The following is a 57,671-nucleotide window of genomic DNA, read 5'->3' on the forward strand; positions in this document are numbered from 1 at the left end:
CCAACAAGTCTTTTCGCTGCACATCCTCGCTCTCTAATTGCATTAAATTAAAACGTGTCGTAAAAATTCTATTGACAATACCGTCGTGCAATTCTTTAGCAATTCTAGTGCGCTCTCCCATTTTTGCTTCTTGAGTTTTTTGTTGCTGATCAATAATCAGCTGATATATCTGCTGATTAGCCGCTTGTTGTTTTTGCTCCATAATCAAGCGTTTATTTCTTGAACTCAGTCGCAAAAGCACCAATAAAAACATTAAAAATCCAACACTGACTAAAGCCAGGAAGATGATTTTACGATTTCGCTCCGCTAATCGTTCGTTTTTATTAATCATCTCTTCCGTTTCATAGGCAATTCGAGCAAATTTATTACGAGATGAACGTTCCTTAGCTTGGATCTTTTCTAGTATTCTAACGTACTCTCTCGTGAACTTACTCTTGTTTATAACATCGTGTTCCACTAAAAACTTTAAAGCTTCTTTCTGTTCGTAATCACTTTTAATAGATATGGCTAAATCATAAGCGTCGTAAATATATTGCAGCCCCGTTCCGATCTGATCCTTGTTGAAATAGTATTCTCCAATCGTCAATTTACTAGTGATTACTTCTTGGGGAGTCCCATTTTTTAAACGTATCGATTCCGCTTTTTTTAGATCATCAAGTACCCCCGCCGTATCATTGATTTGCATACGAGTGAAACTGATGTTGTTCAATAGAGCTGAATATATAGCCGGATTGTTGCTATCAATTCCCGCAACGTCCAAGCCTTTTTGATAGTATTGTATTGCTTTTTCAAATTCTTTATGAACTTCATAAGCGCCACCGAAATTATTATATAACGCACCATAAGCCAAAACCAAATTCGAAGAATCAAATCTTCCCTCCGCATTCAATTTTTGCAATTCGTTTTGAGTCAACTGGTAATAACTGATCGACTCTTCGAAGGAGTTCAACTCACACAAAACCAATCCCAACAGTTGATAACTCTCATAAACCATCATCGGACTCTGATTATTGCTTGCGTATCTCAGTGCCCGAATTGCCTCTACTTCCGAATCGGTATAAAACCCAAAATCATACAAAATAGATGCTTTAGCGAGTGACATCTCCGCAATCTTAATAGAGTCATTTAATGCCGTATACCATTTCCCAGACTGTTGGTAAAAAAAGTAGGTACTATCGAATTGCATCTTACTTTCATAATAGTTCCCTAAGCTTTCAAATGTTTTGGCTAAGGTCAAGGAATCGGACTCTTCTTTAGAAAATGCCCGGACACGATTTAGTATTTTTACAGACCGCGACTCTCCTTCTTCATCAAATCTCGAAGCCAATTCCAATAAATAAGCTCTTGAGCTATCCGAATTTTCACTATCCATCGCATCGTTAAACAAACAATTTAAAAGATCCTTTTTTTTAGAACCGGATAGTTCTTGTAGATCGATCTGATCTAAAAATTGGGTATTCTTAACTAGACCTTTCTTCCTTTCACTACAAGAGATCACTACTAAAAAGAGGAGGATTACACCTATACTATATTTATAAAAACTCATAACGCCTATACATCAATTCTTTTCGCCACAAAAATAGGCATAAAAAATATTGATTACACAGTAGTTTTCCCTATTAATTTAGCTATCTTTATACTGTCTTATGAAATTAGTTCTACTTAAAACTAACTATTCTACAATCTGATCCCCAAAGCACAACCATGAATATCTTAATCGTCGATGATCACCCTCTAACTGTTGAAGGATATCATTTTTCAATAGCAAAGCATCCTGCCTTTCTTGATAACAGCCATTTTTCAAAAGCATATAACTGCGAAACTGCCTATCAGATGATCCATGAATCTAAAGAACAGCAATTGCCCTTTGATTTGGCAGTAATCGATTTTGGTTTACCTGCCTACGAAGAAAAAAACATCAAAGATGGTTCTTATTTGGCTCGGCATATCATGGAATTCTTGCCGGATTGTAAAGTGGCCATTATCACCGCGCATACTGAGGTTATTATTATTTATGACGTGATAAAAAATACCCGCCCGCATGCATTGGTCGTTAAAAACGACATCACTCCAACGAATCTACCGCTATTGTTACTCGATATCTTAAACGGACAACAATTTCAAAGCGAAACCGTAAAAAAGTGCAATCAAGAAATTTGGAAAAAAGAATTGATGCTTGACGACAACAATCGCCTGATTCTCTTATATTTATCCAAAGGAAATAAACTCAATGATCTTCATTTATTAATTCCCTTGGCACCTGCTACACTTAAAAAAAGAATAAACAAAATGAAAGAAGCCTTCAACGTTTCTGATACTTATAGCCTAATCCAGCAGGCATTTAAACAGGGTTTCGTATAATCAAACCCCATTTCCAGTACATAAAAAAAGGCCTGTATCATTGAAGATACAGGCCTTTTTACATGATTTTATCAAACATTATCTCTTTAAATAATCCCTCAGTACGTATTGAAGAATTCCACCATTTTTGTAATATTCAATTTCAATGGCGGAGTCAAATCGAGCCAAAACCTCAAATTCAATTTTCTCTCCAGATTTCTTTTCAGCGATAACCTTAAGGTGTTTATGTGGCTTTAAGCCATCCGCTAATCCGATAATGGTAATAATTTCAGTACCGTCTAATCCCAAGGATGGAGCGGTATCTGGGTATATAAACTCCAAAGGAGCTACTCCCATTCCCACAAGATTACTTCTGTGAATTCGCTCGAAACTTTCGGCAATCACCGCTTTAACACCCAGTAAAAAGGTTCCTTTGGCAGCCCAATCTCTCGACGAGCCACTACCGTATTCCTTCCCCGCAAAGATCACCAAAGGCGTAGCGTCTTGCTGATATTTTGCCGCTGTTTCAAAAACTGTCAGCGATTCTCCTGTTGGCAAATAAGTACTGTAACCTCCTTCGCGTTGTGCTATTTTATTTTTAATGCGCACATTGGCAAAGGTTCCTCTCATCATCACTTCATGATTTCCTCGACGCGAGCCATAGGAGTTGAAATCCTTGGGATCAACACCTTGTGAAATCAGATATTTTCCCGCAGCCGATTCCTGATTAAATGAACCTGCTGGTGAAATATGATCTGTAGTCACCGAATCTCCTAAGTACAATAATACACGAGCCCGAACAACATCTTCTAAAGGCAACAATTCTTCATTGATATTCTCAAAGAAAGGTGCTTCTCGAACATAAGTCGAATCCGGATTCCAATCGAACTTCTGGCCTAAAGGAGCTTGTAGATCTTTCCAATCTTGTTCTCCATCGAAAATAACGCCATAGACCTCATCGAAATCTTCTTTTTTCATTGCGGTACTAATCACTTCGTTTATTTCTTCTTGAGTTGGCCAAATATCTCGTAGATAAACCGGTTCACCATTGGGATCGTAATCCAAAGGATCATTGATCAAATCAATATCTACCCGACCAACCAAGGCATAAGCAACCACCAGCATAGGCGACATTAAGAAGTTCATCTTAACTTGTGAGTGCACTCGGGCTTCAAAGTTTCTGTTGCCCGACAATACCGAGGCTACCACCAGATCTTCTTTATCTACAGCTTCTGCAATATGCGGAGGTAAAGGTCCACTATTCCCGATACAGGAAGTACAGCCGTATCCCACAGTATGGAAACGCAAAGCCTCTAAATCCTCTGATAAACCGGAGCGCTCCAAATATTTCGTCACCACTTTAGATCCCGGTGCCAAGCTGGTTTTGACCCACGATTTGGTTCGTAGTCCCCGTTCAATTGCTTTTCGCGCCACCAATCCCGCACCGATCATCACATCGGGATTTGATGTATTGGTACAACTGGTAATCGCAGCAATCACGATACTACCATCACTGAGTATATATTCTTTGTTTTTTAATTTTATACGTACAGAACGCAAGGTATCTGTCGCAACTTCGATACTCGTTGCATGTTTGGGAATCGGATTGTCTTCAAATCGAAACTCCGTACCAGACCCGCCTTCTTCCAGCCAGGTGTTTTCTCTACGTTCCTTTACAGAAACGTACGTTCTATTGTGCTCATCCGCTAACAAAGACGAAAATGCCGTTGCCAAGTCCTTTACAAATATTTTATCCTGCGGACGTTTAGGTCCAGCAATAGTAGGAATTAACGTATCCAAATTCAATTCCAATACATGAGAATATCCAATTTTTTCCTCATCGATTCTCCATAATAGATTTTCCTTGCAATAGTCTTCAACCAATTTGATTTGCTCTTCCGAACGATTGGTCTTACGCATATAATTTAAGGTCTGATTGTCAATTGGAAAATAGGTGACGGTACAACCAAATTCCGGTGACATATTCGATATCGTTGCACGATCAGTCACAGACAAGTGATCCAAGCCCGATCCGAAAACTTCAACGAATTTACCAACCACTCCATAGTCACGCAGTAATTTAGTGATCGTCAACACCATATCTGTAGCAGTAGAACCCTGCGGAATTTTTCCAGTCAACTTCAAGCCAACGACTTCCGGACAGGTAAAATAAATCGGTTGCCCCAACATGGCTGCCTCCGCTTCAATTCCTCCAACACCCCATGCGATAACACCAATCCCGTTGACCATAGGTGTATGTGAATCGGTTCCCACCAAAGTGTCTGGGAAAGCCCAACCGTCTCTTTTGATGACACCCTGAGCTAAATACTCCAAATTGACCTGATGACAAATCCCCATACCAGGCGGTACTACGGTGAAATTATTCATGCCTTGTTGCCCCCATTTCAGCAACTCATATCTTTCGGAATTTCGTTCATATTCTTTTTCAACATTCTTCTCATACGAATAATCCGTACCGAAGAAATCCACTTGAACGGAATGATCAATGACTAAATCAACTGGAATGGCAGGATTTATTTTATTCCCATCCTTACCCTTTCTAATAAACTCATCACGTAAAGAAGCCATATCCACCACAGCAGGAACCCCAGTGAAATCTTGCATCAATACCCTTGCAGGTTTAAATGGGATATCTTTATCGGTACCCTTCGGATCCCAGTGAATTAAAGTTTCTAAATGCTCATCCGTAACCACAAAACCATCGTGATTTCTCAATACATTTTCCAATAAAATCCGAATTGAAAAGGGCAATTTAGAAATCGGTTTCCCCTCCTCTTGCAGTTTCCTCAAAGAAGCTATTTTGTAATCCATAATTTGTTAGTTTTTTGTTCCCTCTAATTTACAAAACAAAGTCGATCAAGTCCTTATAATTTATAATTATTATTAAAAGCCTTATCAAAGACAGCCTTCATCTAAAAAAAACAAAAACAAACCCTCAAAAATCAAGTTTTACGCAATGCAAACAAAAAAAAAACAAAAATAACATCATCGTCTAATACAAGAAAATCCGTATTAAACTAAAAGCACAAGCGTTGAGTCTACTGTGAAAATTATTTCACACCAAAAAGTACTTGCTGAATTTGGCTGTAATTAACCGACTCAAATTCTACGAGCTCTTTATTGTTTATCACCCATATCTTTTCACAATTCTGATAAAGAACATCAATTATATGTGATGAGATGATGACAATACTTTCTTTTGCCTTTTCTTTCAAATCCTGAATCAAAGTATAATTGGATTCCAAGTCCAATCCATTAAAGGGTTCATCTAATAAATAAACGGAGTATTGGCGTTGAAAAACAGCATTGAGATAGACCTTTTTTCGCATTCCCGTAGAAAAACCTTTAATCAACTTATCCTTAGGTAGTTCGAATAGATATTCTCTAAACGGGCTTTTAACATCCAATAAGTTTGCATAAAAATCATAAAACTCCACTGCCGTTAATTCCTCATAGATTGAAGGCTCGGAAGGACACCAAGCAATATTTTGTAAATTGGTGTTTTCGGCGTTGAACTGGCATTGTCCCTTGTATTTCTCTAAACCCAAAACACAACGAAATAAGGTCGTCTTCCCTTGTCCATTTTTTCCAACAAGTCCATAAATCCCCGGTTTATCAACACTTAGGCAAACGTTATTCAGTATAATTTCAGTACCGTATTTCTTTTCTATGATATCAATATTCAACATACTTAATTGTATTTATATGATTAATCGCTTTTTTATATAAAAAAGGAAAAGCAAGTAACGGTATACCATAAAACGTCACACTCAATCCCATATAAAAAACAAAAAACAGTTGTTGTAGTAAGGCATTCTTAAAGAAAACATACCTCAAGACCACATTGACTACAGCAGCAATAACAGGTAAAATCGCAAAAGTTAACAAACTCCACTTTTGAAAAAAGATCAACACAATACCAATAGGTATGACCAGAAAAAAGGCATTGAGTGCATTTATGCGCCATTGTTGGCGTAAATAACTCGAAGCATCTATTTGCAAACGTTTGATCTCTTCCTCTCTTTCTTTTTCAAAAGCGGGCATACTAGTAATTACAGCCAAAAACAAGATCAAACCCAAAAAAAGATTGTCGTTTTGATATTGAATAGCTAGATAACCGATCGCCAAACTCAAGGGCAAAGCAACGGCTAATTTATATTTTCGAAACAAAATCGTCCAAAAGGGCTCAGCCAAGGAGAATGGATAGTGTATTAACTTAAAATGCCATTTGGGCAGACTGATAAATCCATAAATAAAAAGAGGTAAAACCACCAGTACTTCCCAGTCCAATTTTAAGACCAAAACGATCACAAAGGGTGAAAGCCACAAGAGATATTCCGCAAGAAGTAAAATTTTATAGTTCTTTCTCAATCTAAGCAATTCTATGTCCTTCCTATTCCAATGATACATCACAGCCTCCAATACAAAAACAGCACTGTAAAACCTAAGTCGTTCATAGTTGTAGAAGAGCACTCCCGCTATAAGGAAATAGGCTACTATCAATAATATTATCGCAATGTAATCCCCCTTAGAAAAGAGTTTTCTAAACCGTATGGTCATTAAGTAAGATAAGCTTTTAACCATAATTGAATTAGATAGTAACTTGACAATTGGAGCAGCTAGCGTAGCCGAAGATAGCGTTTTCCATTACATCTTTATGCCATCAAAAAACAAATAGTCCTAAATCTTTTCAAATTCAAAAAGAAAATTGGATGGTTTAATCTATTCGTAGCTTGGTATAATATTGAAACTTTTACTTTTAAACTGATCTAAGGACACTGAGCAAATCAGTATTTTTTTTAATTATTGATGCGATCATTACTGATCTTTTTTGAAGAAAAGAATAGTTTTGAAAAGAATAAGGCTCCTGAATTTCTAAAGTGTGCATCAATTTTAATGAGTCCAGATAGGCTGTTGTATTATACTTTGAGGCTTTAAAAGCTTCTTTAAGCTCGTTGTCCGGATAGTGATCAGCGAGTTTTTTGGACAAAATGATAGCTTGCAAAGAGCTTGGAGTATTTAATCTGAATTTCAGGAGAAGCCTGTGCTACAGCCGATTTTTCGGCAAAAAACAGCATCAAAATCAATCGGAATTATTGACAACAACAGCAAGAACTTTCTTTTTAGATGCATAATTACCTACCGTAGGTGATTTTACCTTTTTATATCGGCATATCAAGTTTGATATCTTTAAAAAAACACTATAAAACCCTCTATCTGTATTGGTAAGAAGGAAAACGCTTCAAATTACTTACAAAGCTTTTGTAGATCTTCAAAATCTTTATCTGCCCTAAAATGTTGGTGTTTTTCTACTCCCAATTTAATACCCGTTTCGAAATCCTGACATGCTCTTACTTTGTCTCCCATTTTCATATATAACTCCGCTCTATTAATAAAAGCAATAGCATAATCTCCCTTCAGTTCAATGGACTTATTTGCATCGATTAATGCTTTATCATAATCTTTTATGTCTTGATAAAGACTCGCTCGATTGTTATAGAGTATATAACTATTTGGATTATCTGGAAATTCTTCTAAGAGAATCTCATAGTCGGCGAGAGCTTCCTCATAAAGCTTTAATTTTTTCTTTAATCCTATTAAATTACCCAGTGATTTAAAATCCTTGGGATCCCTTTTTAGTTGTTCTTCAAGATCTTTTTTTGCATCCTCATATTTATCCAACATAATAAATGCATATCCTCTATCAAAAAAGATAGAAGGATAACTTGGATTTTGATTAATAATCATCCCATAATCTCTTATTGCATTGTCAAAATCTTTTGCATCCATATAGGTATTCGCTCGAGAATACAACACATCTATACTCCCCCCCTTTTCTAGTGAAGCCGTAAAATCGCTAATCGCCTGCTCATAGTTTTTTTGTAGTCTGTTGACTTGTCCTCTGTTGGAATAAGCCGCTACAAAATCTGGATCCGCTTTTATTGCCTGATCAAAAGATTTTATAGCTTTTTCAAACTGCTTGTTTTTCGCGAATTCAATCCCTTTATTATTGAAATCAACCGGTTTCCCTTGAGCTAATCCAGTCAGCTTGAAAACTAAAACAAACAACAACAAAACCGCATTCTTCATAATTTTATATTTATAATAAACAGTACCAAAAACCGTGGCTATATTGAGTAAACACCACTTATACCTGCAAATATACTTTTTATTATTTAACAAAAAGAAAGACCACGGGCTAGCGCCCTCCTTGATATGTTTCTCCTCCACTTATGAAATTAAAATTGCAACGTGATCTCCCATCGTTGATTGCAGTATCATACTGTTAGACATAACGCGTTTTTTCTATTGCAATAAAGGAAAGTTTAGTACCGCAGTAAAATGTCTTTACAATGTTTAAAGTAAGAAGATTTTTGAAGCGAGCGCGAAACCAGCCCCTAAGTAGAGAGGTGAAATATAGCTATTTTAACTATTGAATTGAAGAGTCGTAGCCACACCAAAGGATTTACGGTGTCGAATTTCATTTCGTGCAGCAGCGGGGCTATTAGCCTTAGTTTTAATTAAAAAACTCTTTATATCAGTCGAATTGGTTTAAGGTAAATATTTATTTAAACTCAAATCCATATAATACGATTTGTTTCCATCTTCTACCAAGAAATAAATCGATGCTTTGCTGCCATCAGCTATATTGTCTCGATCTAATTGTTCGTAGCTGGTATAATCTAAATCTCTAATTTTTAATTTGGATTGTGGTTTTATAATCCACTCTAATTTATCTACATCAAAAATACCGTGAGTAGTCCATTTGTCATCGTGATTGTGATTGTACTTAAAAATATTACCAGAGCTGTTTAACCAACCTAAAAGCTCATTTTCAAATTTTACCTTCCCATTAAAACTAACTAAAGATCCTTTTAAACCACGACAAAGCCCGATCGAAAACCAAATATCATCCGTTTCTTCTTTAATTTTAAGAATACATTTTACATTAAAATTAAACTGAGGTAAAGCATTTCCCTCCGTATCAATTATTCCACCAAAATATTCATCATCACCTGTTTTCTTAGTCGCTATAGCATAATCTTTCCCTTTGAATTTAAAAGGGCTTACATTAAATTCATGCTGACCCTGAGCATAGTATAGATCCGAATAAGCTAATAACTTTCCATTATCATCTACTTTAAAACCTTTGTATCCGTCTCTAGAATCTAACACGTCTATTTTTGGTTGATCTATACCTTCCATAGTAAGTAGACCGTAATCTCTATTAATCTTTATCACATTAACCTGTTGTGTTTTAGTGTTAATGCTATATTCATAATCCTCTTTGTAAAAACCTTTAATATTAGGTTTTGCAAGTGTTACTTCTTTCAGATTAGCAGTAGGTTTTAAGATTCGTTTTTTATTCTTTGCGTTAACAAAACCCGTTTTATCTTTCACTTTATAAGGTAAGATATTTTGATAATCATCAACTTCTAAGTTTTGGTAAAGCGACTGAATTTCTTTAATAATCGTTTCGATTTCATTGGACTCTTGAGCAAATAATGGCATTGAAAAAAACATCATTATGAGTCCGAAAATTATTGATTTAGCTTGTGTCATTTTATTCATTATGGAAAATTCTTTATAATCAGTTTTTTTTAAAATTACGGCTAAGGCTTCAGGGATGGCAAAGCAGCGGAAAACAAAGCGAGCCTGTAAAATTAAGCAGTCCCTTTAGCAAAACCCATGTTAACAGCAGTTATTTTTTCAGAATATGGTCTTTGTTTTTTTCGTTGAAAATTGTATTAAGTTTTTCAATTCTGGCTTTATTGTAGTCCATAAATCTAAAATCAAGCGTTTTTAAAGTGTCTATTTCCGCAAGAAAGTAAAATTGCTCTGCCTTTAATTTGGTATTAATTTCATTAAGCTGCAATTCTTCTAATTTTGATAAAGACATGAGAACTTCCGGATTTTCCCAAACTTTCATATTGGAAAGTTCCAATTTTTTTAGGTTTTTAAGTCCAATTAAATTGGGTAGTATTTTTACTTTTGATGCGTCTAGTTTTAAGGTATTTAAGTTTTCTAATTCTGCTATACTATCTACATTTTCCAACATCTTTATCGAAGTGATACTAAGATCGGTCAAGGACGGCTTGTTAAACCAGCTGAAATCATTAGATGTCATACAATGGTCAATACTAAGTTTTTCTATCTTGTTCAAAGATTTTAAAAAGCTAAAGGAGTTCGTTGTTGCGGACAGATAGATCGTTGTCAATTCGCTAGAAGTGGACAAGGGTTCTAGAGCAACAAAACTTCCAGTCAGACTGATGTTAGTTAATAAACTGAGTTTCTCCACAAAAGAAATATCAAGCTTTTTATTTGGTTCCAATTGCAAATTGGTCAGTTGCGTCATTTCAGAAACCGGCTGTAATGTGGTATTGTTGAACCCACTAAAATGCAGTTTTCGGACATGCCTCATTTTTGTTAGTAAAGCCAACTCCTCAACGGTTATCATGCTCTTATCAGAAACGCTCCAAACGTGAAAAATCAAATCCGGTCTTAGCTTAAACACCCCTTCATCTAATTCTTTTAGTACGGATATTTTTTCGGCCCCAAAGGCAAAAGTTACAGCAGCATGAGGTCGTAATATCTCGACAGCCTCTTCCATTTTAGCTTTTGTCCATGGAACGCCGTCCATGGAATGTATCCATTTTTCTGTCATAAAGAGTAGTGCTGTGATTGTAGGTAATGAGCTGCGGCTAGGCAAAGGCAGGGTTTTGAAAGCGAAAACTTCATCCTTTTACTAGCAGTAGCCAAAACGAATTTACAGGGGTTAAATTTAAGAAAAAAACGAATACAAATCGTTTTTGGCGAAATAGTAAGGTAGACCCTACGCTACCGAGCGAGTCCGCTCGCGTCGCCTGTATTATTTCAACAACGCTCCATCATATTGGTTTGTTTGCTTGTATAAAGAGTTTTTTTCTAAATATAAAAAAGGAATAAGTATTTTGACTAAACCAAAAGAAAGGATCGACTCTGTCGAATTTCATTTCGTGCGGTAGCGGGGCAGTTTCGCCCCACTATTGCAAAACCCTTGGTACCTACAGTGTTTGCGTTACATTCCAATGGTCAGATATTTCATCTTTAAATTTATGTCAGTCGCTATTTTTAATAAATATTCATTTAATGTTATCAAATGCTCAATCTCATCTGATTGTACGGAAAGTAGAGAGCTCTCAGTATCAAATCGCAGATGTTTTAGAAGGCTTTTATCATTATCCGCCAAGAATAAATTTATTGATTTTTCTATATCGTAAGCATTTATCTCCACTTCATTTTCTAATTCCGCTTTGTTAAGAAAAAAGTTGAAATCGTTAAGTAAGTATGTAAATTCCGTGTTGTTCGACTTAAAATAGGTTGGATTGAAAATAATTGACTTTTGATTATCAGTGGCATCAGAATTGATGAGCTTCTCCTGACCTCCATTATCCAATTTTTCGAGACAATCGTGTATGTAATTATGCAGAGCATTTCCTAATTTTCCTTTATATATTTCTTCTGCTAATTTTTCATATCTATCTTTTAGTTCTTCATTTTTAATTGTTAGTGTAATTTCTCTTTGATAATATCTTTCTTTCCAACGGTATTCAGGATAATCTTTTCCTTTTGATATAATTATTTCAAGGTCTTTTGATAAATTTTGTTTGAATTCTTCTCTTATTTCTTCGGGTATTTTTTTTTGTATCCTTTCAAAATATTTTAGTAAAATTTCTTTCCATTCCTCTGCTTCTTTTTGAATTATTGGAATGTCAAAGTTATTAGAATGTACACTAAGTAAACTTAAAGCGTGTATGTCGCCAAAAATAGAAGTGTTAACTTTTCTCAAATTTTTATAAAACCCAATGGCTTCTCTAATCTGTTTGACAGAATAATTCATCGCACCATAAAAACCCATTGCTGAAAAGTCATTTTTATGTATTTCGGAAGTTGTCACTTTCATATATTGTATTTTGTAGATTTTTTTTTAAAAATTCCGGGAAAAGTTTCAGGCCTAGGCGAAGGACCGGATTAGAAAGACGAAACTTTCAACTTTGCATTACCGTTAGCAAAACCATTTTTCTATTTGCTAATTTAAACTTTTAAAGCAAATGAAAAATGGTTTTTGCGGATAGAAAACAGAGAGGTTGAAATTAGCACTTAACCCGATCTTTTGCAAACCCCATGTTAGGCGTAGTTATAATTACTTAAATCTTATAATTTCATCTCCACATATAATTGCACCATCTCTGATTTGTTTCAGTTCATCAAGATTTTGATAATATTTTCCATTATTGTTAAATATTTTTTTGATGATTTTAGTTGTAATTAATTCTAAAATATTTTCAATTTGATCATCAAATTCTTTTAGAATTTCTATTAGGTCATATTTTTCAAAATGATTTTGATTTCTTAAAAGCGTAATGCTATCTGAATCTAAATCAGGTCTTGAAATTTCATAGACATCAAATTTATGTTCAGAATCTTCTTTGGCAAGAGAATAGTTCGATGGATGAGCGGCTATCTTATTTCTTAAAATAATTATTGCACAATTATTTAGTGGCTTTGATATAAGTTTTGAATTAGGAACTTTGAAAATTTCAACAAGATTGTCTATTGCTATTTTTTGCTGATAAACAGAGTTTAACAATCCATACAAGCATAAATATCTTTCTCCAGTATCTTTATGTCTATAAGGTCCTTGTAATTGAAATTTTATGAAAGAAGCTTTTGCGAGTTCAGTGTCATCCAAAACATAATATGAATTTAACATTATATTCCAACCAAATTTGTTTTCAAAACCATAATAATTTTTGACGTCATCTCGAAAAGTTTCTTCACATGTATCCGCCTCCCATTTCATTGAGAAATCACTTAATATACCTTTTTGGATATCGATGAATTTTTCTATTACACTTCGCATGATAATTACGCCTAGACCTTGTTATATACCGTTTTTGTTATTTTTTACCGCTTCTTTTTGTCATATCTGGCACTGCTTCTCCAGGTATTATTTGAGTAATGACTTTTACGTCTTTAACAAGTCTTTGAATTATTTTTGAAACAGGTTCTTTCGTTCTTGAACTTTCTTCAATTGCTTTTTGTATAATTTCTCCGTCTATTGTTTGACCTTCAGGAGCAATAATCATAGATTGTCTATTAAATGGAGCTGTGTTTACATCGTCAGCTCTAACCATTAATTTTTCTATTTCTTCAAACAATTCTTCATTTTCAAGTATTCCAACACCAGCATTCATAGAACCTTGGTTTATAATTATTTGATCTTCCATTTGTTTTTGAAGTTCTATCATAAATAAATCCTCATCACTAAACGGAATATGAAAATCATTGAATTTTAAAAATATTCTGTCATCTACTATCATTTGTATATGATAATGAGGTTCGGCACCAATTTTCGCATTTTGATGACCTTGCAAATCTGTATTACCCACAGAAAAAGCCCATTCAATATTTTTGTATCGGAATGTGGATTCTAAGAAAGAAGTTGAAGAAGTTTCGTTTTTTAAATCGTTGATGTTCGTTAAAAAAACTTCACTATTTGCTAACCAACGAAAATAACTATCTAGTTTAAAAAAACCGATTGGTTTCTTCAAATATGATTCAAAATGCTTTTTTCTAATTCCATTTGGATAAGTGAACCAATGAAAGCAAGTTTTAGATTCGTCAAAAGAGTCCATATCTCCACCGCAAAGAAAACATTTGCCGATTTTTAAATTTGATATAAACTCTTGATGAATACGTTTGTTTTCTTCATCCTGTTGCCTGTTTTTTTCTTCTATTAAATCAGCGCCTAAATTGTTGAAAAAAGATTTTAAATCTTGGTCTTTATATTTATTCATACGGCTTGGTCTAAAATGGCGTATAACCTTGTTATTTCACGAAACAAGACACTGTGTAGTTTTGTAAAACAATACCTATATACGCATTTCGTTAAATTTGCTACGAATATAATTAGTTTTTTGTAAATTAGATACTTAGAAAGTTATTTTTATGGATAGCGAAACAATTCTAAAAACTTTACATAACCGATTGCAGGTACATCGATATGCTAATAATACTATAAAGTCATATTGTGGTTATACCAACGCTACAGCGCGAGTCCTCTCGCGTGGGCTGTATTATATCCAACAACTCTCCATCATATTGTTTTTTTTACTTGTATAAAAAGTTTTTGTCTAAACATAAAACAGGAATGAGTCTTTTGACTAAGCCAAAAGAAAGGATTAACTCTGTCGACTTTCATTTTGTACGTTCGCAGAGGTTTTTGATTACCGCACGAAAGGATTGACTCCGTCGAATTTCATTTCGTGCGGTAGCGGGGGGTGTCGTCTTAAGTTTTATTATGTAACTAAATTAAAATCAATCCTAAGTACTTCACAAAATATAGTCATTACATGTAACGAGTTTACCCATCCACCACAACATTCAGGGCTCAAACAAAACGTAATCACAGTTAATTTATCCATTACAGAATTAATTTTTTCCGCAAATAACCTTATGAATTCATTTGAAAAAACTTGAACCCTAGTACTGTTTAATGTATTAAAAAAATAGTCAATGTCAACATTTAAAATCCAGTTCTGTTCCGAATCTTGATTTATATAGTCATCAATGTTGTTTAAGAAATCTACAAAACTTATTTCTTCTTTTATGAATTCTGGCTCGTGATTACCGAAATCAAATGTTGAAAATATTGTGGTTCCATAGTAATTGTTATAGACTTCTCTCAAATTCAAAATATAGTTATCCCACCTAAAAGTTTTACTTCGTTCTCCATGTTGATTTTCTATGTATAAACCTTCATATTCTTGATAAGTTAACTCACGTAGATCTATTCCAGGTTGAATTATAGTTTCATTAACGGTACTTGGATGATTTAGTAAATCATAATGCCTATCTATATGAATTAAATTATTATTTTCAACTTCTTCGATCTCATTTAGCCAACACCAAGCCGCGCATAAATGATTATCCATTATGTAAATCTTATCTTGCTGAAACAAGAAATTTACATTTTCAATCATTGATTCAGCAAATTCTCCATTAAATTCTTTAATCCACATGTTCGTATTTTGATGTTTTTCCACAAATTGCATACAACGTTTTGAATATTGCCGAAGGAGGGTATTTTTAGCACAAAAGTTCAATCGAAAAACGAAAGTTGAACTTTGCAAAAATGCCCATTCGACGTCATTGAGCACCGTTTTTGCAATACCTTGTTAACCGTTATTTTTATATTCCTAATTCAGCTATAAGGTCTTCTCTACTTTGATTTGATAACCAAATTATGAATCCCTTATCAACAATATTTAATTTTAAATTGCTACTGTCATAATCAATTATTAGAGGTATAGTGTTTTTCTTGACTTGTAAAGATGCTATAGATTTTAAAGCCTGTGTTAAATTACCAGGATTCAATTCGTGTTTTCTAGGATGTTCAACTTGTAAGAGAGCATTAATTTCATTTCTCTTTAATCCTTTTTCTAATTTTGAAATGTCTGCTTTAATGATAGCGTACATTATCCATCTATGCATCTCTAATTCAGTAGCTTGAAATCCTTCTGAAATATTAGTAATCAAATTATTGTATCTACCAGAATGTTGATCTATAACATCTGAAATTATTACATCTAAACTTTCACAATTAATCTCTTTATTTTCATCTTGTGTTTGATTAATTTTATTGATTTTGCACAATTGATAGCACACTTCTTGAACTATATAGACATTATTCAAACTTTTTTTTATCAATTGTTTTTTACTCGCTTCTGGAATTGATATGTTCAGTAAGATTTCACCATCTCCTATTAAAGAATATAAATTCTCATCCGTCCATTCATCAGCATTAACTGATTTAATCCTCCCCGATAAATCTCCATTTAAAGCAATAAGTCTATTTTCTTCTAACCAAACACCTACAACTATAAACGTTAAATCCGAATTTTCGTGTAAAGCTTTTAGTTCTATTGCAAAATCTACCTGAGTTTCATCTTTTAGATAATGAAAATCTTCAATGATTATATATCTATTAAAATTTAGGCTTTTTAGTGCTTGTATAACATCGTTAACATCATCAGGGTCTAATTCTAATAGTTTGAATTCCTTTTGGTTTACCTTTTCTCCTTCTAATTCACCCTCAATGTCAGCCTTTGCAAATAAGTTCCATCCAAATCCAACTTTAACCTTAGCCTTGCCCGAAATGGATTTTGTTTCAGAAACTTGAACAGTAAATCCAGCTTGCTTTAAAATGTTGACGTTTAAATTATACAGGTCCATTTTATTATCACAATGAACAACTATATATTCTTCAGGATTAAGATTTTTTTTTCTCAAACTCGTTTTTCCTTGTTTTGAACTTCCAAAAATTACGACATGATGTTTTCGATCCAATGCATCTTTAAAAATTGAATCTACTTCTCTTACAATATAGTTAAGTGGTAAATCTCTTTGTATTCCAAAGACATCTTTTGAGTTATTAATTTTCATACAATCTTCTTAAAAATTACGGTTACCATTGTTTTTTCACGAAACAAAAAACGACAAAGCTTCGTGAAACTCCACTTATATTTGAATATCGTAAAATTAAATGCTAATATAATTAATATTCTATGAATTGGACAATCATACTAAACAATATTCATTGATAGCGAAATCAATTTTTATAAAACGTAAACCCCGTAATATGGATAGCAAAGCAGGGATAAAAACATTGCCAAACAGCTTAAAAGTGTATCAGTATGCTCATACTACCATTAAGTAGTATACGAAAATTGTAAGCGTAACTGAAAGTTTTAAACACAAAGAAAAACCACGGGCTGGCGCCCTGGCTTTTTTGTTTCCCCTACGCTTATGAAAATGAATTTTCAACGTGAGGGATTACTGCGTTTGTTGGCTTACCTAAAAAATTTTAGAAAACACCAAACACTTATTAAGTTATTCCCATTAATTCCAAGTTATTAGAAAATACTTAATAAAATTTAAGTATTTTTCAAAACAATAAAAAACTTAAACCAATAAACATATTATGAAAGATACAGCTGACAAAAAAAATCTAGCAAAATATAAAGAAGAAATCGCTAATTTAACAACCAAAGAACTTTTAGAGGAAAAGGCATATTTTACTTTTGCTTCGTATCGAGTACTAGAAAAAATTCATACTCAAATGACTATTTTTATGGTTGTTTTCTTAATTAGTTTATTTATATCTATATTCTCATTTATTCTTTAAAAAGTTTTATCAATGAAAAAATCATGCCTATTTTTTCAATAAAAGAGCACATTATAACTAACGATGTATTTTCAACCAATCATCTCTACTAATAATGAAATTAAAATAGATACCATACAATTTGGCAGCTATCAATTAATGCCGAAACTCAAGTGTTACGAGATAAGTCAAAAGCGTGAGAAATAACTCATTTACAATGCGAGGGATTACTACGTGATCCCTAAGGGGGTTCAAAACACAAAGAAAAACCACGGGCTAACGTCCTGGTTTTTTTGTTTCCCCTCCGCTTATGAAGATGAATTTTCAACGCGGGATTCTGTATATTGAAAAAGGGATTACTCCGTGATCCCCAAGAGGGCTCAAAACACAAAGAAAAACCACGGGCTGGCGCCCTGGTTTTTTGTTTCCCCTACGCTTATGAAAATGAATTTTCAACGCGGGGGATTACTGCGTGATCCCAAAAGGGGTTCAAAACACAAAGAAAAACCACGGGCTGACGCCCTGGTTTTTTTGTTTCCCCTCCGCTTATGAAAATAAATTTTCAACGCGGTGTTCGGTATATTGGAAAAGGGATTACTACGTGATCCCTAAGGGGTTTCAAAACACAAAGAAAAACCACGGGCTGACGCCCTGGTTTTTTTGTTTCCCCTACGCTTATGAAAATGAATTTTCAACGCTAGGGATTACTACGTGATCCCTAAGGGGTTTCAAAACACAAAGAAAAACCACGGGCTGACGCCCTAGTTTTTTTGTTTCCCCTCCGCTTATGAAAATAAATTTTCAACGCGGGGGGAAACAAAAAAACCGATTGTTTTCACAATCGGTTTTTCTTTGCAGAGAGGAAGGGATTCGAACCCTCGATACCCTTTTGAGGTATACACGCTTTCCAGGCGTGCGCCTTCGACCGCTCGGCCACCTCTCTAATTCGAGTGCAAATATAGGATATATATCGGATGTAAAAAGTTTTTTTATTGATATTTTTAAAGGAACAATCGTTCTGAGTATCCCTCCTTAACGCTATTTGACAAATACATCCCACGAAAAACGCAGTATGGTAATTCCAACGATAATCAGAAAGAATATTCTTACAAAGGAGTTTCCTTTCAACAAGGCCAGCTTTACGCCTAAAAACGCCCCCAAAAGGTTAAAAACCGCCATCGGAATGGCATATTGATAAAGGATATGTCCCGATTGCGCGAAATACAACATCGCAGCTATATTCGTAGCAACATTGATGTATTTAGCACTGGTCGTCGCTTGCAAAAAGTCATAACCGATCAACGATACAAAGGCAAGCAACAAAAAAGTTCCCGTTCCAGGGCCAATCATACCGTCGTAAAATCCAATCGCAAATCCAAAGACCAAACCGATAATCAATTGATTGATCTTAGTACGCGTCTGTTGAGAATGCAACCCCAAATCCTTGCGCGAGTACGTATAGATCGCAATAGCAATCAACAAAACCAATATAACCGGCTTGATACCCGCCCCACTGACCAAGGTAATAGCATGTGCCCCCAATAAAGCCCCTCCAAAAGCCAAAGCAGCTATAGGCAACAACAACTTCCAATCAACCTCAACTCTCTTAGAGAAGCGGTAAGCCGAAAAAGCCGTACCCGTCAAAGAAGGTATTTTAGTGGTTCCAAATAAAGTGGCAATGGGATACTGCGGTAAGATAACCAACATCGCAGGCGTTTGAAGCAATCCCCCTCCACCTACTATAGAATCAATAAATCCCGCACATAACGATACCAAACACAACAACAAGGTTTCATAGGTAAATAAATCCTCAATAATTATTTCCATTTTTCTTTCGCCTAATCAACGACTGCTATAACAACCGATTATCAATTCCTTAATTTATTCTCCTTTCAATTCTTTAAAAGCTACACCAAATTTTGTTGCGCCCTTTTATCGATAAAGGTCGTCGGTTTACGGTTCATCGGATTAAACACGATTTTCTGCAACACCTCGAAATCATTAAATTCTATACGCGGTGTTACCCGCAATTTCGCGCGAAATAAATCCTTGATTACATTTAAGAAATCAACTGAATCATTAGAGGTAACCACGCGAATTAATATGTCATCGGTACCGATATCGTTATTCGATATCTCGATTAAATGCAGTTTGATTTCGTCAAAAGACGCCAATAAATCATGCATCGCTGGCGGATATAAGGTCGTTCCCTTATATTTTATCATGTGTTGTTTACGGCCTTCAACCGGTCCAATTCTATAGGTCGTTCTGCCACAAGAACAAACGTCCTCGTGCTTGCGTACCATATCACCCGTTTTAAATCGCAACAACGGCAAGGCCTCTATACCCAATGTAGTCACGGTTAATTCTCCAATTTGTCCCGATGGTACCGGCTGATTGTTTTCATCTAAAATCTCGGTGATAATCAATTCCGGATGGTGATGCCCGCCTTGAAAGTGATCACACTCCGTAAATGCAGCACTCATCTCCGTAGAAGCATAGGTCGAAAACAATTGGATATCCCATTTGTCCGTGATGCGCTGCGCGAGTATATTGGGTTTTAAATCAGCTGTCCTCAAGGTTTCGCCAATACAAATCACCCCTTGTATACTGGAGTTCTGATAATCAATGTGATTGATTTCAGCAAATTCTATCAATTTCAATAAGAATGAAGGTACACCAATCAGGTATTTCGGTTGGTATTTTAGGATGGAGTCCCATTGCAATTGCGGAATACCCGCTCCTACGCGGATTACCCCAGCTCCGAGTTTTCGCAAACCAAGGAAATACGCCAATCCAGCCATAAAACGGCGATCCATCGTAGTCATTAGTTGTACCAAATCACCCTGCTGTATACCCGCACATTGGAACGATATCATTTCATTATAGGCCAAACGATCCAGATCACCATCGGTAAGTCCAAAAGTCACCGGATTACCCAAAGTACCTGAAGTCGTCGCATAATCGATAATCTGTTTTTTGGGAACACAAAAGAAATCGTCGTTATAAGCTTGTAAATCGTCTTTGGTGGTAATCGGTAAATCGCAAAGATCTTCTAGCGTATGTATACGATTGATATCAATCGTATTATCCTCAAATTGCTTGCGGTAATACGGTGAATGTTCCTTTACGTAAACTAATAGCGCGCGAAGTTTTTCTTCTTGAAAGGCTTTGATCGCCGCTGGCGAAGCCAACTCTATCGGTGGTATTATCTGCATCTTCTCTCAATTTTTCTAAGGTATTTTTCAACCCTTTCAACCTCAATTTGGGTTGTGATTTCTTTACTTTTCGCCTTTTCAAATTCGATTTCGGCACGCCTGAAGTATCCCTTTTTGTAATAATATTTTCCGGCCCAAAAATATACCGACCAAAGTTCGGGATTTAATTCCTGAAATTCGGTAAATTCTCGTTCAGAAATAAATTCATCAGCATCTATTCTTTGTTCAATCTCGCGCTCTACTATTCTATATTTCTCGTAATTCGCATAGTCAATAGACTCCAAAAACGGGTCTTTTTGAATCGTCAAACTATCCACACCTAATGTACGTACGCCTATCGGTTGTGATTTAAAAATTTCCTTGAGATCATAGGCCACAAATTCCCCCAACTGATACGGATTTGACGACACCCAAACCAAGCGCTGTTCCGGTTTAAAAATCACGGCATGGTGTGCCAACAGTTGATTTAAAGCTTTCTCATTGCCATATCCGATTTCCTTGGCAGCTAAACCATCCGTTTGTCTTAGTATATCAGCCATTTTTTCAGGGTTAAGCTGTTCACTTTGTTGAACAACTTGATTCATCTTATCCCAACGATAAGCAGAATGACTTTGTTCTATTTGAGCCAAATTGCGCGAATCCGACTGATAGGCCTCACTTTGAAAATGATTGGAACACAGGATGTAATTGTTGTTTTCAACGCGATAAACATCGAATTTTTTCGGAGAAATTTCCAGTAAAACCACTTGCCTATCCTTAGCACTTCCTACCATAATCGATTCGGACACAAACACCTTGGTGTCTTTTGCCAAAGCAATGGCTTCATCAATAGTTGTAGCATACTGCAAAATCTCTCGACCCAATATAGAAACCGGTGTTTTAGCCTTTAAAGGAATGGTTGACTTTGCCGCGTTGATCGTAACAGTCAACCCTTCTTCATTCATACCCGAAACCACACCGATCATGCCTCCCCAAGTGACCGACATAAAAGCGTGCCCCTTATCCGGTTTCACAAAGGCTACGATCTTGTTTTTAGCAAAATCATCGCCCATATAAAAATCAAAATTACGTCCGATCAACATCGATCCATCTTCCGATTTATCATCCCATACCGCCAAAGACGAACAGCCAACGAGCGCTAGATCCTGAAAAGCATGTCCAATATCATGTGCCCCGTGTAGGTAAATATTGCGCTCAAATTTATTTCCCAAAAAATTATAATGATCCGTAGCATAATGGGAAACCCCATAAATTTCCGTCTGGTATTCCAAAGGAATGAAATGCAGAATATCGCGGTTGTAGTATTTTAGTAATCGAACCAATAACCGCTGCTTCCACCCAGAGGGAATCATTTCTTCTACTTTTGAAAAGAAAACATTTTCTTGAAAACGATATAAATCTTGGGTTAATGCCCCAGTTTTATATCCGATTTGTAAGGGATCACCCGAAACATATAACTCCCATAATTGTTGACGATTTTTAATCAGAAAGTTATCTCCCACCTGCGCGATCGTATCGTTAATCTGAGTGCGAACAGGAAAATTTTGATCAAATTTCTCAAATTTACTCGTATCAGTCCAACTCTTTTTAACAGCACACGAGCTCAAGAATAGCACTATTATAAAAACACTGTAAAAGTTTTTAAAAATTCTCATATTCTTCTAATTCACGATGTATTCGATTTAACATATATTCTTTACCCAAAATCTCCGAACAGGTAACAAATGCGCCTACAGTAACCCCCAAAATACCGTGCATACCGACGTTTTGACCCGTAAAGAAAAAATTACTAACCTTGGATCTCACAGAAACAAAAGTCTTCATCGGCGCATTAGCATCTTTAATAAACCCATACATATTTCCATTTTCTGCACCTATAAAATCACGGTATGACAAAGGACTAGATGTGTATATTTCGGCTATAGACTCCCTAATTGTTGGGAATTTCTTTTCTAATTGGCTAATGATTAAATCGGCTTTTTCTTCTTTAAACCGCTCATACGACTCACTTCTGCTTTTTTTATTTTGTATGGTTGACGTATTATAAGTCGCCTCCCACTGTTCAAATTCTTTGATATCCATATAACTCATAATCGTCATACTCTCTCCCCACTTTTGATCTTTCTCTGAACAGTTCATCGTTGACACAACCAATTGGGGCCATGTTCCTCTCGGTTTCTCATAAGTATTCCAAACGGAATCGATCGAATCAAAATGGTAGGTATTGTAATTTAAGTAGGGGAATGATTCTGGCTTTAACACCAAATAAACAGTAAAAACCGACGACACCACCTCCAATCCTTTGATGCGTTTGGTGAAAGGTTTGGAGAATCGATGCTCCCCAATCATTTTCAGAGAGGTTTTAAGATTGATGTTCGAAATAAACTGTTTTCCATAATAACGCCTACCATCACTCGTCACACAGGCTTTAAGTATTTCATCTTCAAAGATAAAATCAACCACCTCCGTATGTTTATAGGTTTCTCCACCGTATTTTTTAAGTTCTTTGATCAATAGTTTAGAGATCTGACTGCCTCCATTTAAACACTTCCACGCGCTATTAATATAAGAATTAACAGATAGTGCATGGACATACAACGGTGTCCGCTGCGCATCACCCACATATAAAAAATTGGTTCCCGCTAAAACGGCTTTCAATTTTTCATTTGTAGTGACACTGTCGATATATTCTTTAGCATTGATGGAGAGTATATCCTCATCATACCCCTTGCCCGACTGTAACGTATACATTGGAAAGGCATGACATACTTCTTCAACTTTATCTAAATAAGCTTTAATATTTTTTTCTTCGTCGGGAAAGTAAGTCAATAATTGGTCCACAAAATTATCATTACCCTGGGCATGGGGATACCAGTTATCATCACCGTCAAAAGTAACGACATCGAAGTGATTCTGATCCATGCGCTCGAGCTTTAAATCTTTCATGATACCCAAATAGGAAAAGTACTGATAGAGATTTTGCCCTTTGTCCAAACCACCGATATAGTGAACTCCAGTATCAAAAATGGTTTTATTACGAACAAAGGTCTGTAAATTACCTCCATACTGGTTGTTTTTCTCCAACACACAAACCTTTTTGCCTTCTTTGGCTAAGATAACGGCTGAAACCAAACCCCCTAAACCACTTCCAACCACCACAACATCATATTGTTTATGCTCCATTATTTCGGCGTTTATATATACGAAGATAATCATCTTGATATTCTTGTTCAAAACATTCGCAGCCGATTTGCAAATTCAAGTCGGCTAAAACTATAATTGTACGAATAGATTCCGGAACCTCCGCAAGTTCATACTCCGTTGTAATCAACAACACTTCACAAGCCGCTGTCGCTTCGTCTAACTGATTTAGATAGACGATGTCGCGAATCTTAGACAAATAGTTCGTCTGCGCCACAGCTCTATGTTCAGCATTGATGATCCAAGTTTGTACTTTTCGCCTGGCTTGCTGTAAGCTTAGCATAAAGTCTTTTTGCCCGTAGTCGTTAGAAATATGTAAAACAGTTGCCTGCGGATCTATAAAAGTATTCCACCGATGTATCGCTGTTTTATATTTTTCAAAATCGCTTTTAACCGCTGTTTCTATCTCATATTCTTTGTAGCGATAACTCAACAATAATTTCTTTTTAAAATAATCCTCCCCCTCGAGCTCCTTGCGAATTTCAGCAAACTCATTTCTAAAGTGTCGGCTGATTTTTTTGGTGCGTTCAGCATAGCCCTGACCAAAAGCGGGGTCATCATACTGGATCCTACCACCTATAAAATCGATGATATGCCCATCATAAATGATGTGATCTCCTTTGGGAATCACTTCAGAGTTCCCGTGAATATAAATCGGTAACACATCTATTTTTAAAGCCTCCGCCAAATAGAATGCCCCTTTGTGAAAGCGTTTTACATCATTGTCTATGGAACGGGTTCCCTCAGGAAAAATCATCAGGGAAAAACCTTGATCTATGCGTTCTTGTAATTTATCTAAGCTGTTTTCAATACCTTGAGATACGGGATAAAAACCCGCCATACGCACCACTTTTCCAAAAATAGGAGAATTATAAACCCAATCATTAATCAGAAAAACAATATTGGGATTAATCATTCCAATCGCCAAAGTATCCAAAAAGGAAGTATGATTGGATATGATAATTGCAGGTTTACTAAAGTCTTCCCCTGTTCGATTGATCAGCCCTTTTTTCACAAAGGGATTCAGATATAAAACCGAGGTCATAAACCACGACATGCCCTTACTGAACACCTTGTACTTCTTGAGCTTACTAACCGGCGCTATGATCATAAACAATCGAATGATCAATGAAAATAACACTCCAACTAAACCGTAGTACAAAAAGGATAAACACGAATGAAAAAACAGTCGTAACGTCAACGGCGACTTTCCTTTTTTCGGTCGATTGGTAATAAAGGTTCTAAATAAAATAGGATACAGTACAAAAGTGATGATTACAGCAGAAAACACCCCTATTAACGATACCAAAGAAATTGATTTTAACGCAGGATGTTTGGCAAAAACCAATGCTCCAATCGCCAATATGGTGGTCAACACCGCCAATAAAATAGAGGTTCGATAAGCCGGCATTTCATCTTTACCCGTAGAGTATTCCTTCTGCAATGCCGCTGTCATAAAAATACTAAAATCCACACCATGTCCAAAAACCAAGGTACAGACAATCGTACTAAAAATATTAAATTCAATATGAAACAAGCCCATCAAGCCCATGGTAACCAAACCCGTCAAAACAATCGGTATCATACTGATAATCACCAATTCCAAACGTCTAAAGAAAACCCATAGAATCAGCACAATCGCGACAAAAGAATAGTTGATAAGATTATTAAAATCCGTAACGAGTTCGCCCAAAAAGGTCTCATTCATCTTTTTACGGTCAATGACTAGCATATCTGTCTCCTTACTGATTTTGTCGACAAAAGAAGCTCTTTTAGCATCTTCGAGTTTGACCAAGGTTGAAACGGTATAAAACCCCTGATCTTCGGTGATAAACTCTTCAAGAATCTGCGGGTTTAATCCCTTGTAATCGGTTAGAGTAATCGGTTCAAATCGAGTTTGCAATAATTCGTAAAAAGCTTGATAAGTATTGGCTTTAAAACCATATACTTCCCCTTCTTTAATCAGCTGTTGTTTAAACTGTAAAGTATCGACTGTAGTACTCCAAAACGCATTCCACTTGGCAATTCTCACCTCCTGGTCCTTTTTTGAGAGTACTAGTCCACCTAGGGAGCTGAAATTAAGTATTTCACCGCGTTGAACACCTTGGTTTAATTCGTTAAACAAAGCCGTATTCTCATTGATTAACTCATCAATGTTAGAACCATATTTGGCGAGATAAATCGATTTCGTTTCCTTATCGGTACTATTTTCCAACTTAGCCTCCGCTGCTTGTAGTTCTTCTGGAAAAAAGTTCAGTTTCGACAGATCGTCATCAAACCCGACTTTATTAAAAGTGAAAAGACTTATTCCTATTAAAAGTACACAACTGATCATTAAGGTTTTGCTGCGATCAAACTTAAAATGAGCGACCTTATCTACTATGGTCTTATTTTCTTCAAGCCCTCTTTTGGGATAATACAAATGCGGTATCATCAGCAAGGAAATGATACCCGATGCCATTACCGTAATCGACGCAAATATCCCTAAGTCCTTTAAGGATTCGGAATTGACAAACAACAAACACAGAAAGGCGATTGCCGTTGTCCCACTACTCATCAATATGGGTTTAGTAATCTCTTTATACAGACTTTTGGTATCACTACAATGCTTGTAATGCGTCATGATATGCAAGGCATAGTCAATGGTTATACCCAGCAACACAGCCCCAATACTCAACGAAATCGCCGATATCGAATCTTTTAAAAAGTATAAGATCATCAATGCAAAAAGACCGCTAAAAAGCGATGGAATAAATATGATGATCGGGATATAAACCTTTTTGTAAAACAAGATCAAAATCAGCATTAAGGCGCACATCGAAATCATCACGGTATTTTGTATGTCGTGCTTGATTTGTTTAGCATTCGCAACTGCAACAAAGGAGGGTCCGAAATAATCAATTGATGATTTGTGGCTAAAAGCTTGATTCAAATTATCTTTAATCTCGTTCAGTGCCCCTATAAATAAAGTGTTTTGCTCGGTTTCTGTTCCAGCTAATTTTGGGTTAATAAACAACAACAACTTGGTTTCATCCTGAGATACGATAAATCCGTTATAAAGTTTATAATCGTCGCTGAGATTGAGTTTTTGTAGTTTTTGTAATGCCAGAAAGCCAATTCCCGCGGGGTCCTTTAAAATAAATTCTTTGGCAATCATGCCCGTAGGAGACACTAGTGTGCGATAATTATCAGCGACTAAATTAGAAAGACTGTCACGATTGACCTTAGCTTCTATAATCTGATAATCCTGAGGTTCCAGAAAAAGCGGCAGGTGAGCATAAATAAAATCAAAGGTTTGATTGATATTATCCTCATCTATTTGCCCCTGTACTGAACCGATATACGAATCTAAAGGTGCTAAACTATCTAAAAAAACCTGAGCCATCTCTGTCATACTATCCAAATCACCAAGAGAATCCCGCTCGATAATCACAGAAATTTTATCGGCAAATTTGAGTTGTTTGAGAACTTTTGAACTGACGTTGGTCTTTTCGTTTTTAGGTATGATCCGCGTAATATCCTCCTCAAATTTTATTTGATACGCAAAATAGGCCATAATCACTAAAGCGACCAAGGAGAGTATTATAGCAATACCTTTGTTGCGCTTTACACTTAAAAATACCTGATAAAAAAACTGATGCATAACTATTTATTTTTAAAAAACCGCAACAATACGTAAGAGCCAAATCCAAAGCTAGTCGCGACTACAGTTGCTAAGATCACACTGCCTATCAAATATTGAAACAGGTGATTCGAAATCATATCGACCGAAATCTGATCAAAATTAAAGGGAACTTGAGTACTGTAAAAGAAAAGTCCGCCTACTTGCAGCGAGCCATAAATGATTAGGGGAATCATCGGTGGAATGCTGACATTAGAAAAAGCAAATGACAAAGCTTTATTTAAGCGAAGTACCGCCGCTAAAAAAATCGACAGAAAGGATTGCAATCCCCATAAAGGAGCTATACCAATAAAAGTACCTAACGCTATCGACAGTGCTTTTTTTTCATTGGAATCATCACTGCCTAGAATGTCTTCTCGGAGAAACTTTTTAAAGCTTTTTTTTTTAAATCGCAGTACTAAATTTCTAGGAAAAATATACAATAAAGCGATGACTACCAATACGGTATTTAAAACACTTATTCGTGCAAAATCCTTAAACGGTCGAAAATGCGATACCCTTTCGTTGGGGTCGTATAATATATTAATCGGTACGTTTTGTACGGGAACATGTCGCCAAGCCGTACGTACGATAACTTCTATTTCAAATTCAAATTTCCTTGTAACATACTTCTTGGGAATGGATTTTAACGGATACATGCGATAGCCCGATTGTGTATCGTTTAATTGAATTCCCGTTTCAAACCAAAACCAAAAATTCGAAAACTTATTGCCAAAACTGCTTTTTTTGGGTACATTTTCTTGGTTCATGTTACGGCTACCGATCCACAATATATCTTGTTCAGCTGCTATATGTTTGTCTACGAAAATTGGAATGTCCTCTGGAAAATGTTGCCCATCAGAATCGATAGTAATCGCGTAGTTATACCCTAAATCCAATGCTCTTTTAAAACCCTGTCTCAAGGCATATCCCTTTCCGCAATTGGTTGAAAAATGAATTTGATGCAGGTCACTATATCCCTCTAAGATACTTGCCGTTTGATCTGTAGACCCATCATTAATGATGATGATATCGTCAGTAAAACACAAAACACCTTCAATGACGCGAGAAAGTGTTTTGGGATTGTTATAAGTGGGAATAATAACACAGATAGCATGCTGTTGCATTTTGTCTGTTGTGTTTAATAAGACATTCATTGCAAGGGCATTTAAAAATTTTGCTTTTCCGTATCGCTAAAAACTTTTGATTGCAAGCTGTAGTCCTTTATTAGATCTTTAACTGCCTTGGATTCTTTTTTATAACCCTCGACAATCATTTTTCTATCTTCTTGTATGTTGCTGTTGTATTTGAGTATTTTCGGTGCGTGTTCTTGAATGGATAAACGGATTAATCTCATTTCCACATTCTTTGGTTCCTTAGCAATACTCTTCTCTAAAATAGTCAGACCCTCTGTTGCATATTTCTTTTTATGCAACAAATCGCTGCTGTTTTTAGCTTTTAAAGTAATGGCTGCTCCTCTATAAGCTTCGACTAATGCCGATGCCGCAGGTTCCTCTGAAAATAATTCATAAAAAGCATTGGCCTTTTCTTTAGAGTTATTAGCTACTTTAAAATGAGCACGAATCGTCCCCAAGTCTGGGTTTGTACTACCCAAAAAAACCGCAATCAATATAAAAAAAAACTTCATCTTATACTATTTTAAAGGTTGTACCCATTTTTAAAGCGACCGTATCTTCATAAACAGCCGTCGTTTTCACCTTGGACTGTGCTAATTCTAAATCGGTGTCCACGCTCATTTCCAATTTCAACTCCGGATGTAATTCCGGATTGATCAGTGCCATAAATTTCACGTTACTGACCTGACTCATAAACAATTTTTTACCTGTAAAACGCTCCGTCAACTCTTTTACAATTTGCATCATGCAAACTCCTGGTGTAACTGGATTATCTGGAAAATGCCCTTTAAAGATCTCATGGTCTTTATTCAATCTGATCCAGACTATATAATTTTTTTCGTCCGCCTTATCAAGACTCACTACGGAATAAAAATCTTTTAACAACATCGTAAATTAAACTGTATTATAAATTCTTAGTTTTTACAAATATACATTCTTTATTGGCTTTTATACAAGTGGTTTTTAAATAAATGAAACCCTAACTGTCAATTAAAAATTGGTCCGAAAACGCCCCATAACGCAGTCACTACCGTTTTACATGAAGCACCAATTGAAAAACATGAATTATAAAATCACTACAGTCATTTATAGTGCTGCAACAAACAGCATTAATAAAGCATCATTTTTTTTACTTTCATCTTTTCCCCTCACTCATTAATCGGAATCCCTTCTTCAAAAACAGTTTTTATTAAAATGTTTATATCGCGGTATTACCGCTGAAACTACTAAAAAAAGGATGTGTTTTGTTCTAAAACACATCCTTTTTAATTTACTTAATCTTGTAATACAGTCCGATTTGAAAGGTAGTATTCGTTATAGGATTATCGCTGAAGAAGAAGTAATCTGAATAATCTGAATAAGGCTCTGCAAATCCCTTTTTAAAACGGGCTTCGATACCTAATGATTCTGTAAAATCATAACCAATTCCAAGATTAATGGTCACATCTACATCTGAATTGGTATTCGAGGGGGCATTAACCAAAAACTCTAAGCCCGGTCCCGCGTGAAAGTTAAACTTTTTAAATTCAAATTTATTAATCACATTCACTCCCAAATATTGAAGCGGTAGATCTTTTCTCACTTCAGATTGACCTTGTTGTCCACTCCAATCTCCACCAACTGGAGGTAAATAAGCCGTTTCGTATTGATGAATTGCATCTTTGGCCCCTTGTCTCGAATAGTTTAATTCTGGTTGCAAGGTATAGAATGGAGTGAATTTAATAGCACCAAGTACACCTACATAAAAATCGGTTTTTGTTGTACCATCTACATGAGACAAGGTACTAAAATTAACTCCCGCACGCACACCTGGGTTAAAGGTAACTTGCGAATAAGCTTGATAAGCACCGAAAAGGCAAAATAATAGTAGTGTTTTCTTCATTTTTGTGAATTTATCGTTGTTGAAAAATTTGATTTATACATGATTGAACTGTTTTATAGCTATTAAAATCATGTCGTTATTATTCACGAAATATAAATAAAATTCCTAACGCAACACAAGAAACACCTAATATTCATCTTAATTCAAGCAAAATAAATGTATATATCTTTAAAACACGTCTAAAACATCATTCCTCTAAATCGATATCTCCTTCATCCAGTTTAAGAGAATGGGTACTACAAACAAAAAGGGGAGCTATCGTCTTACGTACAGCTCCCCCTTGACTAATTGTAAAAAACTTACTTCAATTTATAAGATAATCCCACTTGAAAAACACTGTTTGTCATGCGACCATTATCGACCGTAAAATAGTTGCTTTGATATTTTAGTGGCTCTATCAGCCCTTTCTTAAATCGGGCTTCTACTCCTAATCTCTCAGTAATATCATATCCAAACCCCAAGTTTATAGTCAAATCAATATCTGTTTCCACATGATCAGGTGAATTCACAACAAATTCTAAGCCCGGACCGAATTGAAAATTCAACTTTTTAAAAGAAAATTTATTAATTATATCCACACCCAAATAACTTGTCGTTAAATCCTTATACGCAAGATCACCAGTTCCAGAACCGATACCATTTATATAACTGTACCTGTAATTTTCATAAAACTCGACCTTATTCATACCTTGTCTCGAATAATAAATTTCGGGCTGAAAGGTATAAAACCGAGATAATTTTAATGCTCCGAATATACCTACATAAAAATCAGTTTTGGTATCACCTTCTAAATGCGTGTATCTGCTAAAATTGGCTCCCGCACGAACACCTGGATCAAAAGTAACTTGAGCCTCAGCTTGGTAAATGCAGAAAAGTAAAAATAAAAGTAAAGTTTTTTTCATAAATAATGAGTTTCTAGTTAGTTAATTGATTAGTGTGATTTTTAAGTTTATATTATGGTGTATGATTTCGATTTGTCTTAATTCTTTATTTTCATCAGTTGTAAAATTCAAATCTACCTTTCTTTTATACTTAGAAAAGAGAACGATTTGACTCAATTGACCATCATCCTTGTTTACGATAAAGTATTTGTTGTCCGTCTCCGATTTAAACCCCCAACTAGCTCCTGTATCCAACCTTTTATCTACTGGATTCACAACTTTCAACATAGCGGTGAAATCTCTTTTCAAAATATTGAGAATGATTTTTTTGTTTAAATCCTCCATCACATAATTGACATGAAAGGATGTGTCTGTGATGGTAAAGTCAAATAGGGTATTTCCAAAGTCCGAAGTAAAAACCATTCTGTGTTCGTGTTCGCCGATGCGCTTTGCAATAAACAGTCCAGTTATGGTATTACCATAAACCTCTATACGCCCTCGATAAAGGGTTTCTTTTGTGTAATCTGCAAAATAATTATTGGTAAGGCTTTCCTGAACCCAAGTCGAATTCTGCCCATCAAGTTGAAATGGTTTGCACGAATTCAAACTCAACAAGATTAAAACACTAATTATTAAATATCGCATCATTTAAAGCGGTGTTGATTTTTTTATTTTTAAACACGATACGCGTATAATCATTAGACGGCTCAATGAGTTTCACCTCGGAAACCGTACTTTGGTTGTTATTAAAATACAAAACGATTTCTTTGATATACTTGTTTACTTCCTTTATCTTCGGCTGTAACTTGGCGATATCCCGGTTGTTATCTTTAAAATACGTGATTACAAATGCCGTTTCGTCAAACATATTCCCACTGACACTTCCCATAATCAAAGCGTTGATCTTTTCAAATTTTTTATTATTACCGAGATCCACCTTGTTTTTCTTTCCTTGATCGTTGATAGACACTTTGTTGTCTTTAAAAACGATACTATAAACAAAGGGTTTATCGTATTGCCATAGGAGTTTTCCCGGTGTTTTTAAAGACATCTTTCCTTCAGACACGATGTCCTTATCCAAGAAACTCATGTGCTTGTATTGGGTAAAATCAGTCGTTAATGTTTTAATTTTTTTTGCCTCTGCAACCGTTGTTTCCTTGAAGGTTTTCATTTCAGAGGCAGTCATACTCTTTTCCTGAGCAAAAATGCCCTGGCAATAAGCGACGAATACAACTACTAGTATACTAATTTTCATCTACTGTTTATATTTTTCTTATTAAGGATATACCACATCGGTATATGCTTTGATTGTAAACAAATCGGCTACCGTAACACATTGGTAGTCATTTTCGTTAAGAAAGTTCAATAATTGTTCCACAATTCTGACCGACTGAGGATTGACATCGTGAAATAAGATCACGCTTCCCGGTTTAATTTTCGAAATTACGGTTTTTAATATTTTCTTTTCGTCGGAGATTACCGTATCCAACGATCGAATGCTCCAACCGATAACCGCATGCCCGGATCGTTTAACGGCTTTTGCCACATGAGGATTCGTTACTCCAAAAGGCGGACGATATAACAGTGGCTTCACACCAATAACCGATTCAATGACCTGATCGTTATACTCTATTTCCTCCAGCATTTTTTCAGTACTCAAAAACCCTGTATTCACAGCGTGGGTATAGGTATGATTGGCGATAAGATGTTGTTGATCAAATGCTTCTTTTACCCACTCAGGGTGTTTTTCTATTTGCTTACCAATACAAAAAAAAGTTGCTTTGGCATGGTGTTGCTCCAACAACTTTAAAATCGATTCTGTATAAATAGTAGGCCCATCATCAAAAGTAATCGCTACTCTTTTATTGATCTCGCCTTTCTTTTTATATAAAACCGGTAAAAAATAACCCAATCTAATGTCAAAAGCCCCCCAACTCACTATCGCTAAAAAAACCAACAACACGACCCATAATCCCATGAGAGCCGTTTTAAAAATAATAGCGCTCAGCACAAAGGCCAATACTAGTATTATAAAGACTGGAACTATGATCTTGTGTTTTAGCATTTCTCCAATAGTATCAAACTGTGATCTTCACCTCTTAAGTGATTATAAATTAAAACATTCTTAATCAAACCGGTTTTTTTCTTTGCTGTTAAAACGCTCTTCGGTATATCTTGATTTTTAACGATGACAGCGCCCAACAAAACCCCAAAAGCCGACACGGTGTCGTATTCTCCTGTTAGATGTTTGTAATGTACGAGATCTGCCCAAGGCAATGCCCTTTCGATTTGATTGAAATAATCCTTGCTTTCAAGCATTTGGTTATCGCCCAATATCAATACATCTATATCTTCTGCTGTGCGTTGATTCGCCTCTAAAAATTGCTGTAGTCCCTGGTTAAAGCTGGTTTTTTCAAATTTATGTTGCATCCACACATCCACTACTTCAGCATAAGTGGCGTCTGTTTTTTGATTTTGCAAACAAAAAAACGTCGCACCTTCGCCAATATTAACCCCTTCTTTAAAGGGTTTATCAAAATCGGTATTCACCAATTCGGTTAATTGTAACAAACTCAACGTATAATCAGAAATCTCATCAATACCTCCTACCAATGAGTTGTTTAGCTCCTCATTTTGAATTTGCAAAAATGCATCTAGCAAGGCCGACTCAAAGGATACAGAAGCATGAACATAGGTGAAATTATAACCCTTGCATTGTAATCTTAACGCAATTTGTGCTCCAACGGTGTTATGAGTGGACTGAATAAAGGATGTTGGTGTTAGAAACTGCTCGTGATTTTCCAAAAGACTTCTCAAGAATTTTTCAGAATCTTCCAAGCACCCCATACCCGTACCTGTAATAACAGCATCCGGCATGGTTACTTGCGCCTGATCAAGAGCTTGTTGTGCGCTATAAATACCCATTTTAACTCCCTTAGCCATGCGTCTTAGCATAGCTGGGGCAATCATTTCTTTATAAGAAGGATGTTGAGCATAATTAATCGCCTGAGTGATTGGTACAAATGATTCTATATCCAACCCCAATTGGGAATTTTGAACGGAAACTCCTCCTATTCCATTGATGTATACCTTTTTCATATAGCTCCTATATTTTTTTCAACGGTTTACTGCACTATTGATTAATTTGTGTTGTCTGATTTAACTGGCTCATCTCGCTTATTTACTCCATGTTTAGAGAATATAACCGTTGAACAATTGCCTCCAAAACCGAAGGAATTAGACAATACATATTCTATGGGCTTGTAAACCATTTTGGTTTGCGGGATCAGATTAAACTCTTGCATGGGTGTTTTAAAATTTAGATTCGGATATACCACATTGTGTTTAATGGCCAATAAACTAAAAACCGCTTCAATACCGCCCGCAGCAGCTAAGGTATGACCCGTATATGGTTTTGTAGAACTCATATCAGGCACCTCATCATTAAATACACGTAATAAGGCTCTTCCTTCCGAAAGGTCATTGTTTCCCGTCGCAGTCCCGTGTGCATTGACATAGTTGATCTCACTGGGTTGGATACCGGCTAATTGCAATGCTTTTTGCATGGCCAAAAAAGCCCCCTCACCCTCTTGTGATGAAGCGGTTTGATGAAAAGCATCATTGGCATTGCCATAACCGCACACATATCCCAAAACCGTTTTACCGCTTTCAGTTATGGCCCGCTCCGACTCCAATACCAAATAAGCAGCAGCTTCACCGAGATTTAGACCTTTTCTATTTTGATCGAAAGGAGCGTTGTACTCATCCGATAAAATCATCAATGTTTTAAAACCGTTGATCGTGAACTTAGACATCGCATCTGCACCTCCAACAATCACGCGATCCAGTTTCCCCGATTGTATCAATCGACAACCGAGCATGATTGCGTTTGCCGCAGAAGAACAAGCCGTACTAATGGTGGTGACTACCGATTCAATTCCCAAATAATCGGCAATTTTCTTACTGCTATCACCCCCGTGATGACTCGTAATGTATTTACGAGTCTCCGGTTTGTCAAAATAGTCGTAAAAATACTTCTCGGTAAAATCCATTCCGCCGACACTAGTCGATGAAATCAAACCGGTTTTATATGCATTTATATCTTCGATCCCCGCGCTGTCAATTGCTTGTTTTGCCGCATAAGCCCCTAATAAAGCAGTCCGTGTAAAACTGTTGTCAGATGGCAAATCAAGCCGATCAATCAATTCTTCATTCGTCCATTTGATTTCCCCCACAAAGATATCGGGTGAATGTACTGTCTCCAGTTGCGTCAACCTCGTTAATCCGTGTTTGCCCTGAAGCAAGGATTCCAAATTTTCGTCTACGGTAGTACCAATAGCGGTTATAATACCCATTCCCGTAATAGCTACCTTATGTTGCATAATTACTTTGTTCTATTTGCCCCGATATATTGTGACATGGTTTCTATAGATTGGAAAATCGTTTTTCCCTCTTTTGGATCGCTTAGTTTAATCCCGTAATCCTTGTCCATCAAAACAATCAATTCTAAAGCATCAATAGAGTCTAATCCCAAACCATCTCCGAAAAGAGGATCATTGTCTTGAATATCGTCTACTGAAATGTCTTCTAAATTTAAAACCTCTACAATCTTGTTTTTCAATTCTGTTTTTAATTCTTCCATTTTTTTTACTTTATAATTTTTTGTATTTCTATTTTATTATGTGCTATTGTACCTTGGTTCTCCACGAGATAACAAACCAGTTTATAGGATTCTTGATAATACTCAACCCAACCGCAAAGCACTTTACTCGCCTTATTGCTCTGCAATAAATAGTTTGCATTAGCCAGCATCAAATCTACAGGAAAAGAAGCTGCTACAAAAAAAGCATTTTCTGATCTCAATTGGTGTTTGATACTAATTTCACCCAAACAAATATTTGCCAAGGTATAAACGAAAATCGCAGGACTCGGATAATAGGCGATTTTATCGGCGATACTTTGTTGGTGTTTGATGTCGGTATCTAAACTCGACGATTTATTCGCTAAAACCACAGCTATATCTTGGGCTTGGTCGTCCTTATTTAAAAGAAACTCCACACCTAAAAGACCTAATTTACTCAGGCTATCCATTTTAAAAAATTTGGGATAAGCCATGTTCAAATGCTGATAGATCTCTTTAGCAAACACTGAAAAATCTCCTACGTCTGACCTAAAAACTTCCTGCCCTTGTACGGATACCACTCCTTGCTCTATGACGACGTATTTTGATATATGCATTTCTCCTTTCACTTTAATTGACTTTCTCTAAGATGATCGCAGCATTGGTCCCTCCAAATCCAGAAGCCGTTTTCAGTATTCGATTGATCTTCTGATTTTGATTTTTCGTTGTGACATTTAGCTTTTCAGAAGTCCCCTGTACTTCAAAACCCTTGCTGACAATTAAACTGTCTTGGCTCATGGCCATCATAGCCATAACTACTTCTAATAAACCCGAAGCCCCTAGGGTATGCCCATAGTATCCCTTTAAGCTATGCAACGGAATGTGTTGCATGCCCAATCGATGGAATGCAATAGCTTCCATTTCATCGTTAAATACCGTAGCCGTACCATGAGCAGAAATCATATCAATGGCGTCGCTTTCAATACCCGCTTCCGCAAGTGCTCTGCACACGCTTTGATACAAGCCCTCTCCGGTTCGTGATGGCCCTGAAATATGATTGGCATCTCCAATCGAAGCCTCTCCGATAATTTCAACTGATTGCGCTTCCTTACTTGCTGAAACGTATATTGCCGCCGATGCCTCTCCTAAGTTGACACCACTTCGATCTTGATCGTAGGGTTTACACGCAGCGTTGCCCATCGCTTGAAAAGAATTAAAACCCGAAACCACAAATTCCGAGAGTATATCTCCTGCTACTACATAAACCTCATCAAATTGATCCATTTGAATCATTCGCTTTGCAACGCTAATGGCCAAAACCCCTGAAACACATGCATTACAAACCAATATGGGTTCGGTGCTGAAACCGTAGTGATTCGCCACCTTTTTTGCCAGTATATTCAAATCCGCTTGTTGCGGTGTTGTTGTTGCTAAAAAATCAATATTTCCTTTAGTTGTAGAAACGATTAATCCCGTCTTGTCCTGAATACCATGCTTTTGAACGATAGGATCTAAAGCCAAAAACAATAATTTCTCCAATCTACTGGTTTCTACCTCCGTTTTACTTCGCTTTTTAAATGCCTGATCCAACGCGTTGTCGTCAATTCTAGACGCATAAAAATTCGTCAAATTGCCCAATTGGGCAATGCGAGCAATTCCGGTTTCACTAGCTTGTACGGCTTGCCAATTGCGCTCCAAATCAAAACCTAGAGGCGTGATGCAATTGGTATCATTTATATACACTTTTTTCATTTTACAACAAACCTATTTTCTTTTTCCACGCTTCAAAAAACGGTGGAATATTTAATGTCAAATTGCCCTCTTCATCTAAAAAAACTTGTGTCGTCTCTCCCGTACAAACTACTTGATTTTCGGTATTATATATTTTAAACCTAAAGACCATTTTAGCCGCTGGTGTATCTACAAAAGTCGTTTCTATACGTACCACATCCCCATATTTAAGCGATAATTTATGTTCACAAACCGATTTGACGATGGGTGTACTATAGCCGTGTCGCATTACATCCAGGTACGAAATTTGATGTTTTCGACCAAATGCTTCTCTTCCATCTTCGAAATACGTAATGTAATTACCGTGCCAAACGATTCCCAAAGCGTCGGTTTCATTAAAGCGAATTCGACATTCGCAGTTCACCGTTAGTTCGGGGATTTCCTTATACAGATCTTTTCTTCTTATCATACAAAATTGATATGGTAACCATTAAAACGAAAAACAAAAACAACAAGCTTAGTTCTCCGAATATATCCATTATAGAACCGTTGCGCAGTAAGATATTATAATAACCGTTCAGCGCCCAATTCATCGGTGATAATTTTGAAACGTATTGCATCAATTCAGGCATAGCAAAAACGGGAATCCAAACACCACCAACAGCTGCTAGTATTACTACAAAAGTAGCTCCAAAAGGAGACGATTGTTCTTGAGTTTTAGCCAATGTCCCGAGTAATATTCCAAGGCCTATAGCCGCAAGTCCAGCGAACAAGGTCATTATGGTCAATAAGACAAAATATCCTTGTACGTCAAAACGAGGTAAGCCAATTTGCGGAAACACCCAGTACCCGACCAAAACAATCGCGTAAAACTGCAACAAACAAATCAATAAGTAGGTGATGGTCTTTCCGGCTAATAAAATATATGTTGGCGTTGGATTGCAACGCAAACGCACTTGAGTCCCTAAGGTTTTTTCTTTAACAATGTTAATCGATAGCGGCACCATGATAAAGAAAATCGCAAACAAGGTCCAAGCCGGAACATTGTGTTGTACCGAATTGGGTTTGACTGCCTGCTCTGTTGCCTTGGGAGCCATTTCCTTAAACTGTATAAAATCTCTAACACCCGGTGCTAATGGCGCAGTGCCCTCACCAAGATTTTCTTGAAAAGCACTATATATCAATTGATTCTCTGTTTGAGCAATCATCTTATCTATCGCATTTTTTATCCCCTCCTTAAAGGTATTCTGCGTAGCTGGATCAAAATAGAAATGAATTTGTTTGGGCGTAATTTCTCTAACTGTTGTTTTCACTGTTGGCTCTAAGCTAAAATCCTCCAATATTCTTTCGACATTTTGATTGATTTTCGCTTTTAAATCAACCGATAAATCTTTCGGTAAAACCAAGGCCATTTGATAGGCACCCTTATTGACTTCCTTTTTTGCCAATTCCTCTGTAATAGCGATTCCATCCAGCTTATCAATCCACAGGAAAGTCCCCGAAGCATTGATCTGCTTCTTAATGGTATCGGATATACTACCTCTGTCGTTGTCGACCAAAATTATCGGTAATTTTTTGTCTGAAATCGCTTGGTAGGAACTGTTTTGAATTAAGGTTACCGTAACGACCAAGATCAAAGGCATGACAAATAAGATAATCAAACCGCCAAAATCTCTTTTGAGCAATAGCAATTCCTTTTTAATAGACATCCACAATTTATACCACATCGCGCAAAGTTTTTCCGGTTACAGCTATAAATACATCCTCGAGGTTTTTAGCACCTGGAGTCTGACCAATCAATTCGATTGGAGTTCCTTCAACAAATAATCTTCCGCGATCGATGATACCGATTTGCGTACAAAATTCTTGCGCTTCCACCAGATGGTGTGAGGTATAAATGATGGTTGTTCCATTTGCATTAAGTTCTTTTAAAAACTGAATTATAGCCGTTTTAGATTGTACATCTACGCCTACGGTTGGCTCATCTAAAAACAATAATTTCGGTTGATGTAAAACGCCTGCTATTAAATTAACACGGCGCTTCATGCCGCCGGAATAGGTTTCCACCCTTTTATTGGCAAAGTCACTCAAACCCAAAACATCTAGACTTAAAGCGACCTTTTCTCTCAAGGCCTTACCTTTTAAACCATACATACTCCCGAAATACATCAAGTTTTCGGTAGCGGTCAAGGTCGGATATAGGGCGTATTCTTGTGGGACTACCCCGATATTACTTTTGATTTCAGTAGGGTGTTGTTTATAGTTCCAGTCCAGTATCGTAAAGCTCCCTGCTGTCGGTTCTAACAATCCACAGAGCATCGCGATTAAACTTGTTTTACCAGCACCATTTGGTCCTAAAAGTCCATATATTTCACCTTCGTGAATATCTAAACTCAAGTCATTCACTGCAAATGAATCCGCGTCCCTGTATTTTTTATACAATTTTTCGATATGTATGATGGAATGGGTTTTCACTTTATACTGCTTTTTTTAATTTTCTAAAAAACTGTTCTTCCAGATCCGCTAAATCCAACAACAGATCTGATAGTACTTTATAGACATCTTCTTGATTACTTCTCTTTTTATATACTCGAGCGGCTTCGACAGCAAAATCACGCCAGAGATCTCCGATACGCGTCATTTCGATCGATAGTTCTTTGAGTTCTGGATTGTTTAAGATTTGCGATGCTTCTTGTAAGAATGCCGCATAAATAAAACGAAAACCACCACCTCCGGTACCGATTTCTTCTTGCATACGCACCATCTGAGCCAAATAGTGATTTGCCTTTCTCACGCCAACTTTCTTAGGCCACTTTAAAATGCTTTTAGCTACCATTCTCATACCGCGAACGCCAATGATCGGGACGGGTGCCAACATATCGTTACAGGTTTTTTTGATCGCTTTCTTAATGGCTTTCTGCCATTCGATATGCTCTGGAATATAAATTGGATAATAAATCTGACCCTTAGGAGCGAACGCTCCTTTTGCAAATCGAACCCGCTCCAAATCACTTTCCGTCAATCGGGTAACCTGCTCCATTACCGGATCACTCACCAAAAAATCACTCCCTTCCTTGCCATACACCACTAAGTTATGCGCGTTAAAATGGAACTTATATTCATCGGGAAAGTACGTTAAATGATACACACCAACTTGAAGTCCCGACGGAATATTATTTTCTATATTTTGCTCTAATACCTGTTGAGCTTTTGCCTTATCGTAAAATTTAATTCTTTTAATCTTTATACCTAAACGCTTAGCGACTCTATTAAAAATAAGTCCTGGTAGCGGCCTATAACTGATCGCCGGAGCATGATTGACCTTGATAAAGGGTAAATACACAAAAAACAACCCAGAACCCAAACCGAAAACCATCGGTTCACTGATCTGAATTCCTTTGTTCTTTAATAAATTAGAAGCTACACCATTTTCACAATGAGCCGACTGTTGATGCGTAAATTCTAGTTGCATTAATCTCCTTTATAATTTTTTAGCTCTTCAATATTGATGTCAAAAACCGAGGCATAACGTTGAAGTATTTTTTTATTTAATCTATTAAAAACCGAAGGTTTTGCATGTCTTTTCACACGCCAAACCCACATATTCATATAGGCTGCCAAGGTATTCCAATCCATTCTATGCAATTCCATAAAATAGACAATTGGGCTTACCAATTGGTCTTTTACATCACTTTTAGCCTGATCAATACGCTCTTGCAACAGTTTAAGCGTTTCTTGCTGCACAATACTCTTAGGCTCCCAACCCGTACTTAATTCGGTGGTATAGTTTCCTTGATCATCCACCGCATAACACAGTTCTTTCACTTGAACGCTCTCCAAATTACTTTTATCTTGTGGAACTTCTGATTTTTTCATGTTACCGCTTTTTGTAATAATAAATTAATCTCAGCATTTAATAAAGTGATCGTTCCCAAGAAGGTGACTACAGTCATCGTACAGATCGAATAGGCCGGAGTATTAAACTTTGACGTTAATTTTGCCTCTGTTACAATCGTATCTCCTACTTTGGGAAGTTGGTGTATTTTAAGATTTTTTATCGAACTGATGAAGCCCAATAAATTTGCATCTTTAATTTCTTTTTGATCCTCATCGAAAAAGTAGGTTTGCCCTACAATTGCCGAGCATGTCTGAGCAGCATTTTCAATTAAACCCGCTTCTTGAAAGCGATTATCTTGTACAAAAACATCAGCAGCATCGATCAAAAAACTGGTTTTAACCTGTTCATGGCTTATTTCCGAAATGATATCAACCATCAACATCGGTTTACAATGGGGCAGGTATTTTTTTATCTTGATCTTCTTTTGATTTCCCAAAATATCCATATCATTGAGCTATAACGGTTTTCATTTGACCTTTTGCGAGGATGGTGCCGCCGCAAAAAGTCACTACTTCTACTAGAGTCACACCCATAAACTCGTGTAGTATATGAGCCTTACTGGTCATTTTTTCAGAGACTTTAGGCAATCGATAGATGACGATATTTTTAATAGATCCGATATATCCTACTGGAGCAGGAATGCCTTTGCAAGAGAAATCATAACCGGTATGCAGTGCTACAGTTTGAGCCATATGTTCAATGATACCTGCTTCTTGTAAAAGATTGTCCTGAACTAGTATATTATTTTTCAAAACGGTCAGCGTCGCTTCAATATCCGTGTCGGAAAAAGACAACAATCCGTCGACCATCACTATAGGGTCTCGTTGTGGAATTAGCTCGATGATTTTATTATAATCAATTATAGGTAAATTTTTATCCATGACTAACACACTGTTAAATAAGCATAGGCATAAGAAAAACGACCACTTTCCGGTACAGAAAGCAAAATTCGCTCTCCTTTTTTCAATTGTCCGGCATTCATCAATTCTTCCAACATCAAATATATAGAGGCGGCACCCACATTTCCAACCTTATGCAAATTCATAAACCATTTATCCTTGGCAATTTCCAAACCGGCCTCAGCAAATTTATTATAAAGCTCATCAACAAAGTAATGCGAGGAGACGTGGGGTAAAAAATAATCGATCTGCGCTGGAGTAATATTGTTTTTTTGCAGGGCCGCGGCCATGCTCTCTACTCCTTTAATCAAGATGTTTTCGTTTAAAACCTTTACATCTTGCTTTAGTGCAAATACCGATTGATTTAACCATTCATCTGCGGGATAATCGCTCCACGGTTTTAAACTACCATCTTCCATTTTATCTCCACCAGCATACATACACGCTTCCAATTGATGGGCATAGGAATACGATTCCATCCATTCGATTTTTAGCGATACAGGGCCTTTTGGCTGACTTTCCAATAGAAATGCTGCTGCTCCGTCAGATAACATCCAACGTAAGAAATCTTTCTTAAAAGCGATGATAGGTTGCTGCTCCAATTCTTTCAGGTTTTCGATTTCCTTATTAAAACGGTCTGCCAGCATCCAGCTAGAAACCCGTTCAGATCCCGTACAAACCGCATTATTGGAACTACCGGATTTTACAGATAAATAGCCGAATTTTAGCGCATTCATACCCGAACAACACACCCCCGAAGAGGAATTTAGCTCTAGGGGTCTGCTTTTTAACAAGCCGTGAACCATGGCTGCATGGGAAGGCAACAGGTGATCAGGAGTAGAAGTACCACAAGAAAGCACTTCCATATCTTCTTGTGTGAAGTCCTCACCAAATAACCCATTGATAGCCTGCTCAGTAAGCTCGGCATTGGTATGCGTAAACTGTCCTTTATCGTCGATGGCATAATAACGCTGTTTGATACCGTTATTTCTCAATACAATTCTCCTTGCTTTTGATTCCTTATCATTGATCTTACCCAAATACAATTCCATTTCATCATTTAAGATGGGATTATTAGGTAAAAATTTCGATATTTTATTGATGTAAACTGCTGACATAATTCTCTACTGTATTCCTTTATAATATTGTTCATCCCTTTTAATCTTAAAATAAAAAAGGGGGTATAAAATCAAATGTATGAGGTGCACGATCGGCGACAAGACCCAAATAGCAAAAAACAGGTAATAATTAAACACCTTTAACCATCGCTTTCTTGATTTGGGAGTCTTTTTGATAATCATACTAGACCAAAGTGTAAACATTTTGTTCGCCTTCTTGTCCATAGAGACTAGAAAATGACGGACTTCAACGGCCTTATTCTCGACGAGTTCTTTTTGAAGTCCATCAAAACGGTCGCTTTTTAAATATTTTAAGATGATCGCACCAAATTTTTTACTGTCTTGTATTTCTTTTTCTGAGACACCAGGCAGGGGAAGTATCCCCCACAGTCGTTTTTTTTCACCAGTAAACATCCAGTTTACCAGAGAGATCACACTGACTAGGTTAATGGCTCGATCGACTAGCGCAATATTACCCACGAGTTGTGCCTGCTGTTGTTTTAATAAGACCTTTACTTTTTCTTGCGCCATGATCCACATATTCCTACTTCCACTAACGGTAACAACCGGAGTATCGCGAAGTATTGTTTGTGCATATCTGCTCTTCAAAAAGGAATTCATTGGAATCGATGGAGATAGGTACCACACTTGATAAGCCAAAACCACTAAGTCGTATTTTTGATGCAGAACTTGTTCATCAGGAGCATCAATATCAGCGGGGATTTGCTGAAAAGACTCGGGAAAGGCATCAAAGAAAGCTTCTTTTTCCCACGGGAAAGAAAATGCTTTTTTCATTTTTATTTCCAGATAGTCCACTTGTACTTGATTATCGCAACCCAAAGGGCTCATCAATTGCTCGACGATGGACCTCAATTGTCCCGATTGTGTATAAAAAACTACCAGTACCTTTTTCATTATATTTAATTTAACCCCTAACGTTCCAAAAATCGAAATAATTAAACCATTGTAGAGGATATTTTTTCAAAATACTTTCAACACTCAAACAATATTCTTTTAAAAGTGCTTGAGCATCTCTATGTTTAACGCTTGCCCTTCTAGCGTAGAGATGATAATGTAAAGCAGGCTCTTTCATCACATACACAAAGACCACGGGAGCTTGAAGTCGTGATGCAATATGGAAAGGTCCTGAGGGAAAAACAGCGTTTTCACCTAGAAGCTCTTCCGTCAGTACTTTCGAGCCCTCGAAATAGCGATCTCCAGTAAAACAGATGAGCTCATTATTATTTAACGCATTATTGATTTCAAAAATATGTGACAAATCTTCTTTTACAATTATAAACTTAATAGATGATCGTTGCGACACACTCATTAAGTACGCTTTAATATGACTGTGTTCCTGATCGGTAGTTACCAGATTGATTGGACAATCAAAATCCAAATCTGCCAAAAAATATTCAGCAATCTCGAAATTCCCGACATGTGCACTAATCAAAATACCGCCTTTTTTTTGTGCGATAACTTCTCTTAGTGTCTCAATCCCATCAAACTCATAAGTATACTTCTCTCGTAAACCGGCGGCAATTGCCGTTTTATCAATCAAAATTTTACCAAATACAAAGTAACTATTGTACATGGCCCAAAGCGATTTTACCTTGGAATACTTAAGCCTTTTATTCAAATAGTACCACAAAGACTGATTGCTAGCTCTTGCAAATACAAAATAATAAAAAGACACAAAAATCAAAACGGCATAAGCCGTTCTAATTCCTAATTTCTTAATACAAAATACGAAGATCTTGTAGCCTAAAAGAGTCCCTTTAGATTTACCGTCCCATTGACTCATTTTTTATAGTATTAGTTTCTCAATAACAGCTTACTTTCTATTAAGGCATAAAAATCACTAAAGGTTGCTACATTTACAAAATCTGCTTCAACCAATTTAACCCCGAAATTTGATTCGATGATTACCACCAAATCCACATAATCCAAACTATCTAACTGCAAAGTCGTTTTTAAATTATTTTCAGGAGCAATAATAGTTGAATCCACTTCGAATTCATCAACTAAAATGGCATTTATTTTCTCTAAAACATCTAGATTCTTCATTGTCTTTCTATATTTTTCTTATCACTAAGGCGGAATTAGTCCCTCCAAATCCAAAAGAATTGGACAAATATATGTCAAATTCCTTATTTAACGTTTCTCTAACTATATTTAGCTGTGCGGAATCTTCATCTGGCGTATCAAAATTGATATTTGGGGCTATAAAACTGTGTTCCATCATCAGGTTAGAATAAATAACCTCACTAGCTCCAGCCATCCAACATTCATGTCCGGTCATTGATTTGGTCGAACTCACATAGGGCTGGGTATTCCCAAAAACTTCCAAGATCGCTTTAGCTTCGTTGGCATCTCCCACAGGCGTTGATGTAGCGTGGGCGTTGATGTATGCGATATCACTAGGTAACAGTCCCGCTTGTTCAATAGCCTTTTTCATCGCTTTTGCCGGCCCTTCTACGTTCGGGGTAGAGATGTGACCACCATTGGAAGAGAATCCATATCCGAGTATCTCTGCAACAATTGGAGCACCGCGACGCATCGCCGATTCGTAACTTTCCACCACCAAAGTAGCTGCACCACCACTGGGCACTAGTCCATCTCGATGTGCATCGAAAGGTTTAGATGCCTGCGCAGGATGTTGTTCATTTGGCGAAAAAACACCTAAGCCATCAAAATTAGCCATTCCGTATTTATTGATCTCTTGAGCACCGCCACAGATAATCATATCTTGCAAGCCCGCTCTGATCAACGTAAAGGCTAATCCCAACGAGTGAGAACCACTGGCACAAGCTGCACTAATGGTCATATTAATGCCCTTTAGTCGAAACACCGTCGACAGATTCATCGTTACCGTTGAGTTCATCGATTTAAAAATGGCGCCTGAACCAATCAAAGAGGTATCTTTTTTCTCTCTTACAATGTCGGTAGATTCAATAATGGATTGGGAAACGCTGTCGTTACCGTATAGAATTCCAACCTCGTTTTGATCGATAAATTCTTGTGAAATCTGCGCATTCTTTAGAGCTTCTAGTGTAGCTACATAAGCGTATTCGGTTTCTTGACCAATACTAAGGCGCTGCCTTCTAGTTAATAATTTTTTTAAATCCGGATGGGGCACCATTCCGGTTAAAGCCGATTTGAATCCAAACTCTTTGCGTTCCGGATCGAAAACAATACCAGACTTACCCTCATAGAGCGATTGTTTGACCTCCTCTAATGAAGTTCCCAAACACGAATAAATCCCCATTCCTGTAATCACTACTCTCTGATTCATACCGTTAAGAATAAATTCCTCCATTAATATTAATCACTTCTCCTGTAATATAACTTGCCTTATCTGAGGCCAAAAAAGCTACCAATTCCGCAACTTCCTCCGCTTCACCAAATCTATTTACAGGGACTAATTTCATCAATTCCTTCTCATCTAGGCCTGCTGTCATCTCTGTTTTAATAAAACCAGGAGCAACTGCATTTACCGTAATATTTCGTCTAGCAACTTCTTGAGCCAATGCCTTTGTTGCCGCAATTACCGCTCCTTTAGCAGCGGAATAATTAGTTTGACCTGCCGTTCCCTTTAAACCAGAAACCGAAACCATATTGATAATTCTACCATAACGATTTCTAAGTAGTTTTTGAATAAAAAAGTTCGTTACATTAAAAAATCCATCCAAACTCGTATCAATTACCTGCTTCCAATCGCTGTGCGTCATCCACATAAAAAGTCCGTCGCGCGTTATTCCTGCATTATTGATAATAACCTCAACAATTGCATCGGGGTTCTTTTCTGTCCAGTCTCCTAAAACAGCAGCAACCTGCTGCTGATCGCCAACATTAAAAGCCAGTATTTCTCCTTGACCTCCCAAAGCAATCACCTCCTTTAGAGTCTCCTCCGCCGCTTGCTGATTGGATTGATAATTGATCAATAAATGATACTTGTTCTCTTGTGCTAATTTTAAACAAATCGCTTTTCCTATACCTCTAGATCCTCCTGTTATTAAAGCACATTTCATTTATTTATACCCTATTTATTATTATTTATCTTATTTAAAATCAATTGCCAAACCATCCCTTTTCGTCCTTGAATTTCCTTCTAGAGATAGTTTTGCAATAGCTGTGCCAATATTATATAAAAAAAAATATTAAAAACACCAATTCGACGTATTTCTACGATATTTAACATTTCTGCATTAGGCCTCGAAAAAAAATCATCTCCATATATGTATGACTAGCAAACAAGTAGGGTATCAGGCAAATCCATGCCTTTAAAAACCCACAAACATCACTAGAAATCAATCAATTAAACTTCCTAAGCAAAGCTAAATGTTTTTTTTTAAACCTCCTGCATTTCCGATTCAATCAGGTAATTCTTAACTTGATTGATGTATGGATACAACACTTGATCCCCTACAAATACTGGTATAATTGCACGGATATCTTTATACCAATTCCGTGTATTATCCGAGATCAATTCTTGATATTCTAACGCATCAATCGCCTGTGCCAGTGTGATCAATTCTATGGCCATCACCTCAAATGCGTTTTCGATCACCTTAGAACACAACACAGCCGCATTGGTACCCATACTAACGATATCTTGATTATCATTATTATTTGGAATACTATGTATATACATCGAAGTCGATAAAGCTTGATTTTCAGCTGTAGTAGAAGTAGCTGTAAATTGTGCGCCTTGCATTCCAAAGTTAAACCCCAATTTCCCGAGGTTCACAAACGGAGGCAGTAGCTCATTAATTTTTGAATTTAATAGGTAGTTTAATTGTCGTTCAGACAACATGGTCAATTTGGTGATGACTAATTTTAATTTATCCATTTCCAAAGCGATATAATCGCCGTGAAAATTACCTCCGTGATATACTTGTTGTGTTTTTACATCGACTATAGGATTGTCGTTGGCGGAATTGATTTCCTGTTCTAAAATTTTAGCCACCTGATCGATGGTATCGGAAATCGGGCCAAGTATCTGTGGAATACAGCGAATAGAATAATACTCTTGTACTTTATCTTTAAAAATCTTTTCTTGATTTTCACCGGTATACAAGTGCTCTTCCCTTTTTTTAATCAGTTTGCTTCCCTTTAAATAAGTACGCATTCTTGCGGCGATATTGCGCTGTCCTTGATGCAGTTTTGAATGATTTAACTCTTGCGAATAATGGTCGTCATAGGCACTCACAATTTCATTAATAGCACAAGATATTTTGACAGACCAATCGAGTAATTTACGTGATTGAACCCAATTCACTACACCGATACCCGTCATTACCGAAGTGCCATTCATCAAAGAAAGTGCTTCTCTGATTTTAATTTCAATAGGTTTTAATCCTTCGATTTGGAATACTTCCTGCGTAGCTCTACGTTCACCTTTATAGAACACTTCACCTTCTCCAATTAATACCAAAGCCAAATGAGCCAATTGTACTAGATCGCCACTGGCTCCAACCCCACCATGAGCAAAAATCAGTGGTGTAATATCTCTATTGATCAGCTCCTTCATCAACTGAAGAACGGTAGCATTAACTCCCGAATACCCTAAAGACAAACTATTTAGACGCGCCAAGATGGCTGCTTTCACTTGAATCGGCGTCAGCGGATTGCCAATTCCTGAAGCGTGACTCCGAATGAGGTTGTATTGCAATTGTATGCAATCCTCCTCTTCAATACGATATTGAGCCATCGGTCCAAAACCGGTATTCACTCCGTAAATAATCTTGTTTTTAGAAAACTCCCTTAAAAACTCAAAACTTTCTTCTGTTCTTTTCCAAACCTGTTCGCTAAGATCAAGTTCTGCGTTGTTAAAAATAATTTTGGAAAATTCTTCTAGACTTAAATATTCGTTCAAGGTATTCATCGGCAACTTTATTTATAACGATTATATTTCAATTAAATTTACTGGTAATTTTAGCAAATGATCCATTTATATCAATAAATTTGGTATTGTAAAAACAACTGCAAATTTAATATTTTTTAACAACCATCCTAATCCTAAATATGACTATAGAAAATGTTGAAGTTTTAATCATTGGAGCCGGGCCCTCGGGTAGTGTTGCGGCTGGATATCTGCATCAAAAGGGGATCCATGTCAAAGTTGTCGAAAAATCTAAATTCCCTAGAATTGTTGTTGGAGAGAGTTTAATTCCGCGGGTGATGGATCACTTTGAGGAAGCAGGATTGCTCGGTGCCTTAAACAAGGAGAATTTCGAAAAGAAGTGGGGAGCACGATTTATCCGAGGAGAAGAGGTCTGTATTTTTGACTTTAGCGAAAAGTTCTCCAAAGGATGGGACTGGACCTGGCAAGTACCTAGAGCCGATTTTGATTGGGCTGTTGCCAAAGAAATCACCAAGATGGGTATTGATTTGGAATTCGAATCGGAAGTCACCGCGGTGGAATTTAACGGTACCGAATCCCTAACTACAATCAAAACCAAAGAAGGAGAAACCAAACAAATCAAAGCGCAGTTTTTGATTGACGCTAGTGGTTATGGACGTGTTTTACCGCGTTTATTAGCGCTTGATGCACCTTCTCGCTTAAATCCACATTCGGCGATTTTCACACATATTGTAGATGTTAATCGACCAGCGGGCAAAGAGGGAACTTTAATATCATTTGATATCCTCGAAACCCAAGTATGGCTATGGGTAATACCCTTTTCTAATGGCAATACAAGCGTAGGCATAGTTGGTCCGACTGACTTTATAAACCAACTATCAGACGACCAAACAGAGGCTTTAGCAAACGCTATTAAACTATCTGACTATTATGTCAACCGTTTTGGCGATCTGCCGTTTATATTTGAACCCATAAAATTATCCAATTATTCAACTGCCGTAAAACAAATGTATGGCGAGGGTTATACGCTTACCGGAAACAGTTCGGAATTCTTAGATCCTGTATTTTCTTCTGGGGTGTGCTTTGCCACTGAATCAGGTATGTTGTCTGCCAAATTAGCACTGCGCCAACTACAAGGCGAAACGGTCAATTGGGAAGTGGAATATTCGGATTATATGAAAGAGGGGATTGCTGTCTTTACGACTTATATCCAAGAATGGTATACGGGAAATCTCCAAGAATTATTTTATCATCAACCCGAGAACCCCGATGTTAAAAGCAAGATATGCGCTGTTTTAGCAGGATACGTCTGGGATAAAGAAAACCCATTTGTATTGAAACACGATAAGGTCATCAAAAACATGGCTCACTTAATAAAGCTCGAAAAAGAAAATCAATTGAAATAATTTTAAGAATCAAGAACTGCCGAATCTCTATTTTGCAGTTCTTTTTTTTGCGTATAAAACTACTCCATCTCACCGCAGATGGCTTGTTCAAATACCGCCTTGAAGTTGCGGTCGTCAACCTGCTGTCCTAGCAAAAACATCAACTTGGTTATGGCTGCTTCCGTAGTGATATCCTTTCCAGAGATCACTCCGATCTCTTTCATCTCTGTACTGGTTTCATATTGCCCCATATTGACACTACCTCCAGAACATTGCGTTACATTGACCACTTTTAGTCCTTGTTGTATCGCCTTATTCAGACACGATAGAAACCAAGTCTCCGTAGGCGCATTGCCCGATCCGTAGGTCTCCAAAATCAGCCCCTTTAAACTCGCTATACTCAAGATCGATTCAAACATCGATTGGTTGATACCCGGAAATAGTTTTAAAATCATTACACGAGTATCCATGGTTTTAAAAACTGCCAACTCTTTGGTCGCTTCCGTTTTCAACAACAAGGCCTCATTTATTTTAAAATGCACCCCTGATTCTGCTAAATGTGGTACGTTTGGCGAAGTAAATGCATTAAATAATTCAGCACTAACTTTGGTAGTTCTATTACCTCTATATAGTTTATATTCAAAATACAAGCAAACCTCTTGAATCACAGGTTTTCCGTTTTTTTGAATAGAGGCTACTTGAATCGCTGTAATCAGGTTTTCTTTGGCATCGGTTCTCAAATCTCCAATAGGCAATTGAGACCCGGTAAGCACTACTGGTTTTTGCAGGTTCTGCAACATAAAACTCAATGCAGAAGCGGAATATGACATGGTATCAGATCCGTGCAGTATGACAAAACCGTCGTATTGTTGGTAATGCTTTTCGATAATCGTCACCATACTCACCCAATGTTCTGGGCTCATATCAGACGAGTCGATTGGCGTTTCAAACGAATAGGTCGCGATGGTACAATCCAATAGATTTAATTCGGGTATACGCTCTAGCAACTGATCAAAATTAAACGCTTTTAAGGCACCCGTAGAAAAATCTTTGATCATTCCAATGGTACCTCCCGTATAAATCAACAATATTGCCGGTTTTTTAGACATCCGTAAATTTTAGTTTATTGACAACTGGATTGGCATACATCGCCAAAAATCCGTCTACGATAATTTTATTTTCTTTATCAACACGCAATTCCAAACGACGTTCAAAAAGTTGCTTTTCCTTAAGTGTATATCTCGACGCAAAGCGATCGGTATCAAACATAATATCGTAAGCAATATAATTGGTTGGCCATAATTTATAGGTTCTCAGTATCGATTCGTCTATAATCTGTGCTACCGCTTGAATTTGCTTGTTATTATTACAAGAATGATTTTTTACTTCTTCCAGTTCGCTATCCAATACATCACCAACATGAATATGGATTCGCTTTTTCTGTCCGAGTATTCCACTGAGTAAGTTTACGAAATCTTCGTTTTTCTCTTTGATATAGATTTCATCCTTTGCTTTTGCCAATAATTGTGGCATTTTTAAAGCATCTGTTGGATCGTATTCATACGAAATCGAGACTGGAACAATTTTAATTTTCTTAAAATAGTCCATCAACTCTGGCTCATCACAGGCCATTCCCAACATTTTCAACACACCTTGATGCGTAGAATCATTTCCGTCTTTGGTACGACCTTCGCGCTGTGCGATCCATACCGAACGGTTTTCTTCTTGTAATAAGTGGTAGATATATTCAGACATCAACTTCGAACTCACCAAGAGTTCTCTAGGTGGTAGTCCGCGTTTTACTAAGAAATTTCTATTGAGTTTGGACAGTGCTAATAAAAAAGATTTTTGCACCAAATTATCCCCAACAGCAGAAGAAGTCATGATTAAACCATGATCTTTCAAAGCTACATTGAGTAATGAAGTATCCAATATAATATCTCTGTGATTTGAAATAAACAAATAAGAGGTATCTTTATCTAATTTATCGAAACCCGAGGTTGTAAGGCCTTCCGAGCTTTTTTCCAAAACCTTTCTGACAGAATAATAAATAAACTGTTCTTGAAAATCCTGAATAGAATGAACGTCTTTAAGACGCTCCATCCATTCGGATTCCGGAGTATCTGGAAAAGTAAATCCCATCAACGCTTTCATCATTGGGTGATTTGCAACGCTTTGCAGAACGGCATTCACCTCAACATCATGATAGTGACGAATTGAATCAAACTTTAACATTATAGTGTTTATGTTTTAATAGTTGGCAAAAGAACGCAATTTTTAGGCAATTCTTGCGCAAATCTTTGTTAAATACCAAAAACAGCTCTTGAATTGGCTGTAGTGGTTTTTGCAACTTCCTCTATGGAAACCGTATATATCTCAGCAACTTTTTCAGCTACATTCACTATATAAGCACTTTCATTTCTCTTTCCCCTGTACGGAACCGGTGCAAGATACGGAGAATCCGTTTCTAGTACGATATGTTCCATCGAAATTTTATCCAGAAATTGATCGATCTTTCCGTTCTTAAACGTGACTACCCCACCAATTCCCAATTTCATCTGTAGATCAATAGCTTGTAATGCCTGCTGTTCCGTTCCTGAAAAACAATGAAAGATGCCTCTTAAATCCATCGCTCTTTCAAGCTCCAGCACTTCAAATACCTCATCAAAAGCCTCTCGGCAGTGAATATTAATCGGCAACTTATATTTCTTAGCCAATTGAATCTGATATTGAAAGGCCTCTTGCTGAATTCCTAAGGTACTTTTATCCCAATATAAGTCAATCCCAATTTCACCTATAGCGACAAACGATCTGCGCTGCAGCTCCGAAGCGACAAACGACAACTCTTGCTTATAATTATCTTTGACACTCGTTGGATGCAAACCCATCATTAAATGGACGTTGTCTGGAAATGACGCCTCCAATTCATACATAGCCTGAGCATAAGTAGAATCAATTGCCGGAATAAAAAAACGAGAAACACCTTGTTCTATCGCCTTTTTAATGACACTATCGCGATCTTCGTCAAAAGAATCGGAATACAAATGGGTATGGGTGTCGGTCAAAATCATCGAGTCACTGTTTTTTGTTTAAAATAAATCTCTACCTAGAATTAACTGCAAAATTACCGCATTTAAAGTTTTTAAACTACTTTTGGTTTATGGAAAACCTACAAGAACTCTTATTAAAAGATGGCTATAGAAAAATATCGTTTACTGTATCTAAAACACAGCACCTTTTTTTAAAAGCCAAAATCAACGGCATTAGCGGCGATTTCATATTGGATACCGGCGCTTCAAACAGCTGTATAGATTTTAGTTTTATCGAGCATTTTGATATTCAGGCATCAGCATCAAACACCAAAGCATCCGGTGCTGGAGCTAACGGCATGCTAACACAAGTATCGTATCAAAATAAATTACAAATGGGACGTTGGAAAAATTCCGCTACCGATTTGGTACTGATGGACCTATCTCACGTCAATATTGCATTAAAGCAATACAAAGCCAAAACGGTGCACGGAATCATAGGTGCCGATATCTTATTACAAGGGGAAGCCTTAATCGATTATAAAAACAAAGACCTGTTTTTAAAATAAACTTATCGTTTATACTCCTCTGCCACTTGCTCTAATTCGGTGTACCACGCTGCTCCAAATTTACGAACCAAGGCTTCTTTGACAAACTTATAAACAGGTACTTCTAATTCTTTTCCCAACGAACAAGCATCATCACAAATACTCCATTTGTGGTAATTAACCGCCGAAAAATCCGAAAATTCTCGAACTCGAATTGGATACAAATGACAAGAAACCGGTTTCTTCCATTTAATTAGCCCCTCGTTATACGCTTGCTCAATACCACAAAGTGCCGTGTCCTGATCAAAAATAACATAAGCACACTCCGCTCCATTGACTAACGGGGTTTCAAAACCACCATCCTCTCCTATGATCGAAGTGCCTTGGGCTTCAATAGCTGCTATACCTTCAGGTCGAAGAAAAGGCTTTACCGTAGCATAAATGTCTTGCATAATTTTTGTCTCTCCTTCCTCTAAAGGTGCTCCCGCAGTACCGTCTACACAACATTCTCCCTTACATGCCGACAGGTTGCACACAAACTCTCTCTCAAACAATTCTTCTGACACAATTGTTTTCCCTAATTGAAACATAGTATTCTAAATTAAAATGCCTGCAAAAATACAAACTTTATTTGGTGTTTATTTCCTAAATAAGTCAAAAGCCCATTCAAATTCACTATTTTAGATTGATTCTGAACTCGAATAACTGATATCGAACAACGAATTAGAAATATATTTCACTAATTTTGCCTCACATCATATTCGTTCAAAAAATCCCCCAATGGAATTAGATTTTAGAGAAATTATTACTACCGGAATGATCTTGTTTGCGGTAATTGACATTTTAGGAGCTATTCCAATTGTCGTAGAACTGCGTAGTCGAGTAGGACATATCCAATCGGAAAAAGCAACTATTGTAGCAGCTATTATCATGATTTCCTTCCTATTTATCGGAAATGAAATCTTGAATTTAATCGGTATTGATGTCAACTCCTTTGCTGTTGCAGGGGCCTTCGTATTGTTTTTTCTAGCTTTGGAGATGATACTTGGAATTCGCTTATACAAAGACGAAGCACCGAGTACTGCCTCTATAGTACCGTTGGCCTTTCCCCTCATAGCTGGAGCAGGTGTACTGACTACACTGCTATCGTTAAAATCTCAGTATCAGAACATCAACATTATTTTCGGAATTCTTCTAAACATGATTTTTGTTTATATCGTTTTAAAAATGTCTGGAAAAATTGAAAAAATAATTGGTGCTAACGGCTTAAGCGTTATTCGAAAAGTATTTGGAATCATATTATTAGCCATTGCTGTTAAATTATTCGCCAGTAATGTTAAAGGCTTAATCAACTGATTTATTTTTAGTACTTTTCCACCTTCTATATTAATTACTTATATCAAATGAAGATTTTTAGTTATATCGCGCTTCTTTTTGTTGCTGTTTTATTGGTAATCAACATCATATCACTAGACTTCAACAACCTATTTGAAGGAAAGAGCCTTATTGCACTGATTGGCATCATTGCTTTGCTTTGTGCTGTTTGCATTGTTCTAATTTTTAGAACTTCAAAACTAATTGACGAAAAAACTAAATAATGGCGTACGATGCCCTGATTATTGGTGGCGGCGTTGCAGGGTTTTCTTGTGCTCAAATCTTAGGATCCGCCCAAGCCAAACCCTTTGTTACAGATAAAAAAATAGCTATAATAGCCCACCAAAAAGCTTCGATGCTTCAAGATGCTGTTTTCTACAACGCTTATGGAGTGGCTTCAGGGAAGTTGGGCTCCGAACTTTTAGAGGAATCCAAAACATCATTAGCCGAACATTATCCGCAAATTGAACAAATCGAGCATGAAAAGGTGGTATCAGTAGTTTCCCAAGGCAACCGCTTTGTGATTCAAACCAATAAAAACACCTATGAATCGACAATAGTCGTTATAGCTGTTAATTCTAGCCACAGTTTTCAAATTGAAGGCTTAATGGAATACGTGATGCCTCACGGCAAATCATTACCACAAAAGAATCGAATCCAACTTAAGAATGAAGATCAACGCGTAGCCACTAATTTATATGTCGCAGGCACATTAGCCGGCCATCGCAGTCAGCTTTCAATAGCTGCCGGTAGTGGTGCTGCAGTAGCAACCGATATACTAACTTTGTGGAACAACGGTATCGAAACCCATAGCCATGATAGCATCAGATAATTTGATGGTGCAGCTATCCTAAAATATAAAAAAAACTCGTTTGCCTGATGACAAACGAGTTTTTTATTTCTATTTACTGTATTATAAGGCAGTAGCTTGCTTGCCATCTATAGCCTTAATCATCGGATCTTCTTTTAAAATCCACTGATAATAATCTTCCTCTCCATACAATTGATGAACAAACTCACCGATTAAGAAAAACTCAATTAAGGCTTTGCGTTTATCCAAATTAAAGTTAAGCCCGTTATCACTTAAGTGCTTTTTAAATTTCTTATAAACGTATTCTTTATCCGTTACCTTAGCACTCAACTGAGTCAAATCGTAACCTTCAAAAGCATTGCGATCTGCATCAATCTGTTCGAATACAAAATAACTGACCAAACCGGATCGCATCAACATTAAAACGGCATCATCTCCATGTTTTAAATCTAACGGCACAAACAAATCAGGCACTATACCCCCACCGCCATAAACAATTCGCCCGTTTTTAGTTTTAAATTGTAGGCTGTCGGCAATTTTTATACTGTCTGCTGCATATAATTCGCCACTTTCGTATCTGGTTATAAAATCATTATTATACTCTTCAAAACCGTGATTATAGGGCTTTTGAATGGATCTACCCGAAGGCGTATAATACCGAGCAGTAGTTAATCGGACAGCTGAACCGTCACCCAACATCAACTCGCGTTGTACCAATCCCTTTCCAAACGAACGCCTTCCCACAACGGTTCCGCGATCGTTATCCTGAATAGCACCAGCAACAATCTCACTTGCTGAGGCACTATTTTCATTGATCAAGACAAATAATTCTCCTTGTTCAAA

General features: G+C 36.8%; 55 protein-coding genes and 1 tRNA gene (2 of these 56 cut by a window edge). 6 read left to right on the forward strand and 50 right to left on the reverse strand.

Annotated elements, in window-relative coordinates:
• Positions 1-1,546, reverse strand: the 5' portion of a protein-coding gene (locus L1275_RS10200; protein WP_253472419.1) for a tetratricopeptide repeat-containing sensor histidine kinase. 458 nt of this gene lie to the left of the window's left edge; 1,546 of the gene's 2,004 nt are visible here — the first part of the coding sequence; the start codon lies at positions 1,544-1,546; its stop codon lies off the left edge, out of view.
• Between the two features lie 158 nt (positions 1,547-1,704).
• Here L1275_RS10200 and L1275_RS10205 point away from each other — a divergent pair, with 158 nt between their 5' ends.
• On the forward strand, positions 1,705-2,361 hold the full coding sequence (locus L1275_RS10205) for a DNA-binding response regulator (RefSeq protein WP_253472422.1): 657 nt from the start codon (positions 1,705-1,707) through the stop codon (positions 2,359-2,361).
• Between the two features lie 78 nt (positions 2,362-2,439).
• Here L1275_RS10205 and acnA read toward each other — a convergent pair whose 3' ends face one another.
• The 11 genes from acnA to L1275_RS10260 all read right to left on the reverse strand — a co-directional run bounded on the left by acnA (position 2,440) and on the right by L1275_RS10260 (position 16,848).
• Complete coding sequence (acnA, locus tag L1275_RS10210) at positions 2,440-5,175, reverse strand: aconitate hydratase AcnA (RefSeq protein WP_253472622.1); 2,736 nt, start codon at positions 5,173-5,175, stop codon at positions 2,440-2,442.
• A gap of 236 nt (positions 5,176-5,411) precedes the next feature.
• A complete protein-coding gene (locus L1275_RS10215; RefSeq protein WP_253472425.1) occupies positions 5,412-6,050 on the reverse strand; it encodes an ATP-binding cassette domain-containing protein in 639 nt (212 codons plus the stop codon).
• Positions 6,037-6,945 (reverse strand): hypothetical protein, encoded by a 909-nt coding sequence (locus L1275_RS10220; RefSeq protein WP_253472428.1) that lies wholly within the window; start codon positions 6,943-6,945, stop codon positions 6,037-6,039. The genes L1275_RS10215 and L1275_RS10220 overlap by 14 nt, the downstream gene beginning before the upstream one ends.
• 663 nt (positions 6,946-7,608) lie before the next feature.
• Positions 7,609-8,451: a tetratricopeptide repeat protein gene (locus tag L1275_RS10225; protein WP_253472448.1), complete on the reverse strand. Its 843-nt coding sequence runs from the start codon at positions 8,449-8,451 to the stop codon at positions 7,609-7,611.
• A 462-nt stretch (positions 8,452-8,913) separates the two neighbouring features.
• Entirely contained in the window at positions 8,914-9,888 is a 975-nt protein-coding gene (locus L1275_RS10230; RefSeq protein WP_253472451.1) for a hypothetical protein, read from the reverse strand.
• 175 nt (positions 9,889-10,063) lie between these two features.
• Complete coding sequence (locus tag L1275_RS10235; protein WP_253472454.1) at positions 10,064-11,026, reverse strand: hypothetical protein; 963 nt, start codon at positions 11,024-11,026, stop codon at positions 10,064-10,066.
• Between the two features lie 393 nt (positions 11,027-11,419).
• Complete coding sequence (locus L1275_RS10240; protein ID WP_253472457.1) at positions 11,420-12,304, reverse strand: hypothetical protein; 885 nt, start codon at positions 12,302-12,304, stop codon at positions 11,420-11,422.
• A gap of 240 nt (positions 12,305-12,544) precedes the next feature.
• Positions 12,545-13,264 carry a hypothetical protein gene (locus L1275_RS10245; RefSeq protein WP_253472460.1) on the reverse strand — a complete coding sequence of 240 codons (720 nt, stop codon included), beginning with the start codon at positions 13,262-13,264 and terminating at the stop codon, positions 12,545-12,547.
• A gap of 37 nt (positions 13,265-13,301) precedes the next feature.
• On the reverse strand, positions 13,302-14,201 hold the full coding sequence (locus L1275_RS10250) for a hypothetical protein (RefSeq protein WP_253472463.1): 900 nt from the start codon (positions 14,199-14,201) through the stop codon (positions 13,302-13,304).
• 501 nt (positions 14,202-14,702) lie between these two features.
• Complete coding sequence (locus L1275_RS10255) at positions 14,703-15,425, reverse strand: UPF0489 family protein (RefSeq protein ID WP_253472466.1); 723 nt, start codon at positions 15,423-15,425, stop codon at positions 14,703-14,705.
• A gap of 169 nt (positions 15,426-15,594) precedes the next feature.
• Positions 15,595-16,848 carry a hypothetical protein gene (locus L1275_RS10260; RefSeq protein ID WP_253472469.1) on the reverse strand — a complete coding sequence of 418 codons (1,254 nt, stop codon included), beginning with the start codon at positions 16,846-16,848 and terminating at the stop codon, positions 15,595-15,597.
• Positions 16,849-17,386: 538 nt separating this feature from the next.
• On the opposite strand from L1275_RS10260, the gene L1275_RS10265 reads away from it, so the two are divergent.
• Positions 17,387-17,590, forward strand: coding sequence for a hypothetical protein (locus L1275_RS10265; protein WP_253472472.1), 204 nt, complete (start codon positions 17,387-17,389; stop codon positions 17,588-17,590).
• Positions 17,591-18,424: 834 nt separating this feature from the next.
• On the opposite strand, the gene L1275_RS10270 is transcribed toward L1275_RS10265, so the two are convergent.
• The 33 genes from L1275_RS10270 to hutH form a co-directional block, all read right to left on the reverse strand.
• A tRNA-Ser gene (locus tag L1275_RS10270) sits at positions 18,425-18,512 on the reverse strand.
• Positions 18,513-18,607: 95 nt separating this feature from the next.
• On the reverse strand, positions 18,608-19,396 hold the full coding sequence (locus L1275_RS10275) for a TSUP family transporter (protein WP_253472475.1): 789 nt from the start codon (positions 19,394-19,396) through the stop codon (positions 18,608-18,610).
• An 80-nt stretch (positions 19,397-19,476) separates the two neighbouring features.
• On the reverse strand, positions 19,477-20,781 hold the full coding sequence (locus L1275_RS10280) for a phenylacetate--CoA ligase family protein (protein WP_371923464.1): 1,305 nt from the start codon (positions 20,779-20,781) through the stop codon (positions 19,477-19,479).
• Positions 20,778-22,442: a C45 family peptidase gene (locus L1275_RS10285; RefSeq protein WP_253472481.1), complete on the reverse strand. Its 1,665-nt coding sequence runs from the start codon at positions 22,440-22,442 to the stop codon at positions 20,778-20,780. The genes L1275_RS10280 and L1275_RS10285 overlap by 4 nt, the downstream gene beginning before the upstream one ends.
• Entirely contained in the window at positions 22,429-23,970 is a 1,542-nt protein-coding gene (locus L1275_RS10290; protein WP_253472484.1) for an NAD(P)/FAD-dependent oxidoreductase, read from the reverse strand. The genes L1275_RS10285 and L1275_RS10290 overlap by 14 nt, the downstream gene beginning before the upstream one ends.
• The gene (locus L1275_RS10295; RefSeq protein WP_253472487.1) at positions 23,960-27,631 is read right to left on the reverse strand and encodes an MMPL family transporter; all 3,672 of its coding nucleotides are present in this window, start codon (positions 27,629-27,631) and stop codon (positions 23,960-23,962) included. The genes L1275_RS10290 and L1275_RS10295 overlap by 11 nt, the downstream gene beginning before the upstream one ends.
• Before the next feature lie 2 nt (positions 27,632-27,633).
• Positions 27,634-28,806, reverse strand: a complete 1,173-nt coding sequence (locus tag L1275_RS10300) for a DUF2062 domain-containing protein (protein WP_253472490.1) — start codon at positions 28,804-28,806, stop codon at positions 27,634-27,636.
• An 11-nt stretch (positions 28,807-28,817) separates the two neighbouring features.
• On the reverse strand, positions 28,818-29,297 hold the full coding sequence (locus tag L1275_RS10305; RefSeq protein ID WP_253472493.1) for a hypothetical protein: 480 nt from the start codon (positions 29,295-29,297) through the stop codon (positions 28,818-28,820).
• 1 nt (position 29,298) lies between these two features.
• Positions 29,299-29,673, reverse strand: coding sequence for a 3-hydroxyacyl-ACP dehydratase (locus L1275_RS10310; RefSeq protein ID WP_253472496.1), 375 nt, complete (start codon positions 29,671-29,673; stop codon positions 29,299-29,301).
• 382 nt (positions 29,674-30,055) lie between these two features.
• Complete coding sequence (locus tag L1275_RS10315; protein ID WP_253472498.1) at positions 30,056-30,667, reverse strand: outer membrane beta-barrel protein; 612 nt, start codon at positions 30,665-30,667, stop codon at positions 30,056-30,058.
• A 299-nt stretch (positions 30,668-30,966) separates the two neighbouring features.
• Complete coding sequence (locus L1275_RS10320; protein ID WP_253472501.1) at positions 30,967-31,569, reverse strand: outer membrane beta-barrel protein; 603 nt, start codon at positions 31,567-31,569, stop codon at positions 30,967-30,969.
• A 21-nt stretch (positions 31,570-31,590) separates the two neighbouring features.
• Positions 31,591-32,196 carry a hypothetical protein gene (locus L1275_RS10325; RefSeq protein ID WP_253472504.1) on the reverse strand — a complete coding sequence of 202 codons (606 nt, stop codon included), beginning with the start codon at positions 32,194-32,196 and terminating at the stop codon, positions 31,591-31,593.
• The gene (locus L1275_RS10330) at positions 32,174-32,803 is read right to left on the reverse strand and encodes an outer membrane lipoprotein carrier protein LolA (protein WP_253472507.1); all 630 of its coding nucleotides are present in this window, start codon (positions 32,801-32,803) and stop codon (positions 32,174-32,176) included. The genes L1275_RS10325 and L1275_RS10330 overlap by 23 nt, the downstream gene beginning before the upstream one ends.
• Before the next feature lie 21 nt (positions 32,804-32,824).
• Positions 32,825-33,526, reverse strand: coding sequence for a polysaccharide deacetylase family protein (locus L1275_RS10335; protein WP_253472510.1), 702 nt, complete (start codon positions 33,524-33,526; stop codon positions 32,825-32,827).
• Between the two features lie 80 nt (positions 33,527-33,606).
• Positions 33,607-34,647: a beta-ketoacyl synthase N-terminal-like domain-containing protein gene (locus tag L1275_RS10340; RefSeq protein WP_253472513.1), complete on the reverse strand. Its 1,041-nt coding sequence runs from the start codon at positions 34,645-34,647 to the stop codon at positions 33,607-33,609.
• 41 nt (positions 34,648-34,688) lie between these two features.
• Entirely contained in the window at positions 34,689-35,930 is a 1,242-nt protein-coding gene (locus L1275_RS10345) for a beta-ketoacyl synthase (protein WP_253472516.1), read from the reverse strand.
• A gap of 2 nt (positions 35,931-35,932) precedes the next feature.
• Positions 35,933-36,190, reverse strand: a complete 258-nt coding sequence (locus L1275_RS10350; RefSeq protein WP_253472519.1) for a phosphopantetheine-binding protein — start codon at positions 36,188-36,190, stop codon at positions 35,933-35,935.
• Between the two features lie 5 nt (positions 36,191-36,195).
• Entirely contained in the window at positions 36,196-36,786 is a 591-nt protein-coding gene (locus L1275_RS10355; RefSeq protein WP_253472522.1) for a 3-oxoacyl-ACP synthase, read from the reverse strand.
• Between the two features lie 13 nt (positions 36,787-36,799).
• Positions 36,800-37,921: a beta-ketoacyl synthase N-terminal-like domain-containing protein gene (locus tag L1275_RS10360; protein WP_253472525.1), complete on the reverse strand. Its 1,122-nt coding sequence runs from the start codon at positions 37,919-37,921 to the stop codon at positions 36,800-36,802.
• Between the two features lies 1 nt (position 37,922).
• Complete coding sequence (locus L1275_RS10365) at positions 37,923-38,369, reverse strand: thioesterase family protein (RefSeq protein ID WP_253472528.1); 447 nt, start codon at positions 38,367-38,369, stop codon at positions 37,923-37,925.
• Positions 38,344-39,627 (reverse strand): ABC transporter permease, encoded by a 1,284-nt coding sequence (locus L1275_RS10370; protein WP_253472531.1) that lies wholly within the window; start codon positions 39,625-39,627, stop codon positions 38,344-38,346. Before L1275_RS10370 ends, L1275_RS10365 begins: the two co-directional genes overlap by 26 nt.
• Complete coding sequence (locus tag L1275_RS10375; protein ID WP_253472625.1) at positions 39,617-40,360, reverse strand: ATP-binding cassette domain-containing protein; 744 nt, start codon at positions 40,358-40,360, stop codon at positions 39,617-39,619. The genes L1275_RS10370 and L1275_RS10375 overlap by 11 nt, the downstream gene beginning before the upstream one ends.
• Before the next feature lie 16 nt (positions 40,361-40,376).
• The gene (locus L1275_RS10380; RefSeq protein ID WP_253472534.1) at positions 40,377-41,372 is read right to left on the reverse strand and encodes a BtrH N-terminal domain-containing protein; all 996 of its coding nucleotides are present in this window, start codon (positions 41,370-41,372) and stop codon (positions 40,377-40,379) included.
• On the reverse strand, positions 41,372-41,776 hold the full coding sequence (locus L1275_RS10385) for a hypothetical protein (RefSeq protein WP_253472537.1): 405 nt from the start codon (positions 41,774-41,776) through the stop codon (positions 41,372-41,374). Before L1275_RS10385 ends, L1275_RS10380 begins: the two co-directional genes overlap by 1 nt.
• A complete protein-coding gene (locus L1275_RS10390) occupies positions 41,773-42,243 on the reverse strand; it encodes an ABC transporter permease (RefSeq protein ID WP_371923463.1) in 471 nt (156 codons plus the stop codon). The genes L1275_RS10385 and L1275_RS10390 overlap by 4 nt, the downstream gene beginning before the upstream one ends.
• Before the next feature lies 1 nt (position 42,244).
• Complete coding sequence (locus L1275_RS10395; protein ID WP_253472540.1) at positions 42,245-42,679, reverse strand: hypothetical protein; 435 nt, start codon at positions 42,677-42,679, stop codon at positions 42,245-42,247.
• A gap of 2 nt (positions 42,680-42,681) precedes the next feature.
• On the reverse strand, positions 42,682-43,815 hold the full coding sequence (locus L1275_RS10400) for a beta-ketoacyl-ACP synthase III (protein WP_253472542.1): 1,134 nt from the start codon (positions 43,813-43,815) through the stop codon (positions 42,682-42,684).
• Positions 43,816-43,821: 6 nt separating this feature from the next.
• Positions 43,822-44,730 carry a dialkylrecorsinol condensing enzyme DarA gene (locus tag L1275_RS10405; RefSeq protein ID WP_253472545.1) on the reverse strand — a complete coding sequence of 303 codons (909 nt, stop codon included), beginning with the start codon at positions 44,728-44,730 and terminating at the stop codon, positions 43,822-43,824.
• A gap of 10 nt (positions 44,731-44,740) precedes the next feature.
• Positions 44,741-45,619, reverse strand: a complete 879-nt coding sequence (locus L1275_RS10410; RefSeq protein WP_253472548.1) for a lipid A biosynthesis acyltransferase — start codon at positions 45,617-45,619, stop codon at positions 44,741-44,743.
• Between the two features lie 11 nt (positions 45,620-45,630).
• Positions 45,631-45,882, reverse strand: coding sequence for a phosphopantetheine-binding protein (locus L1275_RS10415; RefSeq protein ID WP_253472551.1), 252 nt, complete (start codon positions 45,880-45,882; stop codon positions 45,631-45,633).
• Between the two features lie 7 nt (positions 45,883-45,889).
• The gene (locus L1275_RS10420) at positions 45,890-47,110 is read right to left on the reverse strand and encodes a beta-ketoacyl synthase (protein WP_253472554.1); all 1,221 of its coding nucleotides are present in this window, start codon (positions 47,108-47,110) and stop codon (positions 45,890-45,892) included.
• Positions 47,111-47,114: 4 nt separating this feature from the next.
• Positions 47,115-47,846 carry a 3-oxoacyl-ACP reductase FabG gene (gene fabG / locus L1275_RS10425; protein ID WP_253472557.1) on the reverse strand — a complete coding sequence of 244 codons (732 nt, stop codon included), beginning with the start codon at positions 47,844-47,846 and terminating at the stop codon, positions 47,115-47,117.
• 320 nt (positions 47,847-48,166) lie between these two features.
• Complete coding sequence (gene hutH / locus L1275_RS10430; protein WP_253472560.1) at positions 48,167-49,702, reverse strand: histidine ammonia-lyase; 1,536 nt, start codon at positions 49,700-49,702, stop codon at positions 48,167-48,169.
• Between the two features lie 140 nt (positions 49,703-49,842).
• Here hutH and L1275_RS10435 point away from each other — a divergent pair, with 140 nt between their 5' ends.
• Positions 49,843-51,087, forward strand: coding sequence for an NAD(P)/FAD-dependent oxidoreductase (locus L1275_RS10435; protein WP_253472562.1), 1,245 nt, complete (start codon positions 49,843-49,845; stop codon positions 51,085-51,087).
• 59 nt (positions 51,088-51,146) lie between these two features.
• On the opposite strand, the gene L1275_RS10440 is transcribed toward L1275_RS10435, so the two are convergent.
• From L1275_RS10440 to L1275_RS10450, 3 genes are all read right to left on the reverse strand, one after another.
• Positions 51,147-52,175, reverse strand: a complete 1,029-nt coding sequence (locus tag L1275_RS10440; protein ID WP_253472565.1) for an asparaginase — start codon at positions 52,173-52,175, stop codon at positions 51,147-51,149.
• A complete protein-coding gene (locus L1275_RS10445; protein ID WP_253472567.1) occupies positions 52,168-53,301 on the reverse strand; it encodes a 1-acyl-sn-glycerol-3-phosphate acyltransferase in 1,134 nt (377 codons plus the stop codon). Before L1275_RS10445 ends, L1275_RS10440 begins: the two co-directional genes overlap by 8 nt.
• 68 nt (positions 53,302-53,369) lie before the next feature.
• Entirely contained in the window at positions 53,370-54,137 is a 768-nt protein-coding gene (locus L1275_RS10450) for a TatD family hydrolase (RefSeq protein ID WP_253472569.1), read from the reverse strand.
• A gap of 89 nt (positions 54,138-54,226) precedes the next feature.
• Here L1275_RS10450 and L1275_RS10455 point away from each other — a divergent pair, with 89 nt between their 5' ends.
• Positions 54,227-54,664, forward strand: coding sequence for a retropepsin-like aspartic protease (locus tag L1275_RS10455; RefSeq protein WP_253472572.1), 438 nt, complete (start codon positions 54,227-54,229; stop codon positions 54,662-54,664).
• A gap of 2 nt (positions 54,665-54,666) precedes the next feature.
• Here the strand turns inward: L1275_RS10455 and L1275_RS10460 are convergent, their stop codons facing one another.
• Positions 54,667-55,233: a DUF3109 family protein gene (locus L1275_RS10460; RefSeq protein WP_253472576.1), complete on the reverse strand. Its 567-nt coding sequence runs from the start codon at positions 55,231-55,233 to the stop codon at positions 54,667-54,669.
• Positions 55,234-55,423: 190 nt separating this feature from the next.
• On the opposite strand from L1275_RS10460, the gene L1275_RS10465 reads away from it, so the two are divergent.
• Together L1275_RS10465 and L1275_RS10475 are read left to right on the forward strand one after the other, a co-directional pair.
• Positions 55,424-55,999, forward strand: a complete 576-nt coding sequence (locus L1275_RS10465; protein ID WP_253472579.1) for a MarC family protein — start codon at positions 55,424-55,426, stop codon at positions 55,997-55,999.
• 238 nt (positions 56,000-56,237) lie between these two features.
• Positions 56,238-56,849 carry an FAD-dependent oxidoreductase gene (locus L1275_RS10475; protein WP_253472628.1) on the forward strand — a complete coding sequence of 204 codons (612 nt, stop codon included), beginning with the start codon at positions 56,238-56,240 and terminating at the stop codon, positions 56,847-56,849.
• An 81-nt stretch (positions 56,850-56,930) separates the two neighbouring features.
• Here L1275_RS10475 and L1275_RS10480 read toward each other — a convergent pair whose 3' ends face one another.
• A protein-coding gene (locus L1275_RS10480) for a S41 family peptidase (protein WP_253472584.1) crosses the window boundary here: on the reverse strand, positions 56,931-57,671 show its end. 843 nt of this gene lie beyond the right edge of the window; 741 of the gene's 1,584 nt are visible here — the last part of the coding sequence; the start codon falls outside the window, past its right edge; it ends in the stop codon at positions 56,931-56,933.

Source organism: Flavobacterium sp. HSC-61S13 (genome assembly GCF_024171535.1).
Lineage (GTDB): Bacteria > Bacteroidota > Bacteroidia > Flavobacteriales > Flavobacteriaceae > Flavobacterium.

Coding starts and splice junctions, on each gene's coding strand:
- L1275_RS10205 (WP_253472422.1), top strand. CDS start 1,705: ATGAATATCTTAATCGTCGATGATCACCCTCTAACTGTTGAAGGATAT.
- L1275_RS10215 (WP_253472425.1), bottom strand. CDS start 6,050: ATGTTGAATATTGATATCATAGAAAAGAAATACGGTACTGAAATTATA.
- L1275_RS10220 (WP_253472428.1), bottom strand. CDS start 6,945: ATGGTTAAAAGCTTATCTTACTTAATGACCATACGGTTTAGAAAACTC.
- L1275_RS10225 (WP_253472448.1), bottom strand. CDS start 8,451: ATGAAGAATGCGGTTTTGTTGTTGTTTGTTTTAGTTTTCAAGCTGACT.
- L1275_RS10230 (WP_253472451.1), bottom strand. CDS start 9,888: ATGATGTTTTTTTCAATGCCATTATTTGCTCAAGAGTCCAATGAAATC.
- L1275_RS10235 (WP_253472454.1), bottom strand. CDS start 11,026: ATGACAGAAAAATGGATACATTCCATGGACGGCGTTCCATGGACAAAA.
- L1275_RS10240 (WP_253472457.1), bottom strand. CDS start 12,304: ATGAAAGTGACAACTTCCGAAATACATAAAAATGACTTTTCAGCAATG.
- L1275_RS10245 (WP_253472460.1), bottom strand. CDS start 13,264: ATGCGAAGTGTAATAGAAAAATTCATCGATATCCAAAAAGGTATATTA.
- L1275_RS10250 (WP_253472463.1), bottom strand. CDS start 14,201: ATGAATAAATATAAAGACCAAGATTTAAAATCTTTTTTCAACAATTTA.
- L1275_RS10255 (WP_253472466.1), bottom strand. CDS start 15,425: ATGTGGATTAAAGAATTTAATGGAGAATTTGCTGAATCAATGATTGAA.
- L1275_RS10260 (WP_253472469.1), bottom strand. CDS start 16,848: ATGAAAATTAATAACTCAAAAGATGTCTTTGGAATACAAAGAGATTTA.
- L1275_RS10265 (WP_253472472.1), top strand. CDS start 17,387: ATGAAAGATACAGCTGACAAAAAAAATCTAGCAAAATATAAAGAAGAA.
- L1275_RS10275 (WP_253472475.1), bottom strand. CDS start 19,396: ATGGAAATAATTATTGAGGATTTATTTACCTATGAAACCTTGTTGTTG.
- L1275_RS10285 (WP_253472481.1), bottom strand. CDS start 22,442: ATGAGAATTTTTAAAAACTTTTACAGTGTTTTTATAATAGTGCTATTC.
- L1275_RS10290 (WP_253472484.1), bottom strand. CDS start 23,970: ATGGAGCATAAACAATATGATGTTGTGGTGGTTGGAAGTGGTTTAGGG.
- L1275_RS10295 (WP_253472487.1), bottom strand. CDS start 27,631: ATGCATCAGTTTTTTTATCAGGTATTTTTAAGTGTAAAGCGCAACAAA.
- L1275_RS10300 (WP_253472490.1), bottom strand. CDS start 28,806: ATGAATGTCTTATTAAACACAACAGACAAAATGCAACAGCATGCTATC.
- L1275_RS10305 (WP_253472493.1), bottom strand. CDS start 29,297: ATGAAGTTTTTTTTTATATTGATTGCGGTTTTTTTGGGTAGTACAAAC.
- L1275_RS10310 (WP_253472496.1), bottom strand. CDS start 29,673: ATGTTGTTAAAAGATTTTTATTCCGTAGTGAGTCTTGATAAGGCGGAC.
- L1275_RS10315 (WP_253472498.1), bottom strand. CDS start 30,667: ATGAAGAAAACACTACTATTATTTTGCCTTTTCGGTGCTTATCAAGCT.
- L1275_RS10320 (WP_253472501.1), bottom strand. CDS start 31,569: ATGAAAAAAACTTTACTTTTATTTTTACTTTTCTGCATTTACCAAGCT.
- L1275_RS10325 (WP_253472504.1), bottom strand. CDS start 32,196: ATGATGCGATATTTAATAATTAGTGTTTTAATCTTGTTGAGTTTGAAT.
- L1275_RS10330 (WP_253472507.1), bottom strand. CDS start 32,803: ATGAAAATTAGTATACTAGTAGTTGTATTCGTCGCTTATTGCCAGGGC.
- L1275_RS10335 (WP_253472510.1), bottom strand. CDS start 33,526: ATGGGATTATGGGTCGTGTTGTTGGTTTTTTTAGCGATAGTGAGTTGG.
- L1275_RS10340 (WP_253472513.1), bottom strand. CDS start 34,647: ATGAAAAAGGTATACATCAATGGAATAGGAGGAGTTTCCGTTCAAAAT.
- L1275_RS10345 (WP_253472516.1), bottom strand. CDS start 35,930: ATGCAACATAAGGTAGCTATTACGGGAATGGGTATTATAACCGCTATT.
- L1275_RS10350 (WP_253472519.1), bottom strand. CDS start 36,190: ATGGAAGAATTAAAAACAGAATTGAAAAACAAGATTGTAGAGGTTTTA.
- L1275_RS10355 (WP_253472522.1), bottom strand. CDS start 36,786: ATGCATATATCAAAATACGTCGTCATAGAGCAAGGAGTGGTATCCGTA.
- L1275_RS10360 (WP_253472525.1), bottom strand. CDS start 37,921: ATGAAAAAAGTGTATATAAATGATACCAATTGCATCACGCCTCTAGGT.
- L1275_RS10365 (WP_253472528.1), bottom strand. CDS start 38,369: ATGATAAGAAGAAAAGATCTGTATAAGGAAATCCCCGAACTAACGGTG.
- L1275_RS10370 (WP_253472531.1), bottom strand. CDS start 39,627: ATGTGGTATAAATTGTGGATGTCTATTAAAAAGGAATTGCTATTGCTC.
- L1275_RS10380 (WP_253472534.1), bottom strand. CDS start 41,372: ATGCAACTAGAATTTACGCATCAACAGTCGGCTCATTGTGAAAATGGT.
- L1275_RS10385 (WP_253472537.1), bottom strand. CDS start 41,776: ATGAAAAAATCAGAAGTTCCACAAGATAAAAGTAATTTGGAGAGCGTT.
- L1275_RS10390 (WP_371923463.1), bottom strand. CDS start 42,243: ATGGATATTTTGGGAAATCAAAAGAAGATCAAGATAAAAAAATACCTG.
- L1275_RS10395 (WP_253472540.1), bottom strand. CDS start 42,679: ATGGATAAAAATTTACCTATAATTGATTATAATAAAATCATCGAGCTA.
- L1275_RS10400 (WP_253472542.1), bottom strand. CDS start 43,815: ATGTCAGCAGTTTACATCAATAAAATATCGAAATTTTTACCTAATAAT.
- L1275_RS10405 (WP_253472545.1), bottom strand. CDS start 44,730: ATGAAAAAGGTACTGGTAGTTTTTTATACACAATCGGGACAATTGAGG.
- L1275_RS10410 (WP_253472548.1), bottom strand. CDS start 45,619: ATGAGTCAATGGGACGGTAAATCTAAAGGGACTCTTTTAGGCTACAAG.
- L1275_RS10415 (WP_253472551.1), bottom strand. CDS start 45,882: ATGAAGAATCTAGATGTTTTAGAGAAAATAAATGCCATTTTAGTTGAT.
- L1275_RS10420 (WP_253472554.1), bottom strand. CDS start 47,110: ATGAATCAGAGAGTAGTGATTACAGGAATGGGGATTTATTCGTGTTTG.
- fabG (WP_253472557.1), bottom strand. CDS start 47,846: ATGAAATGTGCTTTAATAACAGGAGGATCTAGAGGTATAGGAAAAGCG.
- hutH (WP_253472560.1), bottom strand. CDS start 49,702: ATGAATACCTTGAACGAATATTTAAGTCTAGAAGAATTTTCCAAAATT.
- L1275_RS10435 (WP_253472562.1), top strand. CDS start 49,843: ATGACTATAGAAAATGTTGAAGTTTTAATCATTGGAGCCGGGCCCTCG.
- L1275_RS10440 (WP_253472565.1), bottom strand. CDS start 52,175: ATGTCTAAAAAACCGGCAATATTGTTGATTTATACGGGAGGTACCATT.
- L1275_RS10445 (WP_253472567.1), bottom strand. CDS start 53,301: ATGTTAAAGTTTGATTCAATTCGTCACTATCATGATGTTGAGGTGAAT.
- L1275_RS10450 (WP_253472569.1), bottom strand. CDS start 54,137: ATGATTTTGACCGACACCCATACCCATTTGTATTCCGATTCTTTTGAC.
- L1275_RS10455 (WP_253472572.1), top strand. CDS start 54,227: ATGGAAAACCTACAAGAACTCTTATTAAAAGATGGCTATAGAAAAATA.
- L1275_RS10460 (WP_253472576.1), bottom strand. CDS start 55,233: ATGTTTCAATTAGGGAAAACAATTGTGTCAGAAGAATTGTTTGAGAGA.
- L1275_RS10465 (WP_253472579.1), top strand. CDS start 55,424: ATGGAATTAGATTTTAGAGAAATTATTACTACCGGAATGATCTTGTTT.